A 56,938-nucleotide genomic window follows, 5' to 3' on the forward strand; every position below is an offset into this window, starting at 1 on the left:
TGATGGCCTCCAAAAACAAAACACCCTGCGAAAGCGTAGCCCTCGCAGGGTGTGGGGGTGACCATCTCATTAGCCCGGTCCAAAGACCGGGCTCTTTATAAGTGAAGCGGCTGGATTAGACCAGCTTCTCCAACTCAGGTACGGCTTCGAACAAGTCCGCCACCAGGCCGTAATCGGCCACTTGGAAGATCGGTGCTTCTTCGTCCTTGTTGATCGCAACGATCACTTTGGAGTCTTTCATACCGGCCAAGTGCTGGATCGCGCCGGAGATACCGACGGCGATGTACAGCTGTGGCGCAACGATCTTGCCGGTCTGGCCGACCTGCATGTCGTTGGGTACGAAACCTGCGTCGACGGCTGCGCGGGAAGCGCCGACCGCCGCGCCCAGCTTGTCGGCCAGGGCGTACAGGTGCTTGAAGTTGTCACCGTTCTGCATGCCACGCCCGCCCGATACGACGATCTTGGCAGCGGTCAGCTCAGGGCGATCCGACTTGGCCAGCTCTTCGCCAACAAAGCTGGAAGTGCCAGCGTCGTGGGCAGCGGCGACGGCTTCAACGGCAGCCGAACCACCTTCGGCAGCCACTGGGTCGAAGCCGGTGGCGCGCACGGTGATGACCTTGACCGAAGCGTTGGACTGTACGGTTGCGATGGCGTTACCGGCGTAGATCGGGCGCTTGAAGGTGTCGGCGCTTTCAACCGAGATGATCTCGGAGATCTGGTCAACGTCCAACTGCGCAGCAACGCGCGGCAGGATGTTTTTGCCGTTGGAGGTGGCGGCGGCCAGGATGTGGCTGTAGCCGGCACCCAGCTCTGCGACCAGAGGGGCAACGTTTTCAGGCAACTGGTGCGCGTAGGCGGCGTTGTCAGCCAGCAAGACTTTGCTCACGCCAGCGATTTTCGCAGCGGCTTCAGCCACGGCGCCAGCGCCAAGGCCTGCAACCAGCACGTGAATGTCGCCACCGATTTTTGCGGCAGCAGCCACGGTGTTCAGGGTGGCCGGAGCCAGCACCTTGTTGTCGTGTTCAGCGATTACCAAGATAGTCATTGTTAGATTACCTTCGCTTCGTTTTTCAGTTTCTCGACCAGTTCAGCCACCGACTTGACCTTGATACCCGCGCTGCGTGCAGCCGGCGCTTCGACCTTGACGGTCTTGTTGGTGGAGGCAGTGGAAACGCCCAAAGCGTCCGGAGTCAGCACTTCGAGAGGCTTCTTCTTGGCTTTCATGATGTTTGGCAGGGACGCGTAGCGCGGCTCGTTCAAACGCAGGTCGGTGGTGACGATGGCGGGCAGTTTCAACGAAACTGTCTGCGCGCCGCCGTCGATTTCGCGGGTGACAGCCACGCTGTCGCCGCTCACTTCGACTTTGGAGGCGAAGGTGCCCTGGCCGTAACCGGTCAGCGCAGCCAGCATCTGGCCAGTCTGGTTGTTGTCGCTGTCGATGGCCTGTTTGCCAAGGATCACCAGTTGAGGCTGTTCCTTATCGACAACGGCCTTGAGCAACTTGGCCACGGCCAGGGAGGTCAGCTCTTCAGCGGACTCAACCAGGATGGCGCGGTCGGCACCCAGTGCCAGGGCGGTACGCAGCTGCTCTTGAGCAGTGGTCGGGCCGATGGAAACCACGACGATTTCAGTCGCAACGCCTTTCTCTTTCAGGCGTACAGCTTCTTCCACAGCGATTTCGCAGAAAGGGTTCATCGACATCTTGACGTTAGCGAGGTCGACGCCGGAATTGTCCGCCTTGACGCGAACTTTCACGTTGTAATCGACAACGCGTTTGACAGCTACAAGAACCTTCATGGATTCCTCGTTACTCTCCGGTGAAAAGAAAGTCGCCTAGGCGAACCTGGCGGTTGATGCTCATCGGCACACAAGGGCACCTCCAAAAACGTCGGCGAATGACACCGCGAGAGGCCAGTGATGACCGTTCGTCAGTGGTGACTGGGAGGTCATTCTTTCTCGCGGCGTGTAAACTGCGCGCCATCTTTTGCACGCGCGTCACCCGTTTTGCCTTCGCCCTGCTTTTGGACGTGCTCTTGAAACCTACAGTCTGCCTACGCTAAGCGCAAAACCGACCGTATATTGACCGGAACACCTATTCTGGTCAATACGGCAAAATGGTCAGTCATAAGCCGCGTTGCTTTGATTTACCTAGCCTCCAAGCAATTCAAACAAACGTTTGTATTGGACGCTGGGAGTGGTGTAGATATAATGCGCCACCTAGAGAGAAAGGTGGGTCATACCCTGCTGTTTAAAGCAGCGATGACGGTTATGACACCTAACCTCCACCCATTAGAAAAAAAGCCTGTTGAGCCTTGAGTAGGAGATAGCCTGTGGAACGCGAATACATGGAATTCGACGTGGTCATCGTCGGCGCTGGCCCGGCGGGCCTGTCCGCCGCCTGCCGACTGAAGCAGAAGGCCGCCGAAGCCGGTAAGGAAATCAGCGTCTGCGTGGTCGAAAAAGGCTCCGAAGTCGGCGCTCATATCCTCTCCGGTGCCGTGTTCGAACCCCGCGCCCTGAACGAACTGTTCCCGGACTGGAAAGCACTCGGCGCCCCGCTCAACACCCCGGTGGTGCGCGATGACATCTATGTACTGCGCAGCGCCGACACCTCGACCAAGGTGCCTGACTTCTTTGTGCCCAAGACCATGCACAACGAAGGCAACTATATTATCTCCCTGGGCAACCTGTGCCGTTGGCTGGCCCAGCAGGCCGAGAACCTTGGCGTGGAAGTCTACCCAGGCTTCGCCGCCCAGGAAGCGCTGTTCGACGAAAACGGTGTGGTGCGCGGCATCATCACCGGCGACCTCGGGGTCGACCGCGAAGGCCATCCCAAAGAAGGCGTCTACACCCCAGGCATGGAACTGCGCGGCAAATACACGCTGTTCGCCGAAGGCTGCCGCGGCCATATCGGCAAGCAACTGATCCAGCGCTTCAAGCTGGACAGCGACGCCGACGCCCAGCACTACGGCATCGGCCTCAAGGAAATCTGGGAAATCGACCCGGCCAAACATCAGCCTGGCCTGGTGGTGCACACTGCCGGTTGGCCGCTGGACATCATGAGCAACGAGAACACCGGTGGCTCGTTCCTCTATCACCTGGAAAACAACCAGGTCGTTGTGGGCCTGATCGTCGATCTGTCCTACAGCAACACCTTCCTGTCGCCGTTCGATGAGTTCCAGCGCCTCAAGCACCACCCGGTGCTGGCCCAGTACCTCGAAGGCGGCAAGCGCATCAGCTACGGCGCACGCGCCCTGGCCAAAGGCGGCATCAACTCGTTGCCAAAAATGGTGTTCAAGGGCGGCGCTCTCATCGGTTGCGACCTGGGTACCATGAACGTGGCCAAGATCAAGGGCAGCCACACCGCGATGAAGTCCGGCATGCTCGCTGCCGACGCCGTGGCCGAACGCCTGTTTGCCGAATCCGAAGGCGGCGACGAACTGACCAACTACGTCGACAGCTTCAAGGCCAGCTGGCTCTACGAAGAACTGTTCGCCAGCCGCAACTTCGGCCCGGCGATGCACAAGTTCGGCCCGATCATCGGCGCCGGCTTCAACTGGTTCGACCAGAACATCCTGGGTGGCAAGATGCCGTTCACCCTGCACGACACCAAGCCCGACTATGCGTGCCTCAAGCTGGCCAAGGACTGCCAGAAGATCGACTACCCCAAGCCCGACGGCAAGTTGAGCTTCGACAAGCTGAGCTCGGTGTTCATCTCCGGTACCAACCACGAAGAAGAACAGCCGTGCCACTTGAAGCTCAAAGACCCCAGCATCCCGCTCGGCACCAACCTGCCGCTCTACGATGAACCGGCGCAACGCTACTGCCCGGCTGGCGTGTATGAAGTCGTGACCAAGGAAGATGGCGAGAAGCGCTTCCAGATCAACGCCCAGAACTGCGTGCACTGCAAGACCTGTGACATCAAGGATCCTTCGCAGAACATCACCTGGGTCACGCCGGAAGGCTCGGGCGGGCCGACTTACCCGAATATGTAAGCCAAACGAGGCTCCCAAACGGGAGCCTTTTTTATGGAATCAAACTCGATCAACTGTAGGAGGGGTTGCCCCCTTCCCACAGTTGGATTGTGCTGTTGCCTGACATGACTATGCAGCCCGCTCTTCGCCGGGGTTGCGCTCGAAGTAGCGTTTGTACTCGCGGCTGAACTGCGACGTACTTTGATACCCCACGCTATGCGCCGCCTGCGCCACCCCCATGCCTTCCACCAGCAATAATTGCTGGGCCTTGAGCAAGCGCAAGCGCTTGAGGTACTGCACCGGCGACAACAGCGTGCAACGTTTGAAATGCTCATGAAACGTCGACGCGCTCATGTGCGCATACCCCGCCAGCGTCTCGATATTCAGTGGCTCGGCGAAATGGGCATGCAGGTGATTCAACGAGGTGGCGATTCGCGAAAATTGCCCCTGCTGTTCCACCAACGCGCGCAGCACATCGGCCTGTGGCCCGCGCAGTGCGGTGAACAATAATTCCCGCACCCGCGCCGGCCCCATGATCCGGCTCTCCAGCGGATCATGCAGGCACAGCAACAGCCGTTCGACGCAGCCGCGCATCGCATCGTCGAGCACCACCGAACTCATCGACTCCAAGGTCTGCGCCGTCGGCGGCGGACCGGCCTGCATGCCCATTGCCATCACCAACTCCCCCAGCACCACCCGGTCAATCCCCACCGTCACACCCAGCAACGGCGCACCGGGCGCCAGGGCGAAGGTCTCGCACTCGAACGGCACCGGCATCGCCTGGATCAGGTAATGCCCGGCGCCGTACTCCAGGGTGCGCGGGCCCAGGTAGGCGACCTTGCTGCCTTGGGCCACGAACATCAGGCTCGGCTCATAGATCTGCGGGCCACGTGCCACATCGCAACTGGCGCGCAGCACTTGCACACCAGGCAGGTGGGTCGGGGAAAAACCGTCGCACGACGTCAGCCCCTCAATCAAGGAAACCAGCGTGGCATTGGCGTCGAGATGGCGGGTCAACAACATGGCAAAAAACTTCGCGAAAAAGGGATGGGAACATCATCGCAGGTCTGGCGACACATAGATCCAAACCCGGGGCACTCCCGGAGGAATAGGCATGAGACTCGGAGCAATCGCCATGGCCGCACCTGGGGGTGGCGCGGAGAATGGCCCGCCTCATCTGTCACTGCTTCTGCGAGGTTTTCTCCATGTATACCGCCATCGGTTATGCCGCCCAATCGGCCACCACTCCCCTCGCCCCCATGTCATTTGAACGCCGCAGCCCGCGCGCCGATGACGTGGCAATCGAGATTCTCTACTGTGGCGTATGCCATTCCGACATCCACCAGGCCCGCAACGAATGGGGCATTGCCGTCTACCCGCTGATGCCGGGCCATGAGATTGTCGGCAAAGTCACCGCCGTCGGCACCAGCGTCACCGCGCATAAAGTCGGCGACCTGGTCGGCGTCGGTTGCATGGTCGATTCGTGCCGCCACTGCGACGCGTGCCAGGCGGACCTGGAGCAATACTGCCTCGAAGGCCCGACCATGACCTATGCCACCCCGGATCGGGTCGATGGCAGCAACACCATGGGCGGCTACTCCGACAGCATCGTGGTCAGCGAGCATTTCGTGGTGAAGATCCCGGCCAAGCTCGACCTGGCCAGCGCCGCACCGATTCTCTGTGCCGGTATCACCACCTATTCACCGCTCAAGCACTACGGCGTGAAGGCCGGCGATAAAGTCGGCATCCTCGGCATGGGGGGGTTGGGCCACATGGGCATCAAGTTCGCCAAGGCCATGGGCGCTGAGGTGACCCTGTTCACCCGCTCCGCGAGCAAGGCCGAAGAAGGCCGTCGCCAGGGCGCCGACCATGTGATCGTGTCCACCGACGCCGCACAGATGAAAGCCGCCGCCGGGCACTTCGACTTCCTGCTGGACACCATTCCGGTGCAACACGACCTCAACCCCTACCTGGATGTACTGCGCTTTGACGGCGTGCACATCCTGGTCGGCTTGATCGAGCCGGTAGATCCGCCCGTCAACGCCGCCAAGCTGGTGCTGGGTCGTAAAGTCCTGGCCGGCTCGCTGATCGGTGGCATTGCCGAAACCCAGGAAGTCCTGGATTTCTGCGCCGAGCATGGCATTACCTGCGACATCGAAATGCTCGATATCCGCCAGATCAACGAGGCCTACACCCGCATGATCGCCGGTGACGTGAAGTACCGCTTTGTCATCGACATGGCGACCCTGAAAGCCTGATCAGGCTTTCGCGCCCAACTCCGCAGACAGCCGGGCTGCGACCTGTTTGATCACAGGGATCAGCTCGGCCATTTTCTCCAGTGGCATGTAGGGCACGGTACTGGCGATGCTGATGCCGGCGACGATACGCCGGCTGGCATCGCGCACCGGTGCCGCCACGCAACGGATCGACGGTTCGTTGTCTTCCAGATCGAACGCATACCCTCCCGCCACGTATTCACACATGCGCTGCTCGAACTGCGCCCAGGATTGCTCCGGGTGCTGCGGCCACTGCTGGCTCTTGCCGCCCTGCGGAAAACTGGCCTGGTACAGGCGCTGCCACTCCTCGGCGGTGTCATCCAGCAACATCGCCTTGCCGACCCCGGTCCGCGCCAACGGCATGCGATGACCCACCCGCGAGCGCATTTCCGGGCCGTAGCGGCCAGGGTTCTTGTGCAGGTAGAGCACGTCGTCGTCTTCACGGATGGCCAAGTGAATGGTGTCACCGGTGAGGGCCGACAGTTCGTCCAGGTAAGGCACGGCCAGGCTGACCAACGGCAACTCTTCGCGCGCCTGGAACCCCAGCTCGATCAGCTTCGGCCCCAGCAGGTAACCCACTTGCGGCACCACGCGCAGGTAACGCTCGTCCACCAGGCAACTGGCCAGGCGGTGCGTGGTGCTGCGGGTGGTGCCGATGCGCTTGGCGATCTCCTTGAGATCCCGCGCACCCGCGGCCACCGCTTGCACGACGCCCAGGCCACGCAGCAGGGTCTGGGTGCCGGTGGGGGCGGCGTCTTTGACGGGGGTGTGGGCGGTTTCCTGCATATCGGGCCTATTGGGAAGTACGAAAACGGCGCCATTATGGCAAATGCTGAACGCGAACACAGCGTCGATCCAAGTGTGGGAGGGGACTTGCCCGAATGCCGTTCAGCTAAGCGTACATCGCCTTCTGTAGGAGCGAGGGGGACGCCTAGTTCTTGCTCGCGAAAAACGTCAACGATCACGCGTGTTTCCTGAATCAACGCGGCGCCTGTGAGTTCTTCGCGAGCAAGCTCGCTCCTACAAAAAAGCCTTAACTGAACGGCATTAGGGCAAGCCCCCTCCCACAGGGGGCCTGAGGTATTCGGTCTAGCGCTGCTTCATGCGGTCGATGATGACCGCCAGCAACAGGATCGAACCGCGGATCACATACTGGTAGAAGGTATCGATATTCTTCAGGTTCATCGCATTCTCGATGATCGCCAGGATCAACACCCCGGCAATCACGTGGCGAATCATGCCGATGCCACCACTCAACGACACCCCACCCAGCACACACGCCGAAATCACCGTCAGCTCGAAGCCCTGGCCGATCATCGGCTGGCCCGAGGTCATGCGCGAGGCGAGGATCACCCCAGCCAACGCGCCGATCAAGCCGTGAACGGCAAAGATGATGATCTTGGTGCGGTCGACGTTGACCCCGGCGAGCAACGCCGCTTCCTGGTTACCGCCAATGGCCATGGTGTTGCGCCCATAGGTGGTGTAGTTGAGCAGCCAGCCGAAGAACACAAAGCACAGCACGGTGATAATGATCGGCACCGGCACGCCCAGCAATTGGCCGTTGCCGAACACGAAGAAGCGCTCGTCCATCACCCCCACGGCCTTGCCGTTCGAGAAGATATAGGCCAGGCCGCGCACGATCTGCATGGTCGCCAAGGTCGCGATCAATGCATTGATGCGCAACTTGGCGATCACGATGCCGTTGATCAGCCCCACCACCAGGCCCATGGCCAACGCCGCGGACACGCCGAGCACCACGCTGTCGGTGTCGCGGATCACGATCCCCGCCACCACGCCGGCGCAAGCGATCACCGAGCCCACCGATAAGTCGAAGTGCCCCGAGGCCAGGCAGAACAGCATGGTGCACGCCGCAATACCCACGGTGGAAATCGCCAGGCCCAGACCGCGCATATTCAACGGCGAAAGGAAATTGTCGATGAACAGTGCGCTGAGCACAAAGATGCTCAGGGCTGCCAACAGCATGACCCAATCATCGAGAAACTTGCGCTGGTTGAAACCCGGCCAGAAGCCCTTTGCAGTTTTTACCTGAGACATACCCAAACCCTCTTATTCTTCAAGCCCGCGAACGCGGGAGAGCCAGTTGCAGCAGCCGTGCTTCATCCGCTTGATCGCGGGTCAATTCGCCAGTGAGGGCGCCTTCGCTCATCACCAGGATGCGGTCGGAGATGCCCATCACTTCCATCAGGTCGCTGGACACCACGATCACCGCAATACCGCTGGCCGCCAGGTTATGGATGATCTGGTAGATCTCCGACTTGGCGCCGATATCGATGCCTCGCGTCGGTTCGTCCAGCAGCAGGACCTTCATCGGCATCGACAGCCAGCGACCCAGAATGGCCTTTTGCTGATTGCCGCCCGAGAGGAACATGATTTTCTGCTCCGCGTTCGGCGTCTTGACCTTCATCGCCTTGATCTGGTGGTCGGCGTTGCCGGTTTCCCACTCGTCACGCAACAACCAGCCGAACGATGCGTGGGCACCACGGGCGCTGATGTTGATGTTCTCCGCGACGCTGGACAGCGGAATAATGCCTTCCTTCTTACGGTCTTCAGGGCACAGCAACACGCCGCCGGCGATGGCATCGCGCGGTGAACGCAGTTGCAGCGGTTCACCGCACAATTGCAACTGCCCGGCGCTGCTGCGTTCCAGCCCGCTGAGCAGGCGCAACAGCTCGGTCCGCCCGGCGCCGACCAGCCCGAACAGGCCGAGGATCTCGCCCTTGTGCGCCGCGAAACTCACCGGTTCGCGCAGGCCAGGGCCGAGCAGGCCGTCGACCTTCAGCGCCACATCACCGCGCTCACGCGGGCGATAGTCGTAGATGTCCTGGATATCGCGACCGACCATGCACGTCACCAGTTGGTCGTGGGTCAGCGCACTCATGTCGTCGAAGGTGCGCACGTAGCGGCCGTCCTTGAACACCGTCACCGCGTTGCAGATGCGGAATACCTCTTCCATGCGGTGGGACACATAGAGCACCACTTTGCCCTCGTCCCTCAGGCGTCCGATGATGGTCATCAAGCGGTCGATTTCCCGGGCGGACAAGCTGCTGGTGGGCTCGTCGAACGCAATCACATGGGCGCCGCGGGACAGGGCCTTGGCGATCTCCACCAGTTGGCGCTGGCCCAGGGACAGGCGCCCGAGCTTCTCCTCGGGGTCGATTTCATCGGCCAGGCCCTTGAGACAGGCCAGGGCCTGCTTGCGTAGCAGGCCACGATTGACCACGCCGAAGCGCGACGGCAAATGCCCGAGGAACAGGTTTTCCGCGACAGTCATTTCCGGTACCAGGTGCAGTTCCTGGTGAATCACCGCGACGCCGCTGGCGATGCTGTCGGCGGCGCATTTGAAATCCATGGCCTGCTCGCCGATATGCACCGTGCCGCTGCTGGGAATATAGGCCCCCCCGAGGATTTTCAGCAGGGTCGACTTACCCGCACCGTTCTCCCCCATCAGCGCATGTACCTGGTGCGGACGCGCTTCAAAGCTGATCTGCGCCAGCGCCTTGACCCCGGGAAATTCCTTGCCGATGCCGTCGAACCGCAGAGCCGCCCCGTTCATTTCCACAACCCTATTTTGCTCAGTTCAGCCTTGAAGTTGGCGCGGGTGATCAGCGTCACGTTATCCAGGGCGGTAAACTTGGCCGGCTCAGTCCCTTTGGTTACCCACTCGAACATCGCCGTGGCCGTTTTATAGCCGGAGGCATCCGGGCTCAACAGCATCGAGCCGTAGAAGCCGGTGTCGGATTTTTTCAGTTCTTCGATGGCGTCGGTGCCGTTGATGCCCACGCCGATCACGTTCGCCGCCTTGAAGCCGGCGCTTTCGGTGGCGCGCACGCCGCCGAGCACAGTGCTGTCGTTCATACCGCCGATGATCAGGTTTTTCGCGCCACGGGGCAGTTTGACCAAGGCGGAGTTGGTGGAATCCATGCTACCGGGGACGTCGAGGGTTTTCTGTGCGCTGAACAGGATATGGTCGGCCGGCAACCCGGCGGCCTTGAGGCCCTCCACCGAACCGTCGGTGCGTTTCTTGCCGGTTTCCAACTCGTCAAAGGTGTTGATGACCGCGTAAGTGTCCTTCCAGTCCCAGTTGCGCTGCTTGGCTTGCGCAGCCATGGCTTCGCCCTGTTTCTGGCCGATCTTGTAGGCGTCCAGGCCGACGTAGGGCACGTCTTCCATGGGCTTGCCCTTGGCGTCGACAAAGCGGTCGTCCACCGCCAGCACTTTCAGGTTATTGAGCTTGGCCTTGGCCATGATTGCCGGGCCCAGGGACACATCCGGCGGGCAGATGACAAAGCCCTTGGCGCCATTGGCGGCCAGGGTGTCGATGGCCGAGAGGGTTTTCTCACCGTCCGGCACGGCGATCTTGATCACGGTAAAGCCCTGGTCCTTGCCGGCCTTTTCGGCAAAGGCCCATTCGGTCTGGAACCAGGGTTCCTCCGCCTGCTTGACCAGGAAGCCGATCTTCACTTCTTCGGCACAGGCCAATGCGCTGAAGCCGCTTAACGCAATAGCGGCGGCGAGAACGCGTATTCCTTTTTTCATGAATGGCACCTCTTGTTGTTATTGGGGCGGCGACGTCTAGTCGTGGTACATCACGGAGCGCCCGCCATCGATCATCAGGCAGGTGGCGTTGATAAAAGGCGCCTCGTCAGTGGCCAGGAACAGCGCGCTCATGGCCACCTCGATGGGCTGGCCGATACGCTTGGGCGGGTGCAGGTCGAACGCGCGCTGGCGCTCGGCATGCGGGTCGGGGAAGCCGTTCCAGTAGTCGACGTTGAGCTGGGTCTCGATATAGCCCGGCGCGATGGCATTCACGCGGATGCCCTTGGGCGCGTACTCGATACCGAGGGCGCGGGTCAGGCCGAGCAGGCCGTGCTTGGCGACAGGATAGGGAAAGCAGCCGGGAATGATGTGGCTGGAATGGGTGGAAGCGATGTTAATGATGTTGCCGATGCCCTGCTCGATCATGTGCGGCAACACTGCACGGCAGCCGTACCACGCGCCGTCGAGGTCGATGGCAAAGCAGCGGCGCCAGTCTTCGTCGGTCATTTCCAGAGGGTCGCGGAACACATTGACCCCGGCACAATTGACCAGCACATCCACGCGGCCAAAGCGCTCGATGGCCACATTGACCAACGCCTGCCATTGCTCCTTGGACGTGATGTCGACGGGCTGTGCATGGATTTCGGCGCCGCGTTCACGCCAATGGGCAGCGACAGCCTCGACCTTTGCGCCCTGGATATCCGCGATCACCAGCCGCGCCTGCTGGGCCTGGAAACAGGCAACGATCGCCTCGCCAATGCCTTGGGCGGCGCCAGTGACGATCACCACCTTGTTTTTCAGCCGATCGCCGTAAGTCGGCTCGGGTACGGCGGGGAGTGACAACGGTTGTGCCTGCATCGCTTCACCTGTTTTATTTTTGGTAGTGAGTGCTGATGCCGCCGACTATAAACCCGAAAGCCAAAATATCTCAATATATAAATTTGCATCCCACATAGTGAGCATAGATATAAAAAAACCGGCCTTGCTGGCCGGTTTACGAGGGGTATCAGCCCTGGGCGAAATCCCTCAGGGCATCACCTTCCATCCGATAGCGCACCCACTCCTCCTGCGGCTGGGCCCCGATGGACTTATAGAAGGCAATCGCCGGCTCGTTCCAATCCAGCACGCTCCACTCAAAGCGCCCGCACCCGTTGTCGCAGGCGATCTTCGCCAGGTGGCGCAGCAGCTTCTTGCCCGCCCCGCCGCCGCGCTGCTCCGGGTTGATGTAGAGGTCTTCGAGGTACAGGCAATTGCTGCCCAACCAGGTGGAATAGCTGAAAAAGAACACCGCGAATCCGATTGGCAAGCCGTCCCGCGAGCAGATCAGGCCATGGGCAGTAGCGCCCTCGCTGAACAGGCTGCGCTCGATATCCACCACACTGGCAATCACTTCATGCCGGGCCTTTTCATACTCGGCAAGCTCGGTGATAAACGTCAGGATCTGTGCAGCATCGCTGGGCACGGCGGGGCGAATCTCAATGGTCATGGGCGAACCTTGGGCAAATTCAAAGGCCACATACTAAGACGGTTTCATCACCGATTGCAGTGCAATTTCAATCGCGACTACCCTGTTGGCCCACCGCCTGATGAGAAGCCCCATGCCCTTCGCGCCCCTGCCCGACCTCGCCGCCACCTTACTGCCCCATGCCCTCGGGCCTTCGGAAGATGGCGCCCACGATCTGTCGCACCTGCAGCGCGTATGGCACAACGCACGCTTGATCCAGGCGCAGGAAGGCGGTGATCTGGAGGTGTTGCTGGCGGCGGTATTGCTGCACGACTGCGTGGCCGTCGAGAAAAACTCACCGTTGCGCTCGAAAGCCTCGCAGCTGGCCGCCGACAAGGCGGCGCAGACGTTGCAGTTGCTCGGCTGGCCCGCCTCCAGGGTCGACGCCGTGACCCACGCCATCGCCACCCATAGTTTTTCCGCTGGCTTGGAGCCTCGGACCCTGGAGGCCAAGATCACGCAGGACGCCGATCGCCTCGACTCCCTGGGCATGATCGGCGTAGCCCGCACGTTCTACACCGCCGGGCGCATGGGCAGCGGTTTGTATGACCCGGCCGACCCCACGGCACGCCACCGCGAGTACGACGACAAACGTTTTTGCCTGGACCATTTCCAGACCAAATTATTGTCGTTGGCCGACGGATTTCAAACGCCGACCGGCCAGCGCCTGGCACAAGCCCGCCACCATCGGCTCAAGGGATTCATGGAGACGTTTATCGAGGAGATCGGCGCACTGTAAACCGGCCTTACTCCGTTGCCGGCTAACGCAAGCACCACCAACCACAGAACAATCCGCCTGGGCGTGCGTGGTAAAAATCGGCCATAACTCCAACGACCCCAAGGCTTGCCCATGCACTCCACCTCACCGGTGGGCGGAAAATTGTTCGCCCTGTTTTGCCTTGCCAGCTTCCTATTGTCGCTGTCCTACGGTTCAACCTTTTTGCTGTCGTTGCTGATTCATTCGCGCGGTGGGAACGAGCATGACGCGGGCAGTGTGATTTCCACGGCAATGCTCAGCACGTTCGTGGCGGTGGTGCTCTCCGGGCACTTGGCCGATGCGTGGGGAGCGGCACGGGCCATCGCGGGGATGGGCGTGTTGCTGGTACTTGCCTGCCTGGGTTTTGCCCTGACGCCAGGGTTTGGCCAGGGCTTGATGCTGTTCGGGCTGGCCCTCGGATTGGGCTGGGGCGTCTTCTATACGCTGGGCCCGATCATCGTGACCTTGCTGGTAGAACCCAGCCAACGCGCCAAGTACTTTGCGCTGCTGTCGGGCAGCATGTTGAGTGGCATCGGCTCCGGCCCTTTGCTCGGACGCGCCACCGCGGCACTGGACCTGCCCCTGACGACCGCGTTCTATATTGCCGGGTTGGCCAGCCTCGCCGGGGTTCTTGTTTTCTGGCGATTGGGCGCCGCGCTCAAGCATCGGGAAAATGCCCCGGCTTCGCGGATTTCCCTGGCCGCCAGCCGCCGGGTGCTGTCTTCCAAGGCGGCGTTCGCGATCCTCATGGTCGGCCTGGGTGGCTGCGTGTTTGGCGGGCTCTCATCGTTCCAGACCAGCTATGCCGCCGCGCACGGGTTGGACTACTCGCTGTTCTTCGCGGGGTTCCTGAGTGCAGCGATCACCAGCCGCCTGTTGATCGCCGGCTTCGTGGTCAAGCTGGATGCCTATCGGGCTGCCTGTGTGTTATCCGGGATCATGCTCGGTTCGATCGCACTGTTCGCCTTTGGCGTGAGCGGCAACCTCAGCTATCTGCTGGCGGCGGCCACGCTGGGAGTGGGATACGGCCTGACGTATTCCGTCATCAACGGGCTGGTCGCCCACGAAGCGCCGCCCGGTACAACGTCCCAGGCATTGCTGCTGTTCAGCCTGGCCTACTTTGTCGGCGTGTTTGGCTTTCCCTGGCTGGCGGGCAAGATCATCGTCGAATTCGGGCTGTCGACACTGATGCTGGGCGTACTGATCATCGCCGCGCTGAACTGGCTGATCACCGTTGCACGCTTGATCGAGCGCCGTCTCTCGGCACATAAAATCTTACAGGTAAGCTGATACCGTTCGTCGCCACCGAGGCACGAACCCGCAAACTGGGCGGACCAATCAAGGGTAAGGACATTAATCATATGGAGACACCCTCATGAAGAATTCCACGTTTGCCGCCCTCGCCCTCACCGGCCTGCTGTCCGCCGCTTCGCTGAGTGCATTGGCCGCCACCTCGTCCACCGGCAAGACCGATCCTGTGGGCAGCCCGCCCAGCCCTGCCACCCAGGAATCCCAGGATTCGATGGGCACCGGCCTCGACACCAACGGTGGCGCCATCATCGACAACGGCGCCGATCCGCGCACCAAAGGCAACGACACCCAGCGCCAGGCCCCGGCCGCGGTCGGTAACGGCAAAATGGGCCCATCGGTCAATCAGCCGACGATCAACAAAGGCGACGACTCCAACATCCCAGGCGCCCCGAAACAGCCTGCGCCTTGATGCATCGGTAGCAAGACCAACACCCGATCATTTCCCAGTGAAGAGGTATGCATGAACGTCGATAAAAACCTTGAACAAGAAGTCCTCACCCGCCTGCTGCACGCCCACCCGAACGGGTTGGGCAAGGAGGTGCTGGATAATTACCGCGGTGAAAAAGTGGTCGCCAGTGTCTTGGCGCTCCTGCAAGACCGCGGCTTTATCAAGGATGGGCATGTGACCACCGATGCTGCCGGTGACTATGCGTTGAACCTGCCGATCAAGCTGACCGCGTCGGGCGTGGAAGAAGCGCGAAAGCTGGAAAGCCAAACCCGGCAGTAATGGCTTTTATCTGGCCTGGCCCTGATCCAAGGGCCAGAAGGAATATCGCGATGCGTCGTGGAAGCAATGTTCACCGCTGAACAGAAGCGCTAAGCGGCGCATATCGAAGAATATCGGCCCGTCTGTGGCGAGCGGGCTTGCCCCGCGTTGGGCTGCGCAGCAGCCCCAGCAAATCCACCGCGATCCTACCCGCGGGATCTCGGTCGATGGGTTTAGGGGCCGCTTCGCGCCCCAACGCGGGGCAAGCCCGCTCGCCACAACAAGCCCGCTCGCCACAACAAGCCCGCTCGCCACAACAAGCTCGTTCGCCACAACAAGCCCGCTCACTACAACAAGCTCGTTCGCCACAAAAAACCGGGCGCTCAAGGGAAAGACTAAACCTTAAAAATCAATAAGTTACTTGATCATTGATCAGAGGGTGCTTGCCGATCTTTGAGTGCATGGTCATTCAGCGAGTAGCGCGTCAACCTCGGCAGTGCCTGGAGACGTCGCAGGTCCCCAGCGGGTAACCGCCAGTGCCGCCGCCGCGTTCGCGCGGCGTGCCGCCACGGCGGGCGCCAGGCCCATGGCCAGACCGGCCATGAACACGCCCGCGTGCGCATCCCCAGCGCCATTGCTATCCACGGCCCGCACCTTGAAGCCCGGCACGTGCTCAACCTCACCCGCGCGCCCGACCCAGCAGCCATTCGGCCCGTCACGCACGACCAGCAACGTTTCGGCGGGCAGGTGCTGACTGAGCGCGGGCAACGCGGCGGTGATATCCGCCGCACCGGTAAACGCGAGCGCTTCGGGGCCATTGCTGGTCCAGATATCGATACGCGGCAACAATGCGCTCATCAAGGCCGAGCCCGGCGCCTTGACCAGAGGGCCCGGGTCGAACACCACCACGATTGCGCGTGGCAGTGCCAGCAGCCAGTCGATCAGCGGCTGTGCCTTGCCCTCAAGGAGCAGGCTGTAGCCACTGACATACACATAGTCGTCCGCCTGCGGCGTTACGGCGGCCAAGTCCTCGGCACTCAACTCGCCCTCAGCGCCGATATGGGAGATGAAGGTGCGTTCGGTGGTGGCTTCCGTGAGAGACACGCACAACCCGGTGTCTTTGCCACCGCTGGCCGCCAAGGCCATTTCAATACCTTCGGCCTGCATGGCGGCACGGGCCAGGTCGCCGAAGCGGCCGTTGCCATGACGCCCCAGGTACACCACCGGCAAGCCATTGCGTCGCGCCGCCGCCATCACATTGAACCCGCCGCCAGCCTCGAAGCTGGCCGAGTGCGCGAGCACGTCGCCACCGGTGGCCGGCAGTTTTTCCAGGGACATGACCAGGTCGACGATGACCTGGCCAGTGTGCAGCAATCTAGACATTGGGGCTCTCAACTAAAGCCGGACGACGGTCAGCCGCGCCGCCGAGTACCGCGTAAATGCCGCCGGCAACCAGGAAGGTGACGATCCAGCCCAGGCCGTTGTGGCCCAGCCAGGAGTCGGACAATGGCCCGGCGAACCAGATGTTTTGCGCAGTGGTACCGATCGTGGTGAAGCTGAAACCCAGCACGATCGCCACGGCCCAGGCGCCGAACGCCCGCCATTCCACGCCACCGCGATACCAGTAGGCGCTGCTTGGGCTCACGTCCAGCAAATCCTTGGGGCTGTAGTAGTGGCGATGGATCAGGTCGACCACAAAGATCCCGACCCAGGCGGTGATCGGCACCGCCAGCAACGAGATAAAGGTGATGAACGGACCGTAGAAGCTGTCGGCGATCAGCATGAAGTAAATGGAGCCGGCGAAGATCGCCACGATGTCGACGATCACCGCATGCACGCGCTTGACCTTCAGACCGAGGGTCAAGGTGGTGAGGCCGGCCGAATACACCGACAAGTTATTCGACAGCAGCAACCCGCCAAACGCGGTGATCAGGTACGGCACGGCCATCCAGGTCGGCAGCATGTCGCGGATCGCGATGATCGGGTCGGTGGCCGAGGCCAGGTCATGGTTGCCCACCGACAGCAGGCCGCCGAGGGTGATCAGCAGCACCAGCGGAATGCCGGCACCAAACGCTGCGGACGCCACCAGGCGCACGGCCTTGACGCTGCGGTGCTGGTAGCGCGACATATCGGCACCGGCGTTGGCCCAGCCGATACCGGTACCGGCAGCCATGGTGCCGATGCCGATCATCATCGCGCTCATCGGTGCCGGGGTAGCGTTGAACACCGCGCTCCAGTCGATGGTGGCGCAGAGGAAACCGCCGACCAGGATGTTCAAGGCACCGAATACATAGGTGGCCCACTTCTGGATCACCAGCAAGGTAGCGTGGCCCAGGCCGGAAACCGACAGGGTCAGCAACACGAAAATGGCGATGAAGATCAGGGTCAGCAGCGGCGCACTTTTCGCCTCCACCGGGGAGCCGAACAGGATCGAACACAACGAGAGCAGCACGAAGGCGGCGGTGGTGGTGTTGACCGTTTCCCAGCCCAGGCGTGACATCAGCGAGACCAGGGTCGGGCCGATATTGCCGCGTACGCCGAAGATCGCGCGGGACAGGGTCAGGCTGGGCGCACGCCCACGGCGGCCAGCGATGGAAATAATGCCCACCACCGCGAAGGAACCGGCTGCGCCAAGGATCGCAACGATGATCGCCTGCCAGATAGCCAGCCCACGAAACGCCACCAGGGTCGCGCCCAGCGGCAAGCCGAGAATGCTGATATTGGCGGCGAACCACACCCAGAACAGTTGCAGCGGATGACCGTTGCACTCGCCTTCAGGGACCGGTTCGATGCCGCGTGTTTCCAATTGCCCAGCGCTTTGGCTGGAAGAGATGCTGCTCATGAGGGGTGCTCCTGGTGCCTGTATTGTTGTGGTTGTGGCAGATGCTTAAGGTCGATCGACTCTCGGTCTTCCTGACTCGATGAGCTCACAGTGGGAGCGCGCTTTCTGTCAAAGCATCGGGGCGGATACGCCGCTGACGCGAGCAGGCCCGCTCCCACCTGTTTGTTTGCGGCGCTTACCGAATGGTCAGCAGCCCCTGCACCAGCGCCTGTAGATCCAGGCCATTGACCCGCTTGACCTGTTCGATCATCGCTTCAGGCCAGCACTGCATGCCCAGGCACGCCCCCAACATGGCCCCGAGCATCGCGGCGATGGTGTCGGTATCGCCCCCCAGGCTGGCGGCCAGGCACAGGGCTTCAAATGCGTTCATTTCGCCCGACGCCACTTGCTGCGCGAGGGCGAACGACACCACCACCGACTCCTGGGACGCGACGGAGGTGCCGATCAATTCATAGAGCAGGTCGGCGAACAGCGCCTTGTCGCCACTGCCGACGCTCAAGGTCCGCGCCCAACTGATGCGCGTGGAAATACGCCCGCCCGCAATCCAGTGTCCATGGCTTTCGGCTTGCTGGGCGAGCTGGGTGCCGATGTTCAACGCTTCGCCCAGGTCCACACCGTTGATGCCCGCCGATACCACGGCGGCCACCGCCGCCGCACTGGAGATGCCCAGGGTGGTGTTGTGGGTAACCTGGCACGCCTGGATCACCGCCTGGAGAAACTGCGCCGGGTCGCGCACATCGGCGGCGATGCCCACCGGTGTGATGCGCATCGCCGCGCCATTGGTGGTGCCGTAGCGTCCGGCTTCTTCCGGGGTGTGCCCGGCGAGGATCATGTCGATGGCGCGCTTGGTCGAAGGCCCGAGCAAATCCTGGGAGCCCTTGGCACGCATCACCGCTTCCCAGTCGATCAGGCGCTGGGCGAGCACAGTGGGGTCGATCTTGCCGTGGCCTTCCACCAGCAACTCGCCGACCAGAATCGCCTGTTCGGTGTCATCGGTGATGGAGCCAGCGGGCATGTTCGGCGCGATGGGCTGGTTGGCGTCAGCATCTTCCAGGGCAGTGATCGCACCGAAGCGCGCCTTGACCTGTTCACGGCTCAAGGATTGGGTGGGCATGCCCAAGGCATCGCCCAGGGCCAGGCCATAGAAAGCGCCAAGAGCGCGAAGCATCGGGGTCATTTCGACGTTCCAAACTGCAGGTGCAGGCGAAAGTGCAGAGGGTCGAGCAAGCTTTCGACGTGCTCCATGAAGCGCTCGCGACGGTCGTAGGTGGTACGCGAAGCCTTGAGAAATACCGTGCCTGCCGGGCGACCGAGCAATTCGGCGTCTTCCTCGCTCAGCGGCTCGGCGCCGATCCACTGGTCGCCCTCGGCGCCGACATAACCGTAGGCGGCCAGGGTGATGGTCAGGGAGTTGTCGATCAGGCCCACACGGGGCAGGCTTTCCAGGCCACCGGTCGCCGGCATCAACGAGCGTTCCAGGGACACGGCGGTGCCGTCGGTGGTGCGCCGACGGCGGTCGAGGGCAATAAATTGATCGTTGCCGAAACGGCTGAGCAGGTCCGCGCGGGTCACGGCTTCGAAGCGCAGGATATCGGTGGTCACCAGCGCGCCCGTGTCGGCCAGGGCCTGGGCCCAACCGCTGCGCTGGTCAAGCACCATGCCGTCAAAGGTGACGATGGAACCCACGCCACTCTGGGTGGCGATGTAATTACGGCGCTTGAGCTCGGCCAGGGCCTCACGCAAGGTGCCACGACTGACCGCAAACTCTTCGGCCAACTGGTGCTCGCCCGGTAGCAGGAAACCGTCGGCCATCACCCCACCCTCGATACGGCGGATGAGCTCGTCGACGACGCGTTTTTTCTTATCAAATCGAACATGTCTAATCATGTACAAATTGATAACCGAAAGCGCCCGATCACAGCAAGCGAATTATTTCAAAGGGATGAAAAAACCGCCCTCAGGGCTCCCGCCCGATACGGAAAAACTCCCCGCCGCTCCACACACCGAGCCAGTTCTGACCGTTGATCGGACGGCTCACGGCCAGCTCCACCAATTGGTAGAACACATTGCGGTGAATCAGCGCTTCGAGGTTGGTGCGCACACGCAGATAGGGGGACGGTTCTTGAGTGTCGGGGTCGATCACTACCCGCAGCGGGTGTTCGAGGCCAGCCTCGATTTGATCATCGACGTTGGTGGTAAAGCGCAACACCTGGCTTTCGCCCTGCCCTTCGACATCCAGGGTTACCGCGACAAAGGGCGCATCATCGACGCTGATGCCCACCTTTTCTACAGGGGTGACCAAGAAGTAATCGTCGCCATCACGGCGAAGGATGTTGGAGAACAACTTGACCATCGGCTTACGCCCGATGGGCGTGCCCTGGTAGAACCAGGTGCCATCACGGGCGATACGCATGTCGATATGGCCGCAGAAGTCCGGGTTCCACAGATGCACCGGCGCCGGCCCCTTGCCCTTGGGCAGTTGGGCCAACAGGTCATTGGCCTTGGCGGAATCGGTCATGGTGTTATCCCTCTTTTACGTGCTGGCCTTACTGGTCCCCCATGCCCAGCAGGCCTCGGGCGTACTGCGCCAGGGGCCGGGCAATCAGATCTTCGGGCTTGTTGTCGTGGAACGTCAGTAAACCGCCACGATTGCGAATACGTGCAGTATCAATCAAATACTGGGTGCTGGTCTCGATCAACATGATCTGGATCACACCGCTGTCCAGGCCGAGGCGGTCGAGGGCCTGCTGGTCGGTCCACTCATCGGCGTTGCCGATACGGTCATCCGCCGCGGCAAAACGGCAGTACAGCAAGTAATGGGCACCGGCCGCACGGGCTTCGGCCATGGCCTGCTCAAGCCCTTCGGGCTGACGGGCGCGGCGCACCATGGGGAAGTATTCGACGAAGCCGTTGAAGGCTTCCTCGGCTACCACGTTCGGACGCGGATAGGCACTGCCCGGTGGTACGAAAGCGCCTTGGGCGATAAACACAAAGGAGTCCGGCTGGATGCGAACCGAGGCGGTACGGCGAGTATCGCTATGGTCGAGCAACCCGGCATCGCTCATCTGATAGCGGGTGCCTTCGGCCATATCGCTGACGGTCATGCAACCACTCAACGTCAACGACGCCAGCAACAAAACCAGACTACGCATCCTAATCCTCCAGAAGCCGGTGACGGAAAACCGGCGAATGGGCTCAAGATGCAGGTTCTGCGCCAGCTTGAGGGCAGCTCAAATCAAATGTGGGTGATGTGTCATCTTCGGGATAGCGTTAGCCGCCGATGATCTTCATGACCGTCGCGCCGCCGGAGAACGCGACTTCCTGTTTATCGCCCAGCGCCTTGACCAACAGGCCCTGCAAGGCCGGCAGCGCCTGGTGACGCGGCTTGTCCAGCAGGTCGCCGACGTAGTGCCGGTTGCTCGACGACAGGCAGCCATGCAGCCAACCGGTCGACGACAGCCGCAGCCGCGAGCAGGTGCGGCAGAACGGCACGCTTTCGTTGGCGATCACGCCAAAAAAGCCTTTGCCCGGCACTTCGTAGCGAACGGCCGTGGCATCTACCGGTGCGTTGGCTTGCAGGTATTCATGGTGTTCGCCGATCAGACCAAGCAGTTGCTGCAAGCTGACGAATTGCTGCAGAAACGCATTGGAGTCCTTGGCCAGGTGGCCCATGCGCATCAACTCGATAAAGCGCAATTCATAGCCACGCTCCAGGCAATAGTCGAGCAGGGGCATCACCTGGTCGAGGTTCTGCCCGCGCAACGGCACCATATTGACCTTGATCTTGATCCCGGCCGCGCGGGCCTGGTCCATGCCATCGAGCACGGTGGCCAGGTCACCGCCACGGGCGATGCTGCGGAAGGCGTCGGCGTCCAGGGTGTCGAGGGAAACGTTGATACGCCGGATACCGGCGTCCACCAGCAGCGGCAGTTTGCGCGCAAGTAACTGGCCATTAGTGGTCAGGCTGATATCACTGAGGCCCATCCCACCCACGGCGCCCATGAAGGCTTCGAGTTTGGGGCTGACCAGCGGCTCGCCGCCGGTGATACGCAGGCGCTCGATACCCGCCGCTTCAATCAGATAGGCCACGCCACGGGCCATGGCCTCGGCCGAGAGTTCGTCCTGGGCAGCCACCAGCCGCTTGCCGTTTGGCACGCAGTAGGTACACGCGTAATTGCAGGCTGAGGTCAGGCTGATCCGCAAATTGCGAAAACGCCTGCCTTGACGATCAACGATCATGGATCACTCCGGCAGAGGATGATTCGGGGCGCGCTAAAAACTGACTGATAAATCAGCTTTTAGCAAGATCCTTGCCTGAGTATATTCCTGGGTTACTGCACCTGGCAGCAAATCATTACGTGGCAGGCGTTTCAGCGGGGGCGTGTGGCTGCTCGGTGCTGTGCTTGCGCTTGTTGCCCATGCGCACACCGATGTCCATCAGGAACTGGAAGAAACCTTCCTGATCTTCCAGCACATTGCTCCAGAACGGCGAGTGGTACAGCGCCACGGCGCCATGCACCAAGGCCCAGGCGGCACAGTAGTGGAAGTACGGCGGCACATCTTCAAGCTTGCCTTCACTGATGCGACCCTTGATCAGCAGGGTCAGGCGTTCGAAGTTCGAGGCGCGGATCTTGTGCAGTTCCTCGACCATTTCCGGCACCTGGTGGCCCTTGACCACTTTTTCTTCCAGGCGGTCGAACAGGCGATAGCGCTGCGGGTCACGCATGCGGAATTCGAAATAGGCCCGGGACAGGGCCTCCTTGTCCTTGTCGACATCGGCCGAGTGCAGCAACTCGTTCAAGTCGCGCTCGTAGTCGAGCATCAGGCGCAGGTAGATTTCGGCCTTGGATTTGAAATGCTTGTAGATCGTGCCTTTGCCGATACCCACGGCATCCGCAATCATCTCGACGGTGACGCTGTCTTCACCTTGTTCGAGGAACAACTTGAGTGCAGTGTCGAGAATTTCCTGCTCACGGCGGCGAAACTCACGGACCTTACGGGGTTCTTTGTGCATGAGGAAGAGGTCTGCAGAGGTCGGTATTAGGGAGGGTTGCGCAGGGCCACGGATACGTGGCGATACGATTTACCCGATGCGAGGGATTATCCCGACTGAACGGTCGTTGGGCAACGTCTATGTGAACCCGTTGCGCACTTTACTTTCAGTCCGCCAACGATTTCATGCTTATCAGTCAGAAATAATACGCAACAACTACAGCTGGGCACCGGCTCAATGAGAACTCAAGCGAAGCGCACGTATTCCAAATCTGTTTAAGAAACGACCAGCCGCGACTGGACTGAATCGGATACTGATCAATACTTCAACTGTCGGCGCGACATCTCCCCCAAGTGAAGCGTCGACCTGGGTACCAACGGACCGCGTGCCCTTGTTTTACTCCTAATGGTCTTAGCCCGGATTCGCCCCCCCAGAACCCGGGTTTTTTTTGCCTGCGATTTGTCCGGCCCCGTTACCCGGCCACATGGGCCTGCGGGAACAGGCGCTTGAAGTTCGCAGTGGTCTGTTCGGCAAAGCGCTCATATGACTCACCGCGCAGCATCGCCAGGTAATCCGCCACATCCCGCACATACTCCGGCAGGTTTGGCTTGCCGCGATGGGGTATGGGCGCCAGATACGGCGAGTCGGTTTCCACCAGCAGACGGTCGACCGGTACTTGGCGCGCCACATCCCGCAAGGCATCGGCATTGCGGAAAGTCACGATGCCCGACAGGGAGATATAGAACCCCAGGTCCAGGGCAGCCTTGGCCATGTCCCAGTCTTCGGTGAAACAATGCAGCACGCCTGCCTGGGGGAGCGCGGCTTCGCGCAGCAGGGCCAGGGTATCGGCGCGAGCACCGCGGGTGTGGACAATCACTGGTTTACCGGTCTGCCGGGCGGCTTGCAGGTGCAGGCGAAACGATGCCTGCTGCAACTCGGCGGCTTCGGGTTCGTAGTGGTAATCCAGGCCGGTCTCGCCAATGGCGACCACGCGCGGGTGGTTCAGCTCCCCCAACAGCCAGTCGAGGGCCGGGGCCTCACCGGGCTTGAGGTCCAACGGGTGGACACCCACCGAGCAATCCACATCGGCATAGCGATCGGCGAGGGCTTTGACGTCAGCGGCGTTGTCGGCACTGACGCCGATGCACAGGAAGTGCCCTACCCCGCGCTGGCGGGCGGCTTCGAGGGCGGCATCAAGGGAACCGCCATGCTGGGCAAGGTCAAGGCGATCAAGGTGGCAATGGGAATCTACGAGCATAGGAAATTACGACTTAAGTCACGGAAAGGGCCTGGCCAACGATACACCCGTCGGCCACGGAAATTAACGGCGGCCGAGCAAGCCGACCCACTGCACCAGCAGCGCTTCGAGCAACAGCACGCGGTTGAGGTTGGCCTTGCCGAGCACCTTCTGGCGCTGGGCGAGGATCCAGTCCTGGATATTGAGCACCTTGTCCTGGGCACTTTTCTGCGCTAGGTACTGCACCACCTTGCGCATGTCCGGCAGGCCCAGGCCCTGTTCATCCTGGGTCAACTGGTAGCGCAGGATCAGGCTCGACCAGTCGCAGAACCAGTCGAACAGCAGCAGCAAGGGGATGTCTTTCCAGGCCGCTTCGGCCAACTGAGTAGCGGACAGCTCCTGCTTGAGCAGTTTTTTCACGCCATCCACCACCAGCGCCCGTTGCTCGCGCACGCCCTGGGCGTGCAGCTTCACCGCTGCCAGGGGTGAACCGGCGGCCAGGGTCAGTAACTCGACCCGTTCGTCTTCGGCGCACTCCGGCAGCGCCTGTGCCAGCCACTGCAAGCTCATGGCCTCGCTCGGCAACGGGCACGCCTGCTGCACGCACCGGCTGCGAATGGTCGGCAACAAGCGGCTGGACTGGTGACTGACCAGCAACAGCACCGTATCGCCGGAAGGTTCTTCCAGGCTTTTGAGCAAAGCGTTGGCGGCATTGATGTTCATTGCTTCCACCGGCTCGATCAACACCACCTTGCGCCCGCCCATCTGTGCGGTTTGCACCACGAAACCGACAAGGTCGCGGACCTGGTCGACCTTGATCGCCTTGTCGGCTTCCTCGGGCTCCAGCAGATAGTTGTCCGGGTGGCTACCGGCCTTGAGCAACAGGCAGGATTTGCACTCGCCGCAGGCTTCCAGGTTGACCGGACGCTGGCACAACAGGCTGGCCATCAGGCGTTCGGCGAGGGCGCGCTTGCCGATCCCCGCCGGCCCGTGCAGCAAATAGGCGTGGGCGTGCTGGGCACGGCCGGCCAACTGCTGCCAGAGGCTATCCTGCCAGGGGTAGGCTTCAGCCACGGGCACGCTCCAGCAGTGTCGGCAACAAAGCGTCAATGGCCTGTTGCACCCGGGCCAGCGGCTGCGCGGCGTCCAGCAGGTAATAACGCGCCGGTTCAGCCTTGGCGCGCGCAAGGAATGCGCTGCGCACCGCCTCGAAAAACGCCTGGCCTTCCAGCTCGAAGCGATCGAGGCGACCACGGGCACTGGCACGCGCCAGGCCGACTTCTACCGGGAGGTCGAACACCAGGGTCAGGTCAGGGCGCAAATCGCCCTGCACAAAGGTTTCCAGGGTGGCAATGCGCTCCAGCGACAAGCCCCGGCCACCGCCCTGGTAGGCATAGGTGGAATCGGTGAAGCGATCACAAATCACCACCGCACCACGGGCCAGGGCCGGGCGAATCACCTCGGCCAGGTGCTGGGCACGTGCGGCAAACACCAGCAACAGCTCGGTGTCCGGGTTCATCTGTTCGTCACCTGGGGTCAGCAGCACCTCGCGGATACGCTCGGCCAGCGGCGTGCCGCCCGGTTCACGGGTCAACACCACTTCGATACCCTCGGCGCGCAAGCACTCGGCCAGGTAATCGCGGTTGGTGCTTTTGCCGGCGCCTTCCGGGCCTTCCAGGGTAATAAACAAGCCAGTCACAGGCAGTCCTTAGTCAGAGTCATTGCGGGCTTTGCGGCGCGACGGTGTCCGGTGCAGGCTCCGCCGGCGCTTGAGCTGGAGTATCGGCGGGGGGCGTCGGGCCTTCCGGCGGTTTTACCACCGGCGCCGGGCTGGAGCGATAATCGGCGCGACGCTTGAGCTGGAACTCACGCACGGCGGCATTATGCGCATCCAGGTTATCGGAGAAAATATGGCTGCCATCGCCACGGGCGACGAAATACAGGCTGCTGCCCGGCACTGGGTTCAGCGCAGCATGAATCGCCTCGCGGCCGACCATGGCGATCGGCGTCGGCGGCAGACCGGCCACCATGTAGGTGTTGTAGGGGTTGGCTTCCTTGAGGTGGGCGCGGGTCAACTTGCCGTTGTAGCGCTCCCCCAGGCCGTAGATCACCGTCGGGTCGGTCTGCAGGAGCATGCCGATCTTCATGCGGCGCACGAACACCCCGGCGATCTGCCCACGTTCTTCCGGCACACCGGTCTCTTTCTCCACCAGGGAGGCCATGATCAGCGCTTGGTAAGGGTCGGTGTATGGCACATCAGCGGCGCGCTTGCTCCATTCCTGGGCGAGTACATCGTCCAGGCGGTTGTAGGCTTTTTTCAGGAATTCAACATCGGTCATGCCGCGCACGAAACGGTAGGTATCAGGAAAGAACCGACCTTCAGGGAACACGCCGGGATGGCCAAGCTTGTCCATCACCTCGCTGTCACTCAGGCCCGAGAGGGTCTGTACGATCTTTTCATGCTTGGCCAGGGCCGAACGAACCTGGCGAAAATTCCAGCCTTCCACCAGGGTCAGGCTGTATTGCACCACTTCGCCACGTTGCCACAGGCCAATCAGGCCCTGGGCGGTCATCCCAGGCGTCATGCGATATTCGCCGCTGTGCAGCGGCTGTCCATCGAGGTTGAAACGCCAGTACAGGCGCAGCCAGAAGGCACCTTCGAGCACACCCTCGGCCTCCAGGCGATTGAAGGTACCCGTGGGGGTGGCCCCTGCCGGCACATCAAGCAACTGCTCCTGCGTCAGGTTCAGCGGCTGCTTCAGGGAGGAATCGAGTTTCCAGGCGGAAAACCCCAACAGCAACGCCGCCGAGAACACACCGATCAGCAGCAGTACAACCAGTTTTCGTATCAACTCAAATATCCAATAGTGCGCGAACAATGCCCTGCAGTTTACGGGTGAGCGGGCCAACCGACCAGCTCATCGCAGCACAGTCGCGCACCGGCCAAATGCCATAAACGCTGTTGCACACAAAGACTTCATCAGCCTGTTGCAACTGCTCAAGGCTGATATCAGCCACGGCCACCGGGATGCCCAGCGCTTGTGCCTGGGCCAGGACCTCGGCGCGCATGACACCGGCAACCCCGCAACGCGCCAGATCGGCGGTTAGTAACAAGCCGTTGCAAACCAGGAACAAGTTGCTGAACACGCCCTCGATGACGCGTCCGGACCTATCCAGCATCAAGCCCTCGGCATGCTCGGCGTCTTGCCATTCGGCGCGGGCAAGCACTTGCTCCAGGCGGTTGAGGTGCTTGAGACCCGCCAATAGCGGTTGTTCGGACAAGCGGGTGGCACACGGAAACAGGCGGATACCGTCGGTTCCATAGGCCGGGGGATAAGTGGCGGGCGGACTGCCCAGCAAGATCCGACGCACGGGAGCGCCGGGGTTGATGCCATAACCGCGCAGGCTGTCGCCGCGGGTGAGCATCAACTTGAGAACACCGTCGCCGAGGGCGGCGGCATAAGCCAGCACTTCGCTGCGGATCAGCGCCGGATCCGCAACCAGTGCCAACCGCCTGCAGCCCTCGTCGAGGCGGTGCAGGTGGCGGTCGAGCAGCACGGGCTGCCCGGCCTTGACGGCAATCGTCTCAAACAAGCCGTCGCCATAAGCCAGGCCACGATCCTTCAGGGGCACGCTGTCCGCTGGCTGACCGTCGACCCAGCTGTGCATCACTCGGCGAACCGGCGGAACACCAGGGAACCGTTGGTGCCACCGAAACCGAACGAGTTGGAGATCACCACGTCGATCGGCATCGGCTGTGCTTCGTGAGGCACGAAGTTCAGGTCGCAACCTTCGTCCGGCTCATCGAGGTTGATGGTCGGCGGAGCGACCTGATCCTTGATGGCCATCACACTGAAGATCGCCTCGACCGCGCCCGCCGCACCCAACAGATGGCCGGTCATGGACTTGGTAGAGCTGACCGCCAGCTTGTAGGCATGGTCGCCGAACACCGACCTGATGGCTTCGGCTTCCGCCAGGTCGCCAGTCGGGGTCGAGGTGCCGTGGGCGTTGATGTACTGCACCTGGTCCGGGTTGACCTTCGCATCGCGCAGGGCGTTGGTAATGCAACGCGCAGCGCCAGCACCATCGGCCGGTGGCGAGGTCATGTGGTAGGCGTCGCCGCTCATGCCGAAACCGATCAGCTCGGCGTAGATGGTGGCACCCCGCGCCTTGGCGTGTTCCAGTTCTTCGAGCACCAGGGCACCGGCACCGTCGGACAGCACGAAACCGTCACGGCCCTTGTCCCATGGACGGCTGGCACGGGTCGGTTCGTCATTGCGCGTCGACAGCGCACGGGATGCGCCGAAGCCGCCCATGCCCAGGCCACAGGCGGCCATTTCGGCGCCACCGGCGATCATCACATCCGCCTCGTCATAGGCGATATTGCGCGCCGCCATGCCGATGCAGTGAGTGCCCGTGGTGCACGCCGTGGCAATGGCGTAGTTAGGTCCCTGGGCACCCAAGTGGATGGACAGGAAACCGGAAATCATATTGATGATCGAGCCCGGAACGAAGAACGGTGAAATTCGACGGGGGCCGGAATCATGCAGCGTGCGACTGGTTTCTTCGATATTGGTCAGACCGCCAATACCCGATCCCATGGCGACGCCGATACGCTCACGGTTGGCGTCGGTCACTTCCAGGCCGGCGTTACGCACTGCCTGAAAACCGGCTGCCAGGCCGTATTGAATGAACAGGTCGAGTTTGCGGGACTCTTTGACCGAGAGATATTCCTCGACATTGAAACCCTTTACCGAGCCGCCAAAACGGGTGGAATAGGCAGAAAGGTCCGTGTGTTCGATCAGACCAATACCACTGCGGCCAGCCAGAATGCCCTGCCAACTGCTCGGCACATCCGTACCCAGTGGCGACAACATACCCATACCGGTGACTACGACGCGTCTACGCGACACAGCACTCTCCTTTTTCTTGATGACGACACTTTGCTTCAGAGCCACTTTTCATCAGAGCTAAAGAAAAAACCGCACGCCGTTACAGCAGTGCGGTTTTTCCCTGACAGCAAGCGACGACTACAAACTATTACGCCTGGTGGCTAGTAACGTAGTCGATAGCAGCTTGAACAGTAGTGATTTTTTCAGCTTCTTCGTCCGGGATTTCGGTCTCGAATTCCTCTTCCAGAGCCATCACCAGCTCAACGGTGTCAAGGGAATCGGCACCCAGGTCTTCTACGAAGGAAGCAGTGTTGATCACTTCTTCTTCTTTGACGCCCAGTTGCTCGGCAACGATTTTCTTGACGCGCTCTTCGATGGTGCTCATACCTTGTTTAACTCCTAATGGACAAATTCAGGCAGCTGGCCAGTGGGTAAGTGTATAGAAAGCCATTTCAGCTTTTCAACTGAAAGCTTCACCCTGTACCCCGTAGGCCACCTGCCTATAAATTAAGTTGCAGCTTTATAACGGATTTTAGACAGCTCGTATGACATTTTTTTGAAGCGATCCGTCACAATTTAACTCATGTACATCCCGCCGTTCACCGGGATTGTAGCCCCAGTCACGTATGCCGCACCGTCGGATGCCAGGAAAGTGACCACATTCGCGATCTCTTGAGCCTGGCCCAGACGGCCCAGCGGAATCTGCGTCAGCAAGGCTTCACGCTGTGCTTCCGGCAGTTCGCGGGTCATATCGGTATCGATGAACCCTGGGGCCACCGAGTTGACCGTAATCGACCGCGAGCCGACTTCACGCGCCAATGCACGGCTGAAACCTTCCAGACCGGCCTTGGCGGCTGCGTAGTTTACTTGGCCTGCGTTGCCCATGGCACCCACTACAGAGCCAATATTGATAATTCGGCCCCAGCGCGCCTTGGTCATGCCGCGCAAAACGCCCTTGGACAGGCGAAACAGACTGTTCAAGTTGGTGTCGACCACGTCGTACCACTCGTCGTCTTTCATGCGCATCATCAGGTTATCGCGGGTGATACCGGCGTTATTCACCAGAATTGCCGGCGCACCGAACTGTGCGGTGATCTCGGCCAGTACCGCAGCCACGGACTCATCGCTGGTCACATTCAGCTCAAGGCCAGTGCCTTGGACACCGTTTTCCTTCAAGGTCGCGGCGATACGCTCGGCGCCCGAAGCGGAAGTGGCGGTGCCAATGACAACGGCGCCCTGACGGCCCAGTTCCAGGGCGATGGCCTGGCCAATGCCACGGCTGGCGCCGGTAACCAGTGCAACTTTACCTTGCAGACTCATGCAGGCTTCTCCTAAGTTCGGGGATCAGGGGTCAGGCCAGTGCCGCGAGAGCGGCAGCGAAGGCATCCGGGGTATTGAGATTGGCGGTCGACACACCGTCGGCGCAACGCTTGTTCAGGCCAGCCAGGACCTTGCCCGGGCCGCATTCAACCAGCTCGGTGGCGCCATTGGCGGCCAGCGTCTGTACCGACTCAACCCAGCGTACCGGCTTGTAGAGCTGCTCCAACAGGTCGCGCTTGAGGGTCTCGAGATCAGGCGCAACCGCCGCGCTGACGTTCTGCACCAGCGGAATCTGCGGCGCCTGCCAGTTGATGGCGGCGATGGACTCGGCAAACCGCTCGGCTGCCGGACGCATCAACTCGCAATGGGACGGCACGCTCACCGGCAACGGCAGCGCACGCTTGGCGCCACGGGCCTTGCAGCCTTCGATGGCACGCTCGACCGCCGCCTTGGCACCGGCGATCACCACCTGGCCAGGGGAGTTGAAGTTCACTGCGCTGACCACTTCGCCCTGAGCGGCTTCGGCGCAGGCCTCGATCACGACCGCATCGTCCAGGCCGAGGATAGCGGCCATGCCGCCCTGCCCGTCCGGAACGGCTTCCTGCATCAGTTGGCCACGACGCTCGACCAGCTTGACCGCCTCGCCCAGGGTCAGGCTGCCCGCCGCCACCAGGGCGCTGTATTCGCCCAGGCTATGACCGGCCACGAATGCCGGGCGTGCGCCGCCTTCAGCCAGCCACAGGCGCCACAGGGCAATCGAAGCGGTCAGGATCGCCGGTTGGGTTTTATCGGTTTGATTGAGTTGTTCTTCCGGCCCCTGCTGGGTCAACGCCCACAGGTCGTAACCCAGGGCATCGGAAGCTTCCTTGAAGGTTTCCAGGATCAGCGGATATTGCGCGCCCAGCTCGGCCAACATGCCGAGGGACTGCGAACCCTGCCCTGGAAAGACGAATGCGAGGGATGTAGACATGTAACAAGCCCCTAAATGATCAGGTCGTCGGAAATGGTCGCTCCCGATCTTAAAATGAATGGTGGGAGCGCACGAAACTGACAGATTGGATGGTCAATTGAACTGGTCGGTCACATTTAAGCATTCCCGAGCCGATTCGCCTAAGGCAACAGATCCTCTAGACGGCCGTGCAAACGTTGAGGCAGGTTTTCCTGGATCTCGATAAGCGCACGCGCAATAGCGCTTTGGAAGCCCTGCACCCCCGCCGAGCCGTGGCTTTTGACCACAATGCCCTGCAAGCCAAGAAAACTTGCGCCGTTATGCCGCGCTGGCGCCAGGTCAGCCTGCAGGCGACGCATCAACGGCAGCGCCAGGGCGCCCACCATGCGTGACGCCAGGCTCTGCTTGAACAACGCTTCGATGCGCATCGCGATCATGGTGGCCAGGCCTTCGCTGGACTTGAGCAGGATATTGCCGACAAAACCGTCGCACACCACCACATCCGCTTCGCCACGGTACAAACCGTCGCCTTCGACAAAGCCGATGTAGTTCAAGCCCCGCGCGCCCTGCAACAGGGTAGCGGCGAGCTTCACCTGCTGATTGCCCTTGATGTCCTCGGTACCGATGTTCAGCAAGGCCACTCGCGGCCGGACCACACCCAGCGCTTCGGCGGCCACCGAGCCCATCACGGCGAACTGAAACAGGTGCTCGGCACTGCAATCGACATTCGCGCCCAGGTCCAGCAGTTGGCAATAGCCTTTCTGCGTCGGAATCGCCGCCACCATCGCCGGCCGGTCAATCCCCGGCAGGGTCTTGAGCACATGCCGCGACAATGCCATCAATGCACCGGTATTGCCGGCGCTGACGCAGGCTTGCACCTTGCCGTCGTGCAACAACTCAAGGGCTACCCGCATCGAAGAATCGGGCTTGCCACGCAGGGCCGCCGCCGGCTTGTCATCCATGCTGATGGTTTCGCTGGCTGGCGTAATCGTCAGGCGCGCGCGATCCACCGCCGGATGGCTGGCAATCAGTTCTTCAAGGAGGGAGGGTTGACCGACAAGGGTCAGGTGCAGCGAGGGTGTGGCAGCCAGGCTGGCAATGCAGGCCTGAACAATGCTGCGGGGACCGAAGTCCCCGCCCATTGCGTCAATCGCGATGACTTGAGCAGACAAGTGATTACTCGTCAGCGCCCTTGTCGATCACTTTACGGCCACGGTATACGCCTTCTGGCGATACGTGGTGACGCAGGTGAACTTCACCGGTGGTCTTTTCTACGGACAGGGTGCTAGCCTCGAGAGCGTCGTGCGAACGACGCATGTCACGGGCAGAGCGGGATTTTTTGTTCTGCTGAACAGCCATAATTGATTAACTCCTAAACGTTTGGGTCACGCTTTAACTGCGCCAATACACTGAACGGGTTGGACCGCGTTACCTCGTCCTCGCTCGGTTCGGGCTCGTCATCGAGGCCCGCCGGCTGCTGGCATTCTTCCGGATGATGAGCAGGCACAATGGGCAAGGCGAGCAGAAGCTCCTCCTCGATCAGTGCATGCAGATCCAAAGGATCTTCGCCCAGTTCCAGCACGTCATAACCTTTCGGCAACGACTGGGTATTCGCACCCTCCTTCACCACAGCATAACTGCACTCGCTGTGGATCGGCAGGGTGACCAGCTCAAGACAACGCTGGCAAACCATTTTGACCTCGGTGTCGATAAAGCTGTGGATTACCACAGATTTACGTTCATCTCGTTCAAAAACGAATTTGGCCTGCACCGTACCGACAGTGTCGGAAAGCGGGTCGCAGAGTCTCTCCAAATCGGCCAGCAGCAACTCACCTTGAAGGGAAGTGCCACGATCAGCCAATTTGCGCGGGTCAACGTGAGGTGGAATCGGGTCATTCAACATAGGCGCAGCATTATAGGGATGCCCCCAGCCATGTCAAAGGAAATTCAGCCCTGTGCGTCGGCCGGTCGCCCCGCTAGAATCGGCGGCTGCCTTGAGGAGACGTCCATGCTGCCTTTATTACTCGCTTCCAGCTCGGTTTATCGCCGGGAATTGCTGAGCCGCCTGCACCTGCCGTTCACCTGCAGCTCGCCGGATATCGACGAAAGCCACGCTGCAAATGAGTCGGCCACGGATCTGGTCAAACGCCTGGCCGAACAGAAAGCCCGTGCCCTCGCCGCCAGCCATCCTGGACATTTGATCATCGGCTCCGACCAGGTCGCCGCGCTGGAAGGCCGCATCATCGGCAAGCCTCACACGTTCGAAAACGCGCGCGAGCAATTATTGGCTGCCAGTGGCAAACGTGTCAGTTTCCTCACCGGCCTGGCCCTGCTTAACAGCGAGACGGGGCACTGCCAGGTGGACTGCATACCCTTTACCGTGCACATGCGCGAGCTGGATGCAGCGCGCATCGAGCGCTACCTGCGGATCGAGCAGCCGTATGACTGCGCGGGCAGCTTCAAGGCTGAAGGGCTGGGCGTGAGCCTGTTCCAGAGCACCGAAGGGCCGGACGCGACCAGTCTTGTCGGCTTACCCCTGATTCGGCTGGTGGATATGCTACTCAGCGAAGGCGTGCAAATCCCTTAAGAACGCTGCAAAACCCAATGCGGGACGGGCGACGCGACGATTCGACTTGCTCCCGACAGCGGTAATTCAGTCAGCTTATCTGTAGCTGACCCACCGCTATCAGGGGCAAGCCCCCTCCCACCTCTATCGAAATCTCAGCGCAGCGCCGGGCCCTGGAAGCCCATGTACAGCGCCAGCTTCTCAGCCACGCTGGCACCGAGCTTCTTGGAGAAACGATCAAACGGCGATTCTTCAACGGTGAAATCCACCAGGTCCTTCTCGCCAATCACATCCCGCGCCACCGAACTGGCACTGCCCAAGCCATCGATCAGACCCAGTGGCAATGCTTGCTCGCCCGACCACACCAGACCGGAGAACAACTCCGGATGCTCTTTATCCTTCAGACGATCCCCACGCCCCTGCTTGACGCTGGCGATGAACTGGCGATGAGTGGTGTCGAGCACGCCTTGCCAGAACTGGGTTTCATCCGCCTTTTGCGGTTGGAACGGGTCAAGGAACGCCTTATGCTCGCCCGAGGTGTAGGTCCGACGCTCCACCCCCAGCTTCTCCATGGTGCCGACAAAGCCATAACCGGCCGCCGTCACACCAATGGAGCCGACCAGGCTGGCCTTGTCGGCATAAATCTGGTCAGCGGCGCTTGCAATGTAATAGGCACCCGAAGCGCCAAGATCGGAAATGACCGCATACAGCTTGATCTCCGGATGCAGCCCGCGCAGGCGACGAATCTCGTCATACACATAGCCCGACTGTACCGGGCTGCCACCGGGGCTGTTGATGCGCAGGATCACGCCCTTGACCTTGGGGTCTTCAAAGGCCGCGCGCAGGCTGCTGACAATATTGTCGGCGCTGGCGGACTCCTTGTCGGCGATCACCCCACGCACCTCGATCAGGGCCGTGTAGTGGCTGCCACGGGTGGCGCTTTTTTCCATGTCCATCAGCGGGCTGAACAGCGCCAGCATGCCCAGCAGGTAAACAAAGGTCAGCAGCTTGAAGAAAATCCCCCAACGCCGCGAACGACGCTGCTCCTGCACGCTGGCCAGGAGAGTCTTCTCCAACAGCTTCCAGCTTTTGTCATCGGCCTTGTCGTCACTGGCCTTTTCCGGTGCTTTCCACTCATCACTCATGCCAACTACCCCAGCAAAGACTTATTGGGCCCGACCGAGCCAGGCCTGCAATTCAGAAAAATGATCGATCGTCAGCCTGGGCTCATATGGCTGCAACGCCTCGGCAGCCTGGGCGCCATAACTGACCGCCACACTGTCCATGCCAGCGTTGCGCGCCATCATCAGGTCGAAGGAAGCGTCGCCCACCATCAGCGCCTGGCGCGGCGACACGCCGCAATGGGCCAGGATCTGCTCAAGCATCAGGGGATGGGGCTTGCTGGCGGTTTCGTCAGCGGCGCGGGTGATGTCGAAATAATCTTCCCAACCATACGCCTCGAGCACCCGGTCCAACCCGCGACGGGACTTACCGGTGGCGACGGCCAGGTGGTAGCCCTCGGCGCGAAAAGCGTCCAGGGACTGCACCACCCCATCAAACAGCGGCGACGGCTCGGCCTCCAGGGCCATGTAGTGATCGACGTAGTGCCCACGGAAAGCGACCAACTCAGCGTCAGCGATGTGCGGGTACAAGGTACGAATCGCCTCCGGCAGGCCGAGGCCGATAATGCCCTTGACCGCGAGGTCAGTGCACGGCTCGAAGCCCGAGCGGTTGGAGGCGATGTGTATTGATTCGACGATCCGGCCAATGGAGTTGGCCAGGGTGCCGTCCCAATCGAAAATCAGCAGCTTGTAATCAAGGTGCGACACTCAAACGCTCCACGGTCTTGGCCCACATGTCATCGACCGGCGCCTGCAGTTTCAATTCACCGCCATCGGGCAGCGGCACGGTGAGCATATAGGCGTGCAGGAACAGGCGCTTGCCGCCCAGCTCCCGGATTTCCTTGGAGAAATCCTCGTCGCCATATTTGGTATCGCCCGCAATGCAGTGGCCCGCATGCAGGGTGTGCACGCGAATCTGGTGGGTACGACCGGTGACGGGCTTGGCTTCGACCAGAGTGGCGAAGTCACCGAAGCGGCGCAGCACCTTGAACAGGGTCAGGGCCTCTTTGCCCTCCTCGTCCACTTCGACCATGCGCTCGCCGGAGCGCAGGTTGCTCTTCTGCAACGGCGCGCGGACGCTCTTGATCGAACTGGCCCAGTTGCCACGCACCAGCGCCATGTAGCGCTTGTCCACGCCATCGCCACGCAGGGCTGTGTGCAGATGGCGCAACATGCTGCGCTTCTTGGCGATCATGAGCAGGCCGGAGGTGTCACGGTCCAGGCGGTGGACCAGCTCCAGCTCCTTGGCATCCGGACGCAGCTGACGAAAGGCTTCGATCACGCCGAAGTTCAGGCCGCTGCCCCCGTGAACCGCAATGCCGCACGGCTTGTTGATCACAATCAGCTTGCTGTCTTCGAAGACAATCGAGGCCTCGAGGCGCTGCAACAGGCCCTGGGCCAATGGCACGGGCTCGTCACGCTCAGGCACGCGCACCGGCGGCACACGAACGATATCGCCCGCCTGCAGCTTGTACTCGGGCTTGATGCGCCCCTTGTTCACACGCACTTCGCCTTTACGCAAGATGCGGTAAATCAAGGTCTTGGGCACGCCTTTGAGCCTGGCCAGGAGAAAATTGTCGATGCGTTGGCCGGCATATTCCGGCGAGACCTCAAGCAGCTGGACGCTGGGGGTCTGGGGGGCGGTAGTCGTCATGGCGGCGATGATAACAATTTTTTATGGAATTGAAGCACTTAATCATTGCTGCTATAGTCGCGAACGCCGCCAAAAGCGGCCTGGACAGAGGACTAGCGGCAAACTGCCGGCCCTGACCATCGCAATTCATCAGGACGCGAGGCCGTCCTACGGGGCTTTCACCACCTTGGAAGGCCCGAGATTGTAACAAGCGCAGGTGACATGAGGCCTGAAGCGAGTGCAGAAAGCAGAGTGAATACTCGTCTTCTGCGCCGATATTTACGGCCAGTTCACAAAGTGCAGTCAGTCTTGGGACACACCATGGCGAATGCTTCGGAAACAACGCCTGTTAAGAGCTGAGTGAGAGCGCAGTCGCCCACACCTAGTCTTGTTTAGCCATGAGCGTGGACTCCCCATTGGAGAACACGGTAAATGCCAACCCGCTGCGGATTCTGCGCGCGGCAGCACCCGAATTATCAGGGATACGTGTAGGGTGGAGATGCACAACCGTCGGACCGTGTAGCACTAGGCTTATATATAGACGCTTCATCTCGTCCACAGTCGCCGGTTGATTCCTCCTCCTGACCTTAGCTTTTGTTGAAGTGGTGCCTTTGTCACCACCGCTAACAAGCAGGACGCGTCCGTCGCGATACCAGCCCAATTGGCCGGTTATTGCTGGACACTGGAGTGGCCAACCACTCTTGACGCACCTGACACCGACCGTGAGAAGTCGTGTGTGCCGAACGCCGTTTCCGGCAGCCCGGAAACCGACGGTACAACATGAAAAGAATGCTGATTAACGCAACTCAACCCGAAGAGTTGCGTGTTGCACTGGTAGATGGCCAACGCCTCTACGACCTGGACATCGAATCCGGTGCACGCGAGCAAAAGAAGGCCAACATCTATAAAGGCCGTATTACTCGCATCGAACCGAGCCTTGAGGCTGCCTTTGTCGATTTCGGCTCCGAGCGCCACGGCTTCCTGCCCCTCAAAGAAATTTCCCGCGAATACTTCAAGAAATCCCCTGAAGGCCGCGTGAACATCAAGGACGTCCTGAGCGAAGGCCAGGAAGTCATCGTCCAGGTCGAAAAAGAAGAACGTGGCAACAAGGGCGCCGCCCTGACCACCTTCATCAGCCTGGCCGGCCGCTATCTGGTACTGATGCCGAACAACCCACGTGCCGGCGGCATTTCCCGTCGCATCGAAGGCGAAGAGCGTAACGAACTGCGCGAAGCGCTGAACGGCCTGGTTGCACCGGCCGACATGGGCCTGATCGTTCGCACTGCCGGCCTGGGCCGCAGCAGCGAGGAAATGCAGTGGGACCTCGACTACCTGCTGCAACTGTGGACCGCTATCAAAGAAGCGTCCCTGGATCGTTCCGCGCCGTTCCTGATCTACCAGGAAAGCAACGTCATCATCCGCGCTATCCGCGACTACCTGCGCCAGGACATCGGCGAAGTGCTGATCGACAGCGTTGAAGCCCAGGATGAAGCCCTGACTTTCATCCGCCAGGTGATGCCGCAGTACGCCAGCAAGATCAAGCTGTACGAAGACAGCGTTCCGCTGTTCAACCGTTTCCAGATCGAAAGCCAGATCGAGACCGCCTTCCAGCGCGTGGTCGAACTGCCTTCCGGTGGCTCTATCGTGATCGACCCGACCGAAGCCCTGGTGTCCATCGACATCAACTCGGCGCGCGCCACGAAAGGTAGCGACATCGAAGAAACCGCCCTGCAGACCAACCTGGAAGCGGCTGAAGAAATCGCCCGCCAACTGCGCCTGCGTGATATCGGCGGCCTGATCGTGATCGACTTCATCGACATGACCCCAGCCAAGAACCAGCGCGCCGTGGAAGAGAAAGTCCGCGAATGCCTGGAAGCTGACCGTGCCCGCGTGCAAGTCGGCCGCATCTCGCGCTTCGGCCTGCTGGAAATGTCCCGTCAGCGCCTGCGTCCATCCCTGGGCGAGAGCAGCGGCATCGTCTGCCCGCGTTGCAACGGCACCGGCATCATCCGTGACGTTGAATCGCTGTCCCTGGCGATCCTGCGCCTGATCGAAGAAGAAGCGCTGAAAGACCGCACCGCCGAAGTCCGCGCGCAAGTGCCGATCCCGGTGGCCGCGTTCCTGCTCAACGAAAAACGCAACTCGATCACCAAGATCGAACTGCGCACCCGTGCCCGTATCGTGATCCTGCCGAACGATCACCTCGAGACGCCGCACTTCGAAGTGCAGCGCCTGCGTGATGACAGCCCGGAAGCCCACAGCGGCCAGTCCAGCTACGAAATCGCGGCTGCCGCAGCCGAAGTAGAAGAAGTGCAGCCCGCCGCCGCGACCCGCACCCTGGTTCGCCAGGAAGCCGCCGTGAAGACCGCGCCAGCCCGTGCCAATGCACCGGTTCCGGTTGAAGCCGCCGCACCGGTTGCCGCGCCAGCCGCCCTGCCTGAACCAAGCCTGTTCAAGGGCCTGGTGAAGTCGCTGGTCAGCCTGTTCGCCACCAAGGAAGAGCCTGCTGCACCGGTAGTGGTTGAAAAACCAGCCACCGAACGCCCGGCTCGCAACGAAGAGCGTCGCAACGGTCGCCAGCAAAGCCGCAACCGCAATGGTCGTCGTGACGAAGAGCGCAAGCCGCGCGAAGAACGTGCCCCGCGTGAAGAGCGCGCACCACGTGAAGAGCGTGCGCCTCGCGAAGCCCGTGAAGACACTCCGGCCGTAGCCCGTGAAGAACGTGCACCGCGCGAAGAGCGCGCACCGCGTACCCCACGTGCTCCGCGTGAAGATCGCAAGCCACGTGGCGAACGTGAAGAACGTGTGCGCGAACTGCGCGAGCCACTGGACGCTGCGCCAGTCGTTGCCGGTGCTGCTGTTGCAGTTACTGCCTCGACTGAAGAACGCCCGGCTCGCCAACCGCGTGAAGAACGTGCGCCACGTGAAGAACGTCAACCACGTGCTCCGCGTGAAGAACGTCAACCTCGTGCCGAGCAAGCCCCTGCCGCCAGCGAAGAAGAAGTGCTGACCGGCGAAGAGCAACTGCAGGAAGACGGCCAGGACAACGCCGAAGGCGATCGTCCACGCCGCCGCTCCCGTGGCCAGCGTCGTCGCAGCAACCGTCGCGAGCGTCAACGTGATGCCAACGGCAATGTGATCGAAGGCTCGGAAGAGACCGGCGAGAACGCAGAAGCCGCCACCAGCGAACCCACTGGCACCGAACTGGCTGCCGGCCTGGCCGTAACCGCTGCTGTTGCCAGCTCGGTCATCAGCGCACCTGCTGAAGCCCAGGCTCACGAACAGGCTGAACGCGCCACTGCCGCCGTCGAAGAAACGCATGCGGCAGAAGCGCCTGTCGCTGAAACCCCAGTCGTTGAAGCACCGGTTGTCGAAGCCACCACCCCGATCGAAGCCCCCGTGGTTCCGGAAGTGGAGGTTGCACCGGTTCGTGAAGCCCAGCCGGAAGCCGAAGTTACCACTACCGAGCCTGAAGCGGTTGCTGAGCCTCAGCCAGTGGTTGAAGCCCCGGTTGTCGAAGCAACGGCCCCGGCTGTGCGTGAAGTTCGCGAAGAACAGACCGCGTTCCAGTGGACTGCCGAGCCTGCCGCTCCAGTTGAAGTGCCAGCCCCTGCCCCTGTGGTAGAAGAAGCGCCGGCCCCGGTCGCCGAAGTGGTTGAAGCCGCCCCGGTTGTGGTTGCCGAGCCTGCGCCAGTGGTTGAGACGCCAGTGGTTGCCGAAGTCGCCGCGCCGGTGGTTGAAGCTGCCCCAGTGGTCAGCGCACTGACCGAAAACGGCCGTGCGCCGAACGACCCACGTGAAGTGCGTCGTCGCCGCAAGGAAGCTGAAGCCGCCGCTGCTGCCGCAGCCGCTGCCGCACCGGCTGTAGCCGAAGTGGTCGAGGCGCCAGCCCCGGTCGCTGAAACTGTGGTGGAGCACACTGCCCCTATCGTCGACGAGAACCCAGGTTCTGCTGACGAAGTGGTAGAGCATCACCCAAAGGCCTTGGAAGAAGAACACGAGCCTAAACCCTTCGTCTGATTCCATAAGCCAATAAAAAGCCCCGCCTGATCACTCAGGCGGGGCTTTTTTTTATGCGATCGGGTTGTGTCCAGCGAGCCGGCTGCCAGAAGGTCAGGCAGGCACGAAACGTAATGACGGTGGCACATCTACATCCCATAGCACGCCGGGGTCGTCCACGGGCACTTCCCGTACGCTGGCATGCGCAAACAGCGGTCGAGCCCCCCGGTCCCCCGTCAGCGCCATCAACGCTGGCCCGAGCGAACGCCCGAACATGACCGGATGCCCATACTGTCCAGCATGCACCGGCACACTGATACCCTCCGCGTGCGCCACCACCTGCTCAATACTGCTCGGCAGGATAAACGGCATATCCCCCAGCACCACCAACCAACCGTCGCTTGAACGGCTGGCCGCCACCGCCGCAGCAAGGCTGTCGCCCATGCCCGCCGAGCGCAGCAGCACCACTTCGCAGCCGTAGCGCTGTGCCAAACGGATGACTTCAAGCCGATCCGGCGAGGTCACCACACAGCGTTTTGCAACGCTATCAGGCACATTCACCAACACCTGCTCGAATACCGGCCGCGTCACGCCGTCCCGGCCAACGCACTGCGCCAGCAACTTGTCCTGATCAGCGCCGGCCGCAGCGCGAAAACGACTGCCCTGCCCCGCCGCCAGCACAATGGCAGTCACCATCACTCAACCACCGTCGACAGCGGCTTTTTTTGCACGGCCTCCACGCCGTTCTTGATCGCGACAATCTCTGCCATCAATGACAACGCGATCTCCGCCGGCGTGTGGCTGCCGATATGCAAACCGATCGGCCCGTGCAGACGCGCAATCGCATCGGCCGACAAACCAAGTGCCGCCAGGTTCTCACGGCGTTTCTGGCTATTGACCCGCGACCCCAGCGCGCCGATATAAAACGCACTGGAGTTCAGCGCCGTCAGCAGCGCCATGTCATCCAGGCGCGGGTCATGGGTCAGGCAGACGATGGCCGTGCGTTCGTCGGTCTGGATGTTCAGCACCGCTTCATCGGGCATACCTGGCACAAAGCGGCCGTGCTGTTCTTCCCAGCCATACACAAATTCATCCCGCGGGTCACAGATCAGCACTTCGAAATCCAGCAACCGCGCCATTTCCGCCACATAACGCGACAGTTGCCCGGCACCGATCAACAGCAGGCGCCAGCGCGGGCCGTAGATGGCGCGCAAACGCTCGCCATCAAAGCTCACCACGTCGGTCTTGTTCGCAGCACTCAGGCTCACAGCCCCCGTGGCCAGCTCCAGTTCGCGGGCGACAATTTCATGGGCCTCGCAGCGCGCCAGCAATTGGGCAACCCACTCCCACTCAATGACCCGCTCCTCGGTCAGGCGCAGGGTGCCGCCACATGGCAAGCCAAAGCGCGCTGCCTCATCCCGGGTCACGCCGTAAGTCACCAGTTGCACCGGCGGCCCGTCTTCGGCCAACCGCCCATCCTGCAAGCGCGCAATCAGGTCATCTTCGATGCACCCGCCAGATACCGAGCCAATCACCACGCCATCGCCGCGCAAAGCCAGCATGGCCCCCGGCGGGCGCGGCGCGCTGCCCCAGGTCTGGACCACGCTATACAACACCACCCGTTGCCCGGCGCGACGCCATTCGAGCACGCTACGCAGGACGTTCAGATCCACACTGTCCATCAGGCCTTCACCTCCTGCCAGCCTTGCAGTTGGTAACGCACCGGCAGTTCGCGGATACGCTTACCCGTCGCGGCAAAGATCGCATTGCACAGCGCCGGCGCAATCGGCGGCACGCCGGGCTCACCGACCCCGCCTAATGGCACCTCGCCCTTTGGCGTGACCAGGTGCACGGCAACTTGCCTGGGCGCCAGGGACATGCGCGCCACTTCATACATATGGAAATTGTCCTGCTGGACCTTGCCATCCTTGAAGCTGATTTCACCCAGCACGGCATTCCCCAGGCCCATCACACAGGCGCCTTCGAACTGCGAGCGGATGCGCTCCGGGTTGATCTGCGGGCCACAGTCCACGGCAATATCGGCCTTGTGCACGATCAGGGTGCCATCACCCTGGACCTCTACCTCGATCACCGCGGCCACATAGGTGACGAAGCTGTAGTGCACCGCCAGCCCCAGACCTCGGCCCTTGGGCAAGGTGCGCCCCCAGCCCGCCGCCTTGGCTGCGGTTTCCAGCACACCACGCAGGCGGGCAGTGTCGATCGGGTAGCGCTCCGGGGATTCGCCGTAGTTCCACTCGTCACTCAGGGTTTTCGGATCGATCTGACGGTCTGGGCCAAGCAACTTGAGTTGGTATTGCAACGGGTCCTGGCCGGCCTTGTGCGCGAGTTCATCGACAAAGCATTGAATCGCAAAACCATGGGGGATGTTCGACACCGAACGGTACCAGCCAACCCGGGTATGGGCCGCCGCCTCTGGGTTTTCCAGGCGTACGTTGGGGATCGCGTAGGCCATATTGGTAAAGCCCATGCCCAGCTCGAACGCTGCCTCGTGGTTCATGCCCGGCGCAAACAGCGCAGTGATACTCGGGGCCACGGTGCGATGCAGCCAAGCGGACGGCAGGCCATCCTTGTTCAGGCCAGCCTTGAGGTATTCAACGGACACGGTGTGGAAATAAGCGTTATGGATGTCATCTTCACGGGTCCATTGCACACGCACGGCCTTGCCGGGGAATGCCTTGGCCAGGATGGCCGCCTCGACGACGAAGTCCGGCTTGGACTTGCGGCCGAAGCCACCGCCAAGCAATGTGACATTGACGGTGACGTTATCGAATGGCAGCCCCAGGCGCTCGGCGATTCGTTCACGGGTCACCTGGGGCGCCTGGCTGGGCGCCCAGGCTTCGCACTGGCCGTTGTCGAAACGAGCGATGGCGACCATCGGCTCCATCGGCGATTGGGCCAGATGGGGCAGGTAATAAGCGGCCTCCAGGGTACTGTCCGACTCGCCAAGGGCCTGATCGAGATTGCCAGTATTGCGCACCACTTTGCCCGGCTTCTGCGCGGCGGCTTCCAGCGTTTTGCGGTAGTCGACAGAGTTGTAGCCGGCGTTGACGCCATCGTCCCAGACAATGGTCAACGCTTCACGGCCCTTGATCGCCGCCCAGGTGTTGCTGGCGATAACGGCGATCCCACCAAGGGGCTGGAACTCCGAGGGCAGGGGCCGGCTTTCGATTTCCAGGACCTTGACCACGCCCGGCACCTTCAACGCCGCACTGGCATCGAAGGACTTGACCTTGCCGCCGTACACCTTTGGCCGTGCAACGGTGGCGTAGAGCATGCCGTCGAAATGCACGTCAGCGCCGTAGACCGCACGGCCATTGACGATATCGGCACCATCGATGGCCTTGACGCCCTCCTTGCCGATGTAGCGAAATTCCGACGGTTGCTTGAGGCGCAGGCTGTCTCGCGCCGGCACCGCCAATGCACCGGCAGCGGTGGCCAGCTCGCCATAACCCAATTCGCGAGCGCTCGGCTGGTGAATGACTTTGTGCAGTTGTGCCCGGCACTCGCCCACCGGAACGTTCCACTGCTCGGCAGCGGCCTGCTCCAGCATGGCCCGGACACTGGCGCCACAACGGCGCATCGGCTCATACCAATGGCGCATGCTGCGCGAGCCATCGGTGTCTTGGTTGCCGTAACGCACCTCATCACCGGGCGCCTGCTGGACCTTCACATGGGCCCAATCGGCGTCCAGCTCATCGGCAACCACCAGGCTCAGGCTGGTGCGCACGCCCTGGCCCATTTCCGAACGGTTGCAGATCACGGTCACCGTGCCGTCGGTGGCAATACTGACGTAGACCTTGGGATCGTCGATCAGCCCATGGGGCATGGCGTCGCCGCCGTACTTCTTCACCGCGTCGGCGGCGAAGGCATCGGGCAGGCCCCAACTGGCCGCCACCACCAACGCACCGGTAGCGCCGACCCCTTTGAGGAAGCCGCGACGACTGAGGTTATTGAGGACGAAATCAGCCGGCAATGCGCTCATGCCTTGGCCTCCTGCAGGTGGGTGGCCGCCTGGCGGATCGCGGTCTTGATGCGGTTGTAGGTGCCGCAACGGCAGATATTGCCGACCATCGCTTCTTCAATTTGCGCATCGCTGGGGTTGGGATTGGTTTTCAGCAATGCCGTGGCCGACATGATCTGGCCGCCCTGGCAGTAACCGCACTGGGCCACGGCCGTGTCGAGCCAGGCTTGCTGGACCACCTGGCCGATGGGGTCGGTGTGCAGGTTGTCGATGGTGCTGATGGCCTGGCCCTTGACCGCGCCGATCGGGGTAATACAACTGCGGGCCGGCGCGCCGTCGATATGAATGGTGCACGCGCCACACAGGCCCATGCCGCAGCCGAACTTGGTGCCGTTATAGCCGGCAACGTCGCGGATAGCCCACAACAGCGGCATATCCTCGGTGACGTCCAATGAATGGTCTTGACCGTTGAGTTTGAGGGTAATCATGGGCACGCCCGCATAGTGACTGGGTTATGGGGTCGAGCAATCTGCCCACTTGAAGAAAGCGGAGTCGGTTGACGCAGATGGCTCAGGCTAATCGGGCTCTCTTGTGAAGATAAATCCTCACCGGGCCTTTGATAAACGAGGTTTATGAACGGATAAAAAAACATCCTTAGGGTGCTAAGTTAACTCACCATTAACAAAAAAGCCCGGCTGAGCATTGATGAGCACCACGCCTTGGGCCTGATCGCCAGGCACAAAAAAACCCATCCGAAGATGGGTTTTTCATACCGCGTGTCCGCTTACTTGATAACGGGAGCAGGGCCTTCAGCCACGCCCAGGTCGTCTTCTTCACGGGTGTCGGAGATACCGCGACCACCGGAAGCCAGTTCGACTTGCAGCTTGTCTTCGTCCAACTCCTTGACCCACTTGGCCACGACCAGGGTGGCAACGGCGTTACCGACCAGGTTGGTCAGGGCACGGGCTTCGGACATGAAGCGGTCGATACCCAGGATCAGCGCCAGGCCGGCAACCGGCAAGTGGCCCACGGCAGACAGGGTCGCTGCCAGTACGATGAAGCCGCTACCGGTCACGCCCGCAGCGCCTTTGGAGGACAGCAGCAGCACCAGCAACAGGGTGATCTGGTGGGTGATGTCCATGTGGGTGTCAGTCGCCTGGGCGATGAACACGGCAGCCATGGTCAGGTAGATCGAAGTACCGTCGAGGTTGAACGAGTAACCGGTCGGGATCACCAGGCCAACCACGGATTTCTTCGCGCCCAGGCGTTCCATCTTGATCAGCATGCGTGGCAGTGCGGACTCGGAGGACGAAGTACCCAGGACAATCAGCAGCTCTTCACGGATGTAGCGGATCAGTTTCAGCACGCTGAAACCGTGGGCGCGGCAGATGGCGCCAAGCACCACGACCACGAACAGGACGCAGGTGATGTAGAAGCAGATCATCAGCTGGCCCAGTTGCACCAGCGAACCGACACCGTAAGCACCGATGGTGAACGCCATGGCGCCCAGGGCGCCGATTGGCGCGAGCTTCATGATCATGTTGATGATGTTGAACATCACGTGGGCGAAGCGATCGATGAAGTCCAGCACCGGCTTGCCATAGGCACCCAGGCGATGCAGGGCGAAACCGAAGATCACCGAGAACATCAGCACTTGCAGGATGTCACCGGTCGCGAACGCGCCGACGATGGTGTTCGGGATCACGTTAAGCAGGAAGCCAACGATGCTCTGGTCTGCACCGGCAGTCACGTAGGCAGCGACTTTCGAAGCGTCCAGGGTGGCCACGTCGATGTGCATGCCGGCGCCCGGTTGCACAACGTTCACGACGACTAGGCCGATCAGCAGGGCGATGGTGGAAACGATTTCGAAGTACAGCAGCGCATAGCCGCCGGTCTTGCCCACCGATTTCATGTTTTGCATGCCAGCGATACCGCTGACAACGGTGCAGAAGATGATCGGGGCGATGACCATTTTGATCAGCTTGATAAAGCCGTCACCCAGTGGCTTGAGGGCCACACCGGTCTGCGGGTAGAAGTGACCGAGCAAAATACCGATAACGATTGCAACGATCACCTGGAAATACAGGGATTTGTACAGTGGCTGACGAGTCGTCATTGCAAAGTTCCTCAATCGTCCCGTGTGGCAAATATCCGCCATTGCCCACGGCACTTGAATTGCGAACCCTCCTGCACTGGAGGGATTTGTTGTTTGCGAGGCCTGTAGGACCAAGCCTGCGCTGTCATCCTTATCGCAAACGCCGTGCCACTTTGCTGAAAATCCCCGCAGGCCTTTAGACATCAGGGCCCAAGGGATTCCAGCGTAATCGGGGGCTGGGCCCGAGGTGGCGGATTTCCGCCCACCCGTCCAATCCCGTCCTACAATTTGGCGGATATCCGCCTTGTTGCTCCGTCAGGGGGTGGCTACCATCCGCCACTCCATGGACGAGGCCCCTTCATGCGTGAACGTACCATCGCCAGTCACTACGCCCGAGCCGCCCTCCGCGGTGCGCGTCGGGCCGGTTACGACTACACGGGCCTGTTGCTGCAGGTGGGCATTACCCCGGAACTGCTGAATGAACCTCGCGCCCGCATCGCGCCTGAGCAATTTACCCGGCTGTTGCAAATGCTCTGGCGCGAGCTGGATGACGAATACCTGGGGTTCGCCGAAGGCCCAAGCAAGCGCGGCACCTTCGCCATGATGTGCCATGCCCTGATCCACTGCCGCACCCTGGAGAAGGCTCTGGAACGCGGCTTATTATTTTATAGCCTATTCCCACAAGGTCCGCGTTGGCGGCTGACGCGTGATGGCGAAATGGCGCATTTGAGCCTGGATGATTCCCAGCTCTGGGACCCGGACCACTTCCTCAGCGAATGCCTGTTGGTCATCTGGCATCGCCTGGGCAGTTGGTTGATCGGCCAGCGTATCCGCCTGCACCAGGCCACGTTCAGCTACCCAATGCCGGACCATGCCAGCGAGTACGACCTGCTGTTTCCCTGCCCCCAGGTATTTGGCGCGCCAACCAGCAGCCTGGTATTCCCCGCACGCTATTTGAGCCTGCCGCTGTTGCAGGACGAACGCACGCTCAAGCTTTTCCTCGAGCGCTCCCCGGCTGATTTGCTGTCGCGACCCGATGAAGGCGACAGTTTGAGCAGCCAGATCCGACGCCTGCTCAGCCGCGACCGCACACCCTGGCCGGATCTGGAAGCCGTCGCCCAGCACCTGCATATCAGCCCGCAGACCTTGCGTCGGCACCTGCGCGAAGAAGGCTGCAGCTTCCAGGCGCTCAAGGATGAGTTACGTCGGGATATCGCCATCTACCACCTGGGACGCGCGGACTTGTCATTGCAGGAGATCGCCGAGCAGCTGGGATTTTCCGAGCCGTCGGCGTTTCATCGGGCGTTCAAGAAGTGGACGGGATTGACACCTGGAGCCTATCGGGCCCAGGAAAGTTAGAAGATTGTTTGTTGTGACAAGCCCCAATGTCAGTCAGTTAAGGAGGAACACTGCAACGGTGGCGAGCGGGCTTGCCCTAATGCCGTTCAGTTAAGGCTTTTTTGTAGGAGCGAGGGGGACGCCTAGTTCTTGCTCGCGAAAAACTCACAGGCGCCGCGTTCATTCAGGAAACACGCGTTATCGTTGACGTTTTTCGCGAGCAAGCTCGCTCCTACAGAAGGCGATGTACGCTTAACTGAACGGCATTAGGGCAAGCCCGCCTGCCACAAAGGATGCCTTAACCACGGCTAGCCGATCACACGGCCGGAAAGTGAATCCTGAAGGCCGCCCCACCCAGTGTTGAATCCCCCAGGGTCAGGCGCGCGCCGTAGCTTTCGATGATGTCCTTGACCACCGCCAAGCCGATGCCCTGCCCCGGATGCTGACGGTCCAGGCGCTCGCCCCGTTGCAGAATCCGCGCACGCTGGTCCGGCGGTACGCCGGGGCCGTCATCTTCGATACACAACTCGGTGCCCTCCAGACTTTCCACCAAACTGATGCGCACCTCGCTCAGGCACAGGCGGTAGGCGTTTTCCAGCAGGTTGCCGAGTAATTCGAGCAACGCGCCCTTTTCAATCGGCACATCGCACTCTGGGGGTAAGTCGAAGGCCACCGTGACCCGCTTGTCGCGGTACACCTTGCCCAGGGTGTCGCACAAGCTTTGCACCACCGGTTCCAGACGCACCTGATGGCGCACCAGGCCGCTTTTGCGCAGGCTGGCGCGCTGCAATTGGTAGCTGATCTGCTGGCTCATGCGCTCGATCTGCGATTGCAGGACCCTGGCCTGGTCGCGGTCCTCAGGGCGCTGGGCCATGTCTTCGCTCACGCCCTGCAACACTGCCAACGGGGTTTTCAGGCTGTGGGCCAGGTCGTCAAGGGAGTCGCGGTAGCGGGTGCGTTGTTCTCGTTCGCTGTGCAGCAGGCGGTTGAGGGAGCCCGTCAGGCGCAGCAGTTCGCGGGGGTGTTGTTCACTGAGGCTTTCGCGGGTACCGCCCTCGATCTGGTCCAGCTCCTGGCTCAGGCGCCGCAGGGCTTGCAGGCCCCAGGTCAAGCCCAGCCACAACAAGGTCAACAGCACCAGCAAGGCCGCGCCGAAGCCCAGGTAGAGGTTTTCGCGCAGGCCTTCGAGGGTCAGTTGGTATTCGCGCACCGGTTGCAGGGCGACGATACTGAACGCCGCGCTCTTGCCCCCCAGCAGCTTGACCTCCACGTCATAGACGAAGAACTCCTGGCCATTGGCTTCGCGAATCCGCGCAAATTCATTGCCGCGCCCGTCGTAGCGCGGCTTGTAGTTGATGTTTTCTTCACGGGTCGCGCGCGAGCGCCACACCAGGTGGCCTTCGCGGTCGTAGATATAGCCGAGCAGCCGGCTATCGGTCAGGTTGAAGCGTTCGTCCGGCAACTGCGCGGGCATCAGCAGGCGGTTGTTTTCAACCCGCGCCGCCGAAATCAAGGTGGTCACGTCCGAGGCCAGGCGCTGCTCGATGGAATCCTGCAGCGCCAGGCTGAAGGCGCCCTGCATGGCCGGCAACAACCCCAGCATAAACAGCACGGCCAAGGTCGCGGCCGCCAGCATCAAGCGCACACGTAGCGAGCGAATCAACGGCAACGCTCATTGAACAGGTAACCCAAGCCGCGCACGGTGTCGATCGGCTTGAACCCTGCCGTGCCTTCCAGCTTGCGGCGCAGGCGGCCAACCAGCACTTCGATGACGTTCGGGTCGCGCTCGTCGTCATCGGGGTAGAGCTGCTCCATCAAGCGGTCCTTGGCGACCACTTGTTGATGGTGACGCATCAGGTATTCAAGGATCCGATATTCATAGGCGGTCAGCGCCAACGGCTGCTCATCCAGGGACGCCTGCTTGCGATTGAGGTCCAGCAGCAACGGCCCGGCGACAATGGTCGACTGGGTAAAACCGCTGGAGCGGCGCAACAAGGCGTTCATGCGCGCCTCCAGTTCTTCGAACTGGAAAGGCTTGACCACATAGTCGTCGGCACCAGCCGCCAACCCCTCGACCTTGTCCTGCCAGTTGCCACGGGCGGTCAGGATCAGGATCGGGAAGGTCTTGGCCTGGCTGCGCAGTTGGCGGATCAAATCCAGGCCACCCATGCCAGGCAAGCCGAGGTCGATAATGGCCAGGTCATGGTTGAATTGCCCGGTCTGGTACAAGGCTTCTTCGGCATTGGCCACGGCCTCAACCACATGGCCGCTGTCGGTCAGGCGGGTAAACAGGTGATGACGCAGCAGCGCCTCATCTTCCACCACCAGCAATTTCATAAGGCTCTCCAAGGCAATTCAACTGTCCGACAGGGGGATATCATAGCGGCCCTGCAGGTCTTGCGGGCGCAGTTTAGTGCCATTGTACTCACCAGTCAGGCGACCATAGCCGACGCGATAAGCCGCCTGCGGGGTGGCAAGCCCCAGCGACCGGCCCCAAGGGGCGGCCTGAGTGCCTGCATCTTCGAAGCTGACACGATGAATCAGGTTGCTGGATTTCTTGGTTCGCTCGCTACCGAATGCTGCAAAGGCGCTATCAGAGGCCTGGACCCCGGCAGTGGCACTGAGCATGGTCAACGCCAACATCAGCTTCTTGATCGCAGTCATGGTGCTACCTCATACGCGTTTGGGCTGTGGGATCCAGACTACGCAGGCGCCCCTGAACTCCCCCTGAACAGGCTCTGAACCTCACCTGAACCACTGTGGGCTATCCACTGGCGCACCAACTCGGCAAAATACCGCACATGACGCCCCTACCCGCTTGCTGCACCCCACTCGACGCCCATTGGCCGCTGCCCGATCCTTTGCCGGGCACGGTGTTTCTCAGCACGCGCTTCGACCCTGCCTTGTTGGCGCCGGGTGATTTCCAGCGCAGCGCGGTCCCCCCGCCGGCAAGCATCCAGCGCTCAGTGGCCAAGCGCCAGGCGGAGTTTCTCGCCGGCCGACTGTGCGCTCGCGCCGCGCTGCAACACCTTGACCAGCTGGATTGCGTCCCGGCCATCGGCGAAGACCGTGCGCCGGTCTGGCCAGGGCATATCAGTGGCTCCATCACCCACAGCACCGGGCATGCGGCGGCGATAGTCGGCCACAAGGCGCAGTGGCGCGGGCTGGGCATGGACCTGGAAAATATGCTGAGCCTGGAACGGGCAGAACGCCTGGCCGGGGAAATCCTCACCGTTGATGAGTTGCAGCGCATGGCCGTGCTGCCCCGCGAGCAACATGCGCAGCTGGTCACCTTGACGTTTTCGGCCAAGGAGAGCCTGTTCAAGGCGCTTTATCCGATCGTGCAGAAGCGCTTCTACTTTGAGCATGCCGAGGTGCTGGAGTGGTCGGAGGCCGGGGCTGTACGGTTGCGCCTGTTGACGGACCTGTCCAGTGAGTGGTGCCGCGGCAAGGACCTTACCGCGCAGTTCGTTGTGAATGAGGGGCAGTTGTTGAGCCTGGTTGCCATCGGCGCTTGATAGACCGCCATCGGGAGCAAGCTCCCTCCCACAGGGGAGCGCATTCCAAATGTGGGAGGGTCGATGCGACGATTCCACGGGCTCCCGATGGCGGGGTCAGGGTTTATCCTGATCCCTGGGCCAACTCAAGCTGAAACACGCCCCACCCAGGTTGTTGCTCTTGCTGATCAACGCCCGGCCGCCGTGCCAGTAGATAATCCGCCGGACAATCGACAACCCCAGACCATGCCCGCCCGATGCACGGGTGCGGCTGTCGTCCAAGCGCAGGAAGGGCGTGAAGATACGCTCCCAGGCGCTTTCCGGCACGCCGGGGCCATCGTCTTCCACATCGATGCGGCAGCGCACCTGGCCGACCTGATAACTGATCAACACCCGCCCCTGAGCATGCCGCATGGCGTTGCTCACCAGGTTTTGCAACGCACGGTGCAAGTAGCGCGGTTCTGCATCGACCCAGGCGTCATCCCAATGTGCCGATGACAGGCAAATACCCCGAGCCACATTGACCTGCGGACGCAGTGGCGACAATTCGCCGATCACCTGATCGAGCAGCGCATCGAGGTCGACCCGCTGGAAATTCAGCTCCGGCGCGCCCTGCTCCAGACGGGCGTAGGTGAGCATTTCGTCCACCAGGCCATCGAGGTCCTGGATATCGCTGTCCATGCCTTCCATATATTTGCGCCGGGCTTCGGGGCTGGCGGCGTCGCCAATCATCTCCAGGCCGAAGCGCAGGCGCGCCACTGGCGTGCGCAATTCGTGGGACACGGCGCGCACCAGTTCGCGCTGGATCGCCAGCAACTGCTGCAGGTGCTCGGCCATGCCATTGAACGCCGCAGCCAGGCGCCCGACCGAATCGGCACCGCGGGCGGGCACCCGCACTTCCAGGTTGCCCTTGGCGATGCGCGTGGCCGCGGCTTCCAGGCCCTTGAGTCGTCGTTCGAGCTGGCGCACCAATAAATAGACGATCAGGCCGATCAGGGTCAGGCCGATCAGGGCGATCAAGATCAACCACTGCGCCGGGTACGGGTTCATTTGATACAACGGGCCGATTTCGAGCACCCAGGGCGTACCGACCATGCCGGCAAACACCCGGATCGAATCGCCCCCTTTGCCCAGCGCCATTACCGTATCGCCTTCCGCGACCCGGCGACGCTGGTCATCGTCCATATCGGCCTGGTCGAGGTTCATCAGGTGCATCTCAAAGCCAAAGCCCTTGGCTTCCTTTATAGCGGCCAAGCGTTGCGGCTGTTCGGCCACCGGGAAACGCACCAGTTCGTCGGCCAGCAGGTAAATCGTCGCGCGCGCCAATTGCTCGCTGATCTGTTGCACTTCGCCGGTCAGTACGAGTGACTCTTGCTCACTGACCAGGCGCAGCACCCGCGCCGCATGCGGGCCGGTCTGCTCCACCAGTACCTGGCCGCGTTGCAGGCGGTTGCGTTGGCTCAAGTCCAGTTGCGCCTCGCTGAGGGTGCGCAGTTCCAGGGGGATGCCTAACAACCGCTCCCACACCGCCAGGGCGCGCTGGCGCTCGATCGGGCTCATGGGTTGCAGGTTGTCGCCCATCAAGGCAAAGGTGCCGTGGGCCAGGCGTTCGCGGTACTGGCCGCTGCGCACTTCATTGAGCAGGTGCAAGGCCAGCACGCCCAGCAGCGCCACCAGGATCAGCGCCGCGCACATGCCGCCATAGATACGCAGGAAGATCGAATTCACAGCGGCATATCGGCGGCGGCTTCAGGAACGAACAGGTAGCCCTTGCTGCGGATGGTCTTGATCAGGCGCGGGTGGATCGGGTCGTCGCCGATTTTCGGGCGAATGCGTGAAATGCGTACATCGATGGAACGGTCCTGGCCGTCATAGCCGATGCCGCGCAGGGCGATGAAGATCTCTTCGCGAGACAGGATACGCCCGGCGTTCGCCACCAGCAGCCAGAGCAAGTCGAACTCGGCGCTGGTCAGCTCGATGCCGCCGTCGTGCAACCAGGCTTCGCGCAGGGCGTTGTCCACCACCAGCGGGCCGAATTGCAGGCGACGCTGGTTTTCCACCACAGCCGGTTCGGCCGGTTCGCTGCGCCGCAGCAGGGCCTGGATGCGCGCGAGCAACAGGCGCGGACGCACGGGTTTACAGACATAGTCGTCGGCGCCCATGTCCAGGCCCATGACCTGGTCCATGTCGTCGGTGCGCGCGGTCAGCATGAGGATCACCCCGTCGTAGCGCTCGCGCACCTTGCGACAAATGCTCAGGCCGTCTTCGCCGGGCAACATCAGGTCGAGGATCACCAGGTCGGGTTGCTCGGCGATGATCCGTGCCGCAGCCTGGGCGCCGTCGCTTTCCACCAACACCCGCAAGCCGTTGCTCTCCAGATAATCGCGGGTCAACTCGGCGAGTCGTTCGTCATCCTCGACGATCAGTATTTGCCAGGCTTCGTGCTCCACGGGTAATCCTCGTTGTTATTAAGGGATTGATTGGCCTGTTCGATCAAAGGTGGGAGCAAGCCCCCTCCCACATGTTGATCTTCGCCAGCCACACCTTATTTGTAATGTTGTGAGGGCATAACAATGATCGATTGTAGCCATGCCCCAACCCTCAAACACAAGCCGGGAAATGCGTTCGGTGATCGAGTTTTTTTGTGATAGGGTTCGCGCCCTCAAAAATCCAATCGCACGTTTTTACCTTGGAATATTCAGTGACAAACGGCGTAATCCAGCAGTACTGCGGCCTACACGGGTGTTCCAAGTTTCATACACATTTTACTCACAGCGTTATCCACAGGTCTTGCGTTGCTAAGCCTCCAAAAACGCATTATCTTGTACCTCGGCGCCAAAAAAACCCTACATGTAGGGTTTTTAGCGAAAAGACCCAACACAATTCAGACGAGAAACTCAAGCCCTTTCTTGCTCCTGTTTGGTCTGACCCCTGGATTATTTGAAAGCCCAAACCGCTCAAGCGGATGGCAACCGTTTTCAAGCTCCAACAGCGCAAAACGGTACGGGTGTTGCAGTGCTTGAACCTGGCAACTGTCACCCACCAGGAATACGGCGAAGGGCCTTTGAGCCCCGAACCGAAGACTTCGGCATGGAAGCGGCGCAAACAGCTCCCTTCCTCCTGTCCCGAAGTTGTTATGCCAGGCCCAGGCCTGCTGTAAGTGCTTCAGGACGGAACGGTGGGCACCGTGATGGTGCCCAAATAAATATAGAAATGTGGAGACAACCCCCCATGCAAACCGACACAACTCGCGAGAACCCGCAGGGCTCCGTGCCGCAGGCCGCTGATTCGAATATGGATCTGTCCGCCACTGCACCTGGCCAACTGCGCGTGATCAAGCGTAACGGCACTGTCGTTCCTTACACCGATGACAAAATCACCGTCGCCATCACCAAAGCGTTTCTTGCAGTTGAAGGCGGCACCGCTGCTGCCTCGTCGCGCATCCATGACACCGTTGCCCGCCTGACCGAACAAGTCACCGCGACCTTCAAGCGTCGCATGCCGTCGGGCGGCACCATCCACATCGAAGAAATCCAGGACCAGGTCGAACTGGCCCTGATGCGTGCCGGCGAGCAGAAAGTGGCCCGCGACTACGTGATCTACCGTGACTCGCGCGCCAAGGAACGTGCCGTGCGCGCCCCTGCCGCCGATGCCGCCGTACAGGCGCACCCGTCGATCCGCATCACCCTGGCCGACGGTACCTTTGCACCGCTGGACCTGGGCCGCCTGAACACCATCGTCACCGAAGCCTGCGAAGGCCTGGAAGAAGTCGACGGTGACCTGATCCAGCGCGAAACCCTGAAGAACCTGTACGACGGCGTGGCCCTGACCGACGTCAACACCGCCCTGGTGATGACCGCCCGTACCCTGGTTGAACGCGAGCCGAACTACTCGTTCGTGACCGCGCGCCTGCTGATGGACACCCTGCGTGCGGAAGGCCTGGGCTTCCTCGGCGTGGCCGAGAGCGCCACCCACCACGAGATGGCCGACCTGTACGCCAAGGCCCTGCCGGCCTACATCGCCAAGGGTATCGAATACGAATTGCTGAACCCGGTCCTGGCCACCTTCGACCTGGAAAAACTCGGCAAGGCGATCAACCACGAACGCGACCAGCAGTTTACCTACCTGGGCCTGCAGACCCTGTACGACCGTTACTTCATCCACAAGGACGGTATCCGCTTCGAATTGCCGCAAGTGTTCTTCATGCGCGTGGCCATGGGCCTGGCGATCGAAGAAAAGCATAAAGAAGACCGTGCGATCGAGTTCTACAACCTGCTGTCGTCCTTCGACTACATGTCGTCGACCCCGACCCTGTTCAACGCCGGCACCCTGCGTCCACAGCTGTCGAGCTGCTACCTGACCACCGTGCCGGATGACCTGTCGGGCATCTACCATGCGATCCACGACAACGCCATGCTGTCCAAATTCGCTGGCGGCCTGGGCAACGACTGGACGCCAGTGCGTGCACTGGGTTCGTACATCAAGGGCACCAACGGCAAGTCCCAGGGCGTAGTACCGTTCCTGAAAGTGGTGAACGACACCGCCGTCGCCGTGAACCAGGGTGGCAAGCGCAAAGGCGCTGTGTGTGCCTACCTGGAAACCTGGCACATGGACATTGAAGAGTTCATCGAGCTGCGCAAGAACACGGGCGATGACCGTCGTCGTACCCACGACATGAACACCGCCAACTGGATCCCTGACCTGTTCATGAAGCGTGTCTTCGATGACGGCAAATGGACCCTGTTCTCGCCCTCCGAAGTGCCGGACCTGCACGACCTGACCGGCAAGGCCTTCGAAGAACGCTACGAGTACTACGAAGCCCTCACCGAGTACCCAGGCAAGGTCAAGCTGTTCAAGACCATCCAGGCCAAGGACCTGTGGCGCAAAATGCTGTCCATGCTGTTCGAAACCGGCCACCCATGGCTGACCTTCAAGGACCCATGCAACCTGCGCAGCCCGCAGCAGCACGTGGGCGTGGTCCACAGCTCGAACCTGTGCACCGAGATCACCTTGAACACCAACAAGGACGAGATCGCCGTTTGCAACCTGGGCTCGATCAACCTGCCGAACCACATCGTCAACGGCAAGCTGGACACCGCCAAGCTGGAGCGCACCGTCAACACCGCCGTACGCATGCTCGATAACGTTATCGACATCAACTACTACTCGGTGCCACAGGCGCAGAACTCCAACTTCAAGCACCGTCCAGTCGGCCTGGGCATCATGGGCTTCCAGGACGCGCTGTACCTGCAGCACATTCCTTACGGTTCGGATGCAGCGGTCGAGTTCGCCGACAAGTCCATGGAAGCGGTCAGCTACTACGCGATCCAGGCTTCCTGCGACCTGGCCGACGAGCGCGGCGCCTACGAGACGTTCCAGGGTTCGCTGT

The 56,938-nt window shown here is 61.3% G+C and carries 53 protein-coding genes (1 of these 53 cut by a window edge); 11 read left to right on the forward strand and 42 right to left on the reverse strand.

What is annotated here, in order from left to right; translation table 11 throughout:
• Positions 1 to 115: 115 nt before the first annotated feature.
• Entirely contained in the window at positions 116 to 1,045 is a 930-nt protein-coding gene (locus AC1Q6I_RS09140) for an electron transfer flavoprotein subunit alpha/FixB family protein (protein ID WP_024076933.1), read from the reverse strand.
• Positions 1,046 to 1,047: 2 nt separating this feature from the next.
• Positions 1,048 to 1,797 carry an electron transfer flavoprotein subunit beta/FixA family protein gene (locus AC1Q6I_RS09145; protein WP_024076934.1) on the reverse strand — a complete coding sequence of 250 codons (750 nt, stop codon included), beginning with the start codon at positions 1,795 to 1,797 and terminating at the stop codon, positions 1,048 to 1,050.
• Positions 1,798 to 2,330: 533 nt separating this feature from the next.
• Between AC1Q6I_RS09145 and AC1Q6I_RS09150 the strand changes: the two genes are divergently transcribed.
• The gene (locus tag AC1Q6I_RS09150; RefSeq protein WP_024076935.1) at positions 2,331 to 3,995 is read left to right on the forward strand and encodes an electron transfer flavoprotein-ubiquinone oxidoreductase; all 1,665 of its coding nucleotides are present in this window, start codon (positions 2,331 to 2,333) and stop codon (positions 3,993 to 3,995) included.
• A gap of 108 nt (positions 3,996 to 4,103) precedes the next feature.
• On the opposite strand, the gene AC1Q6I_RS09155 is transcribed toward AC1Q6I_RS09150, so the two are convergent.
• The gene (locus AC1Q6I_RS09155) at positions 4,104 to 4,997 is read right to left on the reverse strand and encodes an AraC family transcriptional regulator (protein WP_102625743.1); all 894 of its coding nucleotides are present in this window, start codon (positions 4,995 to 4,997) and stop codon (positions 4,104 to 4,106) included.
• 182 nt (positions 4,998 to 5,179) lie between these two features.
• On the opposite strand from AC1Q6I_RS09155, the gene AC1Q6I_RS09160 reads away from it, so the two are divergent.
• The gene (locus AC1Q6I_RS09160; protein ID WP_024076937.1) at positions 5,180 to 6,232 is read left to right on the forward strand and encodes an NAD(P)-dependent alcohol dehydrogenase; all 1,053 of its coding nucleotides are present in this window, start codon (positions 5,180 to 5,182) and stop codon (positions 6,230 to 6,232) included.
• Here the strand turns inward: AC1Q6I_RS09160 and AC1Q6I_RS09165 are convergent, their stop codons facing one another.
• The 6 genes from AC1Q6I_RS09165 to AC1Q6I_RS09190 form a co-directional block, all read right to left on the reverse strand.
• On the reverse strand, positions 6,233 to 7,036 hold the full coding sequence (locus tag AC1Q6I_RS09165; protein WP_024076938.1) for an IclR family transcriptional regulator: 804 nt from the start codon (positions 7,034 to 7,036) through the stop codon (positions 6,233 to 6,235). It lies immediately after the preceding gene.
• 303 nt (positions 7,037 to 7,339) lie between these two features.
• Entirely contained in the window at positions 7,340 to 8,305 is a 966-nt protein-coding gene (gene araH, locus AC1Q6I_RS09170) for an L-arabinose ABC transporter permease AraH (RefSeq protein WP_024076939.1), read from the reverse strand.
• Positions 8,306 to 8,324: 19 nt separating this feature from the next.
• A complete protein-coding gene (gene araG / locus AC1Q6I_RS09175; protein WP_102624082.1) occupies positions 8,325 to 9,824 on the reverse strand; it encodes an L-arabinose ABC transporter ATP-binding protein AraG in 1,500 nt (499 codons plus the stop codon).
• On the reverse strand, positions 9,821 to 10,807 hold the full coding sequence (locus AC1Q6I_RS09180) for a substrate-binding domain-containing protein (protein ID WP_024076941.1): 987 nt from the start codon (positions 10,805 to 10,807) through the stop codon (positions 9,821 to 9,823). Before AC1Q6I_RS09180 ends, araG begins: the two co-directional genes overlap by 4 nt.
• 36 nt (positions 10,808 to 10,843) lie before the next feature.
• Entirely contained in the window at positions 10,844 to 11,665 is an 822-nt protein-coding gene (locus AC1Q6I_RS09185) for an SDR family oxidoreductase (protein ID WP_069076840.1), read from the reverse strand.
• A 148-nt stretch (positions 11,666 to 11,813) separates the two neighbouring features.
• The gene (locus AC1Q6I_RS09190; protein ID WP_041161286.1) at positions 11,814 to 12,293 is read right to left on the reverse strand and encodes a GNAT family N-acetyltransferase; all 480 of its coding nucleotides are present in this window, start codon (positions 12,291 to 12,293) and stop codon (positions 11,814 to 11,816) included.
• Between the two features lie 112 nt (positions 12,294 to 12,405).
• Here AC1Q6I_RS09190 and AC1Q6I_RS09195 point away from each other — a divergent pair, with 112 nt between their 5' ends.
• The 4 genes from AC1Q6I_RS09195 (at position 12,406) to AC1Q6I_RS09210 (ending at position 15,106) form a co-directional block, all read left to right on the forward strand.
• Positions 12,406 to 13,050 (forward strand): HD domain-containing protein, encoded by a 645-nt coding sequence (locus AC1Q6I_RS09195; RefSeq protein ID WP_069076841.1) that lies wholly within the window; start codon positions 12,406 to 12,408, stop codon positions 13,048 to 13,050.
• Between the two features lie 111 nt (positions 13,051 to 13,161).
• Positions 13,162 to 14,358 (forward strand): MFS transporter, encoded by a 1,197-nt coding sequence (locus AC1Q6I_RS09200; RefSeq protein WP_024076945.1) that lies wholly within the window; start codon positions 13,162 to 13,164, stop codon positions 14,356 to 14,358.
• An 85-nt stretch (positions 14,359 to 14,443) separates the two neighbouring features.
• A complete protein-coding gene (locus AC1Q6I_RS09205; protein WP_024076946.1) occupies positions 14,444 to 14,788 on the forward strand; it encodes a hypothetical protein in 345 nt (114 codons plus the stop codon).
• 51 nt (positions 14,789 to 14,839) lie between these two features.
• Positions 14,840 to 15,106 (forward strand): hypothetical protein, encoded by a 267-nt coding sequence (locus tag AC1Q6I_RS09210; protein WP_024076947.1) that lies wholly within the window; start codon positions 14,840 to 14,842, stop codon positions 15,104 to 15,106.
• 444 nt (positions 15,107 to 15,550) lie between these two features.
• Here the strand turns inward: AC1Q6I_RS09210 and AC1Q6I_RS09215 are convergent, their stop codons facing one another.
• The 20 genes from AC1Q6I_RS09215 to AC1Q6I_RS09310 form a co-directional block, all read right to left on the reverse strand.
• Positions 15,551 to 16,468 (reverse strand): PfkB family carbohydrate kinase, encoded by a 918-nt coding sequence (locus AC1Q6I_RS09215; RefSeq protein ID WP_069076843.1) that lies wholly within the window; start codon positions 16,466 to 16,468, stop codon positions 15,551 to 15,553.
• Positions 16,461 to 17,927, reverse strand: a complete 1,467-nt coding sequence (locus AC1Q6I_RS09220; RefSeq protein ID WP_024076949.1) for a purine-cytosine permease family protein — start codon at positions 17,925 to 17,927, stop codon at positions 16,461 to 16,463. Before AC1Q6I_RS09220 ends, AC1Q6I_RS09215 begins: the two co-directional genes overlap by 8 nt.
• 175 nt (positions 17,928 to 18,102) lie before the next feature.
• Positions 18,103 to 19,104, reverse strand: a complete 1,002-nt coding sequence (locus tag AC1Q6I_RS09225) for an ADP-ribosylglycohydrolase family protein (RefSeq protein WP_102624083.1) — start codon at positions 19,102 to 19,104, stop codon at positions 18,103 to 18,105.
• Positions 19,101 to 19,814 (reverse strand): GntR family transcriptional regulator, encoded by a 714-nt coding sequence (locus tag AC1Q6I_RS09230; RefSeq protein ID WP_024076951.1) that lies wholly within the window; start codon positions 19,812 to 19,814, stop codon positions 19,101 to 19,103. Before AC1Q6I_RS09230 ends, AC1Q6I_RS09225 begins: the two co-directional genes overlap by 4 nt.
• A gap of 70 nt (positions 19,815 to 19,884) precedes the next feature.
• Positions 19,885 to 20,445 (reverse strand): DUF1285 domain-containing protein, encoded by a 561-nt coding sequence (locus AC1Q6I_RS09235; RefSeq protein WP_024076952.1) that lies wholly within the window; start codon positions 20,443 to 20,445, stop codon positions 19,885 to 19,887.
• A 28-nt stretch (positions 20,446 to 20,473) separates the two neighbouring features.
• Positions 20,474 to 21,079, reverse strand: a complete 606-nt coding sequence (locus tag AC1Q6I_RS09240) for a DUF4823 domain-containing protein (RefSeq protein WP_024076953.1) — start codon at positions 21,077 to 21,079, stop codon at positions 20,474 to 20,476.
• A 118-nt stretch (positions 21,080 to 21,197) separates the two neighbouring features.
• Positions 21,198 to 22,166 (reverse strand): GTP 3',8-cyclase MoaA, encoded by a 969-nt coding sequence (locus AC1Q6I_RS09245; protein WP_024076954.1) that lies wholly within the window; start codon positions 22,164 to 22,166, stop codon positions 21,198 to 21,200.
• 115 nt (positions 22,167 to 22,281) lie between these two features.
• The gene (locus tag AC1Q6I_RS09250; protein ID WP_024076955.1) at positions 22,282 to 22,941 is read right to left on the reverse strand and encodes a TetR/AcrR family transcriptional regulator; all 660 of its coding nucleotides are present in this window, start codon (positions 22,939 to 22,941) and stop codon (positions 22,282 to 22,284) included.
• A 451-nt stretch (positions 22,942 to 23,392) separates the two neighbouring features.
• Positions 23,393 to 24,178, reverse strand: coding sequence for a TatD family hydrolase (locus tag AC1Q6I_RS09255; RefSeq protein WP_069076845.1), 786 nt, complete (start codon positions 24,176 to 24,178; stop codon positions 23,393 to 23,395).
• Positions 24,179 to 24,241: 63 nt separating this feature from the next.
• Positions 24,242 to 25,231: a DNA polymerase III subunit delta' gene (locus AC1Q6I_RS09260; RefSeq protein ID WP_024076957.1), complete on the reverse strand. Its 990-nt coding sequence runs from the start codon at positions 25,229 to 25,231 to the stop codon at positions 24,242 to 24,244.
• The gene (gene tmk, locus AC1Q6I_RS09265; protein ID WP_024076958.1) at positions 25,224 to 25,856 is read right to left on the reverse strand and encodes a dTMP kinase; all 633 of its coding nucleotides are present in this window, start codon (positions 25,854 to 25,856) and stop codon (positions 25,224 to 25,226) included. Before tmk ends, AC1Q6I_RS09260 begins: the two co-directional genes overlap by 8 nt.
• A gap of 19 nt (positions 25,857 to 25,875) precedes the next feature.
• Positions 25,876 to 27,009, reverse strand: a complete 1,134-nt coding sequence (gene mltG / locus AC1Q6I_RS09270) for an endolytic transglycosylase MltG (protein ID WP_102624084.1) — start codon at positions 27,007 to 27,009, stop codon at positions 25,876 to 25,878.
• Between the two features lies 1 nt (position 27,010).
• Positions 27,011 to 27,826 (reverse strand): aminodeoxychorismate lyase, encoded by an 816-nt coding sequence (pabC, locus tag AC1Q6I_RS09275; RefSeq protein WP_102624085.1) that lies wholly within the window; start codon positions 27,824 to 27,826, stop codon positions 27,011 to 27,013.
• Complete coding sequence (gene fabF, locus AC1Q6I_RS09280; RefSeq protein ID WP_024076961.1) at positions 27,826 to 29,070, reverse strand: beta-ketoacyl-ACP synthase II; 1,245 nt, start codon at positions 29,068 to 29,070, stop codon at positions 27,826 to 27,828. Before fabF ends, pabC begins: the two co-directional genes overlap by 1 nt.
• 127 nt (positions 29,071 to 29,197) lie before the next feature.
• Positions 29,198 to 29,434 (reverse strand): acyl carrier protein, encoded by a 237-nt coding sequence (gene acpP / locus AC1Q6I_RS09285; protein WP_024076962.1) that lies wholly within the window; start codon positions 29,432 to 29,434, stop codon positions 29,198 to 29,200.
• Positions 29,435 to 29,625: 191 nt separating this feature from the next.
• Positions 29,626 to 30,369: a 3-oxoacyl-ACP reductase FabG gene (gene fabG, locus AC1Q6I_RS09290; protein ID WP_015885432.1), complete on the reverse strand. Its 744-nt coding sequence runs from the start codon at positions 30,367 to 30,369 to the stop codon at positions 29,626 to 29,628.
• A 31-nt stretch (positions 30,370 to 30,400) separates the two neighbouring features.
• Complete coding sequence (gene fabD / locus AC1Q6I_RS09295; protein WP_102624086.1) at positions 30,401 to 31,339, reverse strand: ACP S-malonyltransferase; 939 nt, start codon at positions 31,337 to 31,339, stop codon at positions 30,401 to 30,403.
• Between the two features lie 140 nt (positions 31,340 to 31,479).
• Positions 31,480 to 32,490: a phosphate acyltransferase PlsX gene (gene plsX / locus AC1Q6I_RS09300; protein ID WP_024076964.1), complete on the reverse strand. Its 1,011-nt coding sequence runs from the start codon at positions 32,488 to 32,490 to the stop codon at positions 31,480 to 31,482.
• A 4-nt stretch (positions 32,491 to 32,494) separates the two neighbouring features.
• A complete protein-coding gene (rpmF, locus tag AC1Q6I_RS09305; protein WP_003179396.1) occupies positions 32,495 to 32,677 on the reverse strand; it encodes a 50S ribosomal protein L32 in 183 nt (60 codons plus the stop codon).
• Positions 32,678 to 32,690: 13 nt separating this feature from the next.
• Positions 32,691 to 33,221 (reverse strand): YceD family protein, encoded by a 531-nt coding sequence (locus AC1Q6I_RS09310; RefSeq protein WP_010566563.1) that lies wholly within the window; start codon positions 33,219 to 33,221, stop codon positions 32,691 to 32,693.
• A 105-nt stretch (positions 33,222 to 33,326) separates the two neighbouring features.
• On the opposite strand from AC1Q6I_RS09310, the gene AC1Q6I_RS09315 reads away from it, so the two are divergent.
• Entirely contained in the window at positions 33,327 to 33,905 is a 579-nt protein-coding gene (locus AC1Q6I_RS09315) for a Maf family protein (protein ID WP_024076965.1), read from the forward strand.
• Between the two features lie 134 nt (positions 33,906 to 34,039).
• On the opposite strand, the gene AC1Q6I_RS09320 is transcribed toward AC1Q6I_RS09315, so the two are convergent.
• The 3 genes from AC1Q6I_RS09320 to rluC are packed head-to-tail and all read right to left on the reverse strand — an operon-like array spanning position 34,040 to position 36,659.
• The gene (locus tag AC1Q6I_RS09320) at positions 34,040 to 35,029 is read right to left on the reverse strand and encodes a S49 family peptidase (protein WP_024076966.1); all 990 of its coding nucleotides are present in this window, start codon (positions 35,027 to 35,029) and stop codon (positions 34,040 to 34,042) included.
• A 21-nt stretch (positions 35,030 to 35,050) separates the two neighbouring features.
• Complete coding sequence (locus AC1Q6I_RS09325; RefSeq protein WP_024076967.1) at positions 35,051 to 35,713, reverse strand: HAD-IA family hydrolase; 663 nt, start codon at positions 35,711 to 35,713, stop codon at positions 35,051 to 35,053.
• Positions 35,700 to 36,659 (reverse strand): 23S rRNA pseudouridine(955/2504/2580) synthase RluC, encoded by a 960-nt coding sequence (gene rluC / locus AC1Q6I_RS09330; protein ID WP_024076968.1) that lies wholly within the window; start codon positions 36,657 to 36,659, stop codon positions 35,700 to 35,702. The genes AC1Q6I_RS09325 and rluC overlap by 14 nt, the downstream gene beginning before the upstream one ends.
• Positions 36,660 to 37,427: 768 nt before the next feature.
• Between rluC and rne the strand changes: the two genes are divergently transcribed.
• A complete protein-coding gene (gene rne / locus AC1Q6I_RS09335; RefSeq protein ID WP_102624087.1) occupies positions 37,428 to 40,658 on the forward strand; it encodes a ribonuclease E in 3,231 nt (1,076 codons plus the stop codon).
• 93 nt (positions 40,659 to 40,751) lie between these two features.
• Here the strand turns inward: rne and AC1Q6I_RS09340 are convergent, their stop codons facing one another.
• The 5 genes from AC1Q6I_RS09340 to AC1Q6I_RS09360 all read right to left on the reverse strand — a co-directional run bounded on the left by AC1Q6I_RS09340 (position 40,752) and on the right by AC1Q6I_RS09360 (position 46,735).
• Positions 40,752 to 41,333, reverse strand: a complete 582-nt coding sequence (locus tag AC1Q6I_RS09340) for a nucleotidyltransferase family protein (protein WP_219730615.1) — start codon at positions 41,331 to 41,333, stop codon at positions 40,752 to 40,754.
• Positions 41,333 to 42,319, reverse strand: coding sequence for an XdhC family protein (locus tag AC1Q6I_RS09345; RefSeq protein ID WP_069076850.1), 987 nt, complete (start codon positions 42,317 to 42,319; stop codon positions 41,333 to 41,335). The genes AC1Q6I_RS09340 and AC1Q6I_RS09345 overlap by 1 nt, the downstream gene beginning before the upstream one ends.
• Positions 42,319 to 44,640 (reverse strand): xanthine dehydrogenase family protein molybdopterin-binding subunit, encoded by a 2,322-nt coding sequence (locus tag AC1Q6I_RS09350; protein WP_069076851.1) that lies wholly within the window; start codon positions 44,638 to 44,640, stop codon positions 42,319 to 42,321. The genes AC1Q6I_RS09345 and AC1Q6I_RS09350 overlap by 1 nt, the downstream gene beginning before the upstream one ends.
• Positions 44,637 to 45,107 carry a (2Fe-2S)-binding protein gene (locus AC1Q6I_RS09355; protein WP_024076973.1) on the reverse strand — a complete coding sequence of 157 codons (471 nt, stop codon included), beginning with the start codon at positions 45,105 to 45,107 and terminating at the stop codon, positions 44,637 to 44,639. The genes AC1Q6I_RS09350 and AC1Q6I_RS09355 overlap by 4 nt, the downstream gene beginning before the upstream one ends.
• 296 nt (positions 45,108 to 45,403) lie before the next feature.
• The gene (locus tag AC1Q6I_RS09360; protein WP_024076974.1) at positions 45,404 to 46,735 is read right to left on the reverse strand and encodes a dicarboxylate/amino acid:cation symporter; all 1,332 of its coding nucleotides are present in this window, start codon (positions 46,733 to 46,735) and stop codon (positions 45,404 to 45,406) included.
• Between the two features lie 339 nt (positions 46,736 to 47,074).
• Here AC1Q6I_RS09360 and AC1Q6I_RS09365 point away from each other — a divergent pair, with 339 nt between their 5' ends.
• On the forward strand, positions 47,075 to 48,073 hold the full coding sequence (locus AC1Q6I_RS09365; protein ID WP_024076975.1) for an AraC family transcriptional regulator: 999 nt from the start codon (positions 47,075 to 47,077) through the stop codon (positions 48,071 to 48,073).
• 295 nt (positions 48,074 to 48,368) lie between these two features.
• Here the strand turns inward: AC1Q6I_RS09365 and AC1Q6I_RS09370 are convergent, their stop codons facing one another.
• From AC1Q6I_RS09370 to AC1Q6I_RS09380, 3 genes are read right to left on the reverse strand one after another with little or no spacing between them, the layout of a single operon-like run.
• A complete protein-coding gene (locus tag AC1Q6I_RS09370) occupies positions 48,369 to 49,715 on the reverse strand; it encodes an ATP-binding protein (protein ID WP_024076976.1) in 1,347 nt (448 codons plus the stop codon).
• Positions 49,712 to 50,389, reverse strand: coding sequence for a response regulator (locus AC1Q6I_RS09375; protein ID WP_024076977.1), 678 nt, complete (start codon positions 50,387 to 50,389; stop codon positions 49,712 to 49,714). Before AC1Q6I_RS09375 ends, AC1Q6I_RS09370 begins: the two co-directional genes overlap by 4 nt.
• A gap of 18 nt (positions 50,390 to 50,407) precedes the next feature.
• On the reverse strand, positions 50,408 to 50,716 hold the full coding sequence (locus tag AC1Q6I_RS09380) for a hypothetical protein (RefSeq protein WP_102624088.1): 309 nt from the start codon (positions 50,714 to 50,716) through the stop codon (positions 50,408 to 50,410).
• A gap of 137 nt (positions 50,717 to 50,853) precedes the next feature.
• Here AC1Q6I_RS09380 and AC1Q6I_RS09385 point away from each other — a divergent pair, with 137 nt between their 5' ends.
• Complete coding sequence (locus AC1Q6I_RS09385) at positions 50,854 to 51,570, forward strand: 4'-phosphopantetheinyl transferase family protein (RefSeq protein WP_069077447.1); 717 nt, start codon at positions 50,854 to 50,856, stop codon at positions 51,568 to 51,570.
• Positions 51,571 to 51,666: 96 nt separating this feature from the next.
• Here AC1Q6I_RS09385 and AC1Q6I_RS09390 read toward each other — a convergent pair whose 3' ends face one another.
• Positions 51,667 to 53,277: an ATP-binding protein gene (locus tag AC1Q6I_RS09390; RefSeq protein ID WP_024076980.1), complete on the reverse strand. Its 1,611-nt coding sequence runs from the start codon at positions 53,275 to 53,277 to the stop codon at positions 51,667 to 51,669.
• On the reverse strand, positions 53,274 to 53,999 hold the full coding sequence (locus AC1Q6I_RS09395) for a response regulator (protein ID WP_102624089.1): 726 nt from the start codon (positions 53,997 to 53,999) through the stop codon (positions 53,274 to 53,276). Before AC1Q6I_RS09395 ends, AC1Q6I_RS09390 begins: the two co-directional genes overlap by 4 nt.
• Positions 54,000 to 54,780: 781 nt before the next feature.
• Between AC1Q6I_RS09395 and AC1Q6I_RS09400 the strand changes: the two genes are divergently transcribed.
• A protein-coding gene (locus AC1Q6I_RS09400) for a ribonucleoside-diphosphate reductase subunit alpha (RefSeq protein WP_024076982.1) crosses the window boundary here: on the forward strand, positions 54,781 to 56,938 show its 5' portion. The gene runs 740 nt beyond the window's last position; only the first 2,158 of its 2,898 coding nucleotides appear in the window; the start codon lies at positions 54,781 to 54,783; the stop codon falls past the right edge of the window.

The organism is Pseudomonas sp. MPR-R2A5 (assembly GCF_058793055.1).

Excerpts from the sequence above, each read along its gene's own strand:
- AC1Q6I_RS09145 (WP_024076934.1), bottom strand. The coding sequence starts at position 1,797 with ATGAAGGTTCTTGTAGCTGTCAAACGCGTTGTCGATTACAACGTGAAA.
- AC1Q6I_RS09250 (WP_024076955.1), bottom strand. The coding sequence starts at position 22,941 with ATGCACAAAGAACCCCGTAAGGTCCGTGAGTTTCGCCGCCGTGAGCAG.
- AC1Q6I_RS09215 (WP_069076843.1), bottom strand. The coding sequence starts at position 16,468 with ATGTCTAGATTGCTGCACACTGGCCAGGTCATCGTCGACCTGGTCATG.
- AC1Q6I_RS09210 (WP_024076947.1), top strand. The coding sequence starts at position 14,840 with ATGAACGTCGATAAAAACCTTGAACAAGAAGTCCTCACCCGCCTGCTG.
- AC1Q6I_RS09140 (WP_024076933.1), bottom strand. The coding sequence starts at position 1,045 with ATGACTATCTTGGTAATCGCTGAACACGACAACAAGGTGCTGGCTCCG.
- AC1Q6I_RS09155 (WP_102625743.1), bottom strand. The coding sequence starts at position 4,997 with ATGTTGTTGACCCGCCATCTCGACGCCAATGCCACGCTGGTTTCCTTG.
- AC1Q6I_RS09350 (WP_069076851.1), bottom strand. The coding sequence starts at position 44,640 with ATGAGCGCATTGCCGGCTGATTTCGTCCTCAATAACCTCAGTCGTCGC.
- AC1Q6I_RS09245 (WP_024076954.1), bottom strand. The coding sequence starts at position 22,166 with ATGATCGTTGATCGTCAAGGCAGGCGTTTTCGCAATTTGCGGATCAGC.
- rne (WP_102624087.1), top strand. The coding sequence starts at position 37,428 with ATGCTGATTAACGCAACTCAACCCGAAGAGTTGCGTGTTGCACTGGTA.
- AC1Q6I_RS09185 (WP_069076840.1), bottom strand. The coding sequence starts at position 11,665 with ATGCAGGCACAACCGTTGTCACTCCCCGCCGTACCCGAGCCGACTTAC.
- AC1Q6I_RS09345 (WP_069076850.1), bottom strand. The coding sequence starts at position 42,319 with ATGGACAGTGTGGATCTGAACGTCCTGCGTAGCGTGCTCGAATGGCGT.
- AC1Q6I_RS09165 (WP_024076938.1), bottom strand. The coding sequence starts at position 7,036 with ATGCAGGAAACCGCCCACACCCCCGTCAAAGACGCCGCCCCCACCGGC.
- araG (WP_102624082.1), bottom strand. The coding sequence starts at position 9,824 with ATGAACGGGGCGGCTCTGCGGTTCGACGGCATCGGCAAGGAATTTCCC.
- AC1Q6I_RS09340 (WP_219730615.1), bottom strand. The coding sequence starts at position 41,333 with ATGGTGACTGCCATTGTGCTGGCGGCGGGGCAGGGCAGTCGTTTTCGC.
- pabC (WP_102624085.1), bottom strand. The coding sequence starts at position 27,826 with ATGCACAGCTGGGTCGACGGTCAGCCAGCGGACAGCGTGCCCCTGAAG.
- AC1Q6I_RS09360 (WP_024076974.1), bottom strand. The coding sequence starts at position 46,735 with ATGACGACTCGTCAGCCACTGTACAAATCCCTGTATTTCCAGGTGATC.
- AC1Q6I_RS09205 (WP_024076946.1), top strand. The coding sequence starts at position 14,444 with ATGAAGAATTCCACGTTTGCCGCCCTCGCCCTCACCGGCCTGCTGTCC.
- AC1Q6I_RS09230 (WP_024076951.1), bottom strand. The coding sequence starts at position 19,814 with ATGATTAGACATGTTCGATTTGATAAGAAAAAACGCGTCGTCGACGAG.
- AC1Q6I_RS09195 (WP_069076841.1), top strand. The coding sequence starts at position 12,406 with ATGCCCTTCGCGCCCCTGCCCGACCTCGCCGCCACCTTACTGCCCCAT.
- AC1Q6I_RS09310 (WP_010566563.1), bottom strand. The coding sequence starts at position 33,221 with ATGTTGAATGACCCGATTCCACCTCACGTTGACCCGCGCAAATTGGCT.
- rpmF (WP_003179396.1), bottom strand. The coding sequence starts at position 32,677 with ATGGCTGTTCAGCAGAACAAAAAATCCCGCTCTGCCCGTGACATGCGT.
- AC1Q6I_RS09320 (WP_024076966.1), bottom strand. The coding sequence starts at position 35,029 with ATGAGTGATGAGTGGAAAGCACCGGAAAAGGCCAGTGACGACAAGGCC.
- AC1Q6I_RS09255 (WP_069076845.1), bottom strand. The coding sequence starts at position 24,178 with ATGCTCGTAGATTCCCATTGCCACCTTGATCGCCTTGACCTTGCCCAG.
- AC1Q6I_RS09380 (WP_102624088.1), bottom strand. The coding sequence starts at position 50,716 with ATGACTGCGATCAAGAAGCTGATGTTGGCGTTGACCATGCTCAGTGCC.
- AC1Q6I_RS09385 (WP_069077447.1), top strand. The coding sequence starts at position 50,854 with ATGACGCCCCTACCCGCTTGCTGCACCCCACTCGACGCCCATTGGCCG.
- AC1Q6I_RS09355 (WP_024076973.1), bottom strand. The coding sequence starts at position 45,107 with ATGATTACCCTCAAACTCAACGGTCAAGACCATTCATTGGACGTCACC.
- AC1Q6I_RS09180 (WP_024076941.1), bottom strand. The coding sequence starts at position 10,807 with ATGAAAAAAGGAATACGCGTTCTCGCCGCCGCTATTGCGTTAAGCGGC.
- AC1Q6I_RS09375 (WP_024076977.1), bottom strand. The coding sequence starts at position 50,389 with ATGAAATTGCTGGTGGTGGAAGATGAGGCGCTGCTGCGTCATCACCTG.
- rluC (WP_024076968.1), bottom strand. The coding sequence starts at position 36,659 with ATGACGACTACCGCCCCCCAGACCCCCAGCGTCCAGCTGCTTGAGGTC.
- AC1Q6I_RS09160 (WP_024076937.1), top strand. The coding sequence starts at position 5,180 with ATGTATACCGCCATCGGTTATGCCGCCCAATCGGCCACCACTCCCCTC.
- AC1Q6I_RS09200 (WP_024076945.1), top strand. The coding sequence starts at position 13,162 with ATGCACTCCACCTCACCGGTGGGCGGAAAATTGTTCGCCCTGTTTTGC.
- AC1Q6I_RS09235 (WP_024076952.1), bottom strand. The coding sequence starts at position 20,445 with ATGACCGATTCCGCCAAGGCCAATGACCTGTTGGCCCAACTGCCCAAG.
- AC1Q6I_RS09225 (WP_102624083.1), bottom strand. The coding sequence starts at position 19,104 with ATGACCCCGATGCTTCGCGCTCTTGGCGCTTTCTATGGCCTGGCCCTG.
- fabG (WP_015885432.1), bottom strand. The coding sequence starts at position 30,369 with ATGAGTCTGCAAGGTAAAGTTGCACTGGTTACCGGCGCCAGCCGTGGC.
- AC1Q6I_RS09365 (WP_024076975.1), top strand. The coding sequence starts at position 47,075 with ATGCGTGAACGTACCATCGCCAGTCACTACGCCCGAGCCGCCCTCCGC.
- AC1Q6I_RS09220 (WP_024076949.1), bottom strand. The coding sequence starts at position 17,927 with ATGAGCAGCATCTCTTCCAGCCAAAGCGCTGGGCAATTGGAAACACGC.
- AC1Q6I_RS09315 (WP_024076965.1), top strand. The coding sequence starts at position 33,327 with ATGCTGCCTTTATTACTCGCTTCCAGCTCGGTTTATCGCCGGGAATTG.
- AC1Q6I_RS09190 (WP_041161286.1), bottom strand. The coding sequence starts at position 12,293 with ATGACCATTGAGATTCGCCCCGCCGTGCCCAGCGATGCTGCACAGATC.
- fabD (WP_102624086.1), bottom strand. The coding sequence starts at position 31,339 with ATGTCTACATCCCTCGCATTCGTCTTTCCAGGGCAGGGTTCGCAGTCC.
- araH (WP_024076939.1), bottom strand. The coding sequence starts at position 8,305 with ATGTCTCAGGTAAAAACTGCAAAGGGCTTCTGGCCGGGTTTCAACCAG.
- acpP (WP_024076962.1), bottom strand. The coding sequence starts at position 29,434 with ATGAGCACCATCGAAGAGCGCGTCAAGAAAATCGTTGCCGAGCAACTG.
- AC1Q6I_RS09240 (WP_024076953.1), bottom strand. The coding sequence starts at position 21,079 with ATGCGTAGTCTGGTTTTGTTGCTGGCGTCGTTGACGTTGAGTGGTTGC.